Genomic DNA, 54,238 nt, shown 5'->3' on the forward strand with positions numbered 1-54,238 from the left:
GGTCGGTGATCAAGTGGTAGAGCCGTCCGCCGACGATGCCGAACGGGACCGCCCAGATCGCGATGTCGAGCACGTCGTCGGGGTTGTGCCCGCGGGCGCGCCAGCGTCGCCGGGCGAGCCAGACGGCGACGACGATCCCGGCGATGATGCACAAAGCGTAGGCGCGGATCGGAACCGGTCCGAGGTGCCAGACGCCTTGCGGCGGGCTGGGCAGGGACGTCGTGACCATTGCGGACGGCCCTCCTCGGAGCTGAATTCTCTCGGTGGGAGAACTATAGATCACGGACCTGGAAGTCTTCTCCGCGGTGCTCGCTGTGTGCACCTGCGGTGCCGGACAAGCGCGTGCGGAGAAAACCTCAGTGATGTTGGACCACGCATGCGTGGTCCAGATCGTTCTTTCGCAGAATGATTCCCGGTCCTTGCGGCGGCACGGTGCCGCAGCGTCGGCTGCGACCGAACGTCAGTTTCCGGTCGGGTGGGCGTCCTCGCGGTCGCGGCGGCTGTCACGCTCCGAGGGACGACAGCGGCGAGACGCCGGCACTGGCCGGTGGTGCTCCGCCCCGGAGGACGATGGCGAAAAAGTCGCGTTGATCGGCGGTCAGGTAGCGGTCCGCCGAGCCGGGCATGGCAGGCAGCAGCTTCCGCGGCGAGCTGCCGGGCCGGTCGGGCCGGTAGGCGTTGAACGCGACCATTCCCGGGTGGATGTCCAGTTCCATGCCGCGCACGATTCCGGCCTGGACCATGGCCCCGGCGAGCGTCCGCAGGGTCAGTTTGTCGCCGGCCACGTAAAGGAGATTCCCGGCCCGGTCGGTGCCGAGCCCGGAACGCCAGGTGTACTGGAACTGGTTGCTGGCGCTGCCCCAGCGGCCGACGGCGTTCGCCCGCAGCCCGGGGACGGCGCTTCCGTTGTCGACGACCAGAGCGAGGTTCTGCCGTACCGCGCGGACGGCGGGGGACATGGTCGCGTCGCGGCCCCATTGCGCGATCGATATCCGGCCGGACCGGTCGATGACGACCGAAGCGGCGCCGTCCTTGAGCGGACGGGCAGTGCGGCCGTCCGCGTAGAACCCGCCCGCGGTGTCTTTGAACTTGAATCCGGCATTGAACGTGGCCAGCAGCGCCGGGCGCACGCCGGACGGCACCCGCGCACCCTCCGGCCAGCCGGAACCGCCCGGCTCCTTGGTGCCCGCGATGAGGGAGGCGCGCACCAGCGACTGGTTGATCCACGCGACGCCGGCGACCACGCTGGCGTGCGCGGGATCCGGCCGGATGAAGGTCGTGTAGTCGGCGACCGGGCCGCCCGCCGTACTCGCTCCCGGGGTCCAGCGTCCTTCTCCGGGCAGCCGGGGGAGTTGTGCCGGGAGATCGGCGGGCCGGGGGCCGGCGCCGAGGCTGGGGAGAGGCGGCGGCGCGGTCGGGAGCGACCCGGCGGGCGGGGGTGCGGCGGAGGGCGGATGCCTGGTGTACCACCAATTCTCGACGGTGTTGACGACGCCGCCGAGCCCGATCTCGCGCAGCCAATCGACAGTGCGGACCGCGAACGACGCCGCACCGGGATAGGTGAGGGCTCGGGTGTAGCTGCCGATCGGGTAGGCGAGCACCGCGACGACCAGCACCAGAATTAGCTTGCGCCGCGGGCGTTTGGGTCTGGGCATCGGTGTGCCGGCAGTGGCCATGACCCGACCGTAGGCCCGGTTGAGCGGGCAATAGGACAGCGTTCGGCAAGCGGAATGCAAAACGCGGCCGCGAAATGGGTGCGCGCTGTGAAAATGCTGAGAATTCGTTCAGCGAATGGTGTGTCGCGGTTATGCTCGGCAGATGAGGCCGAGTGCCTGCATTCGCGAATGCGTGGCGCGGGCCGGTGTTCGACGGTGGAGCAGCATCATCGCTATCGGCATTCTCGCGCTGGGCATGATCACGGCCGGCGTCGCCGTGCTGGCGTTGCTGAACCGCTCGCTCGTGTCGGGCGCCACCGATACCGCGTCGGCCAAAGCCCGGAATGTCGCCGCCGCGCTCGCCGCGGGCGGCCCGGTCGCTGAACCGGCGCTCACGGCGACGCCCGGGGAAACGGCGGCCGTGCAGATTCTCGACGCCGGCGGGCGGGTGGTGCGGTCGAGTGCCGAACTGGCCGGCGAGCCGCCGATCCTGACCGGCCTGCCGCCGGCCGGCGGCGAGGCGGTCGCCACCGTCGCGTTGCCGTTGGGGCAGAACAATGCCGAATACCGGGTGGTGGCGGTCAGCTCCGCCGGCTACACCGTGGTCGCGGCCCAGTCGCTCGAAGGCGCCCGGACGGCCGTCGCGCGCCTGGCGGTATTGCTGGTCGCCGCTGCGGTTCCGTTGCTCGCCTTGGCGTGGCTGGCGGTCCACCTGGCGCTGGGAGCCGCGCTGGGACCGGTGGAGGCGATGCGCCGTACCGTCGCCGAGGTCTCGATGACAGACCTGGCGGTCCGGGTCCCCGTCCCGCGCGCGCAGGATGAGATCCAGCGCCTGGCCAGCACGCTCAATGCGATGCTGGCGCGGCTGGCCTCCGCGCAGGCAGCGCAGCGCCGGTTCGTCGCCGACGCCAGCCATGAGTTGCGTTCCCCGCTGTCGACGATCACGGCGACACTGGATTTGGCGGCGCGGCATCCGGGACGGATCACCATGGCGGAGCTCGTTGACATCAACGGCGCCGAGGCTGCCCGGCTGGGCGAGCTGGTGGACGACCTGCTGGTGCTCGCGCGCACGGACGACGGCAGTGACGCACCGCCCGCCGCCGACGTCGATCTGGACGATGTGGTCCGGGCCGAAGCCATCCGGCTGAAGTCGATCGGCGGGCTCACGATCGAGGCCCGGGTACGGCCGGCGCGGATCCGCGGCAATGCGGCACAGGTCGCGCGCGCTGTCCGCAATCTGACCGAGAATGCCCGCGAGCACGCGGAAAGCACCGTGCGGCTGGTTTGCCGGCGAGAGGGCCGGCTGGCGGTGGTCGAGGTGTCCGACGACGGCGCGGGCGTTCCGGCCGCGGAGCGGTCGCACGTGTTCGGCCGGTTCGTCCGGCTGGACGCGGAACGCGACCGGGGCCATGGGGGAGCAGGGCTCGGGTTGGCGATAGTCGCGGGAATCGCCGCGCGCCACGGCGGTCGCGCCCAGTGCCTCGCACCGCCGCCCGGTCGGCACGGCGCCTTCTTCAGAGTCGAATTCCCGGCCGCCGAGGAGGACCCGGGAGCCGCCGCCGCGCGGGTCGCGGACGAGACACCGGACTGAGCGAGAGGTCGAGACTATGCGTGTTCTGCTCGTGGAGGACGAACCGCGGCTGGCCGAATCCGTGCGCCGCAACCTGGTCGCGGACGGATTCGCGGTGGATGTGGCCGGCACCGGGCCCGACGGGTTGTGGGCGGCCAGGGAGCGTCCGTACGACATCGTGGTGCTGGACATCATGGTGCCCGGGCTGTCCGGCTACCGCGTGCTCGAGACGTTGCGCGCGGAGGGCAACTGGGTGCCGGTGGTCATGCTCACCGCCAAGGACGGCGAATACGACGAGGCGGACGCTTTCGACCTCGGCGCGGACGACTACCTGACCAAGCCGTTCTCCTATGTGGTTCTGCTGGCCCGGCTGCGCGCGCTGCTCCGCCGCGGTGCGCCGGCCCGCCCCAGCGTGCTGCGGGCAGGCGACCTGGTCCTCGATCCGGCGCGGCGTTCGGTGCGGCGAGCGGAGACGGAGATCGCTTTGACCCCAAGGGAATTCAGTCTCCTGGAGTACCTGATGCGCCGGCCGGGCGAGGCGCTGACGAAGCCGGACATCCTCGCCCACGTGTGGGACGCGCAGTACGACGGCGACGACAACGTGGTGGAGGTCTATGTCGGGTACCTCCGCCGGAAAATCGATGTTCCCTTCGGCAGGCAGACCATCGAGACGCTGCGCGGGATCGGCTACCGGCTGATCGACGACTCGCGGATCTGAGTCGCCGACGGTGTTTTCTCAGCTTCGTTCAGCGTGTGGCCAGCGTCCGCGTGCCAGCCTGCGGCAACGGTGCCCGGTAGCGGTCGCCGAAGTCACGACAGCAGGAGGAATCATGACGGGACGAGCACGATTGGCCGCGGGCGCGGCAGCGGCGGCGCTGCTGGCCGCCATGCTGGGCACAGCGGTCGCGTCCGCGGCCCCCAGCGCGCCGGCACCGGCCGCTGCGCCCGTTGCTCAGGTGCAACAGGCTGCGGCAGAGCCGCAGGCGGCGCCGGAGCAGCCGGGCGCGGAGGGGCCCGAAGCGACCGCCGAGCCGCACGGCGGCGCGGCGGAGGCCGACGGCCCGGGCGGGCATCAGGATCCCGCGGGCAATGCGGATCACCAGTTCCAGGGCCAGGAGTAGGCGTTCGGGCATCGCGCTGACCCCGTGCGGAGCGTGCGCACGGGGTCAGCGGCGACGGAGCGGGTGCCTGCCGGTCGACCTGGGCCGGCGGCAGCCGCTGTACGGCGCCGGATCAGGCATCGGCTGCCGTGCCGTCAGCGCCTACGCCGTGGGCGGGACAGCCGCTGCCGCCGGAGTTCGGCCAGGCCGGGCACCTCGAGCGGGCGCAACGGTGTGCCCACGGCCCAGCTCAAGAGCAGGTCGGCCAGCTCCGGGTTGCGCGCGAGCGCGGGTCCGTGCAGGTAGGTGCCGACGACGCGGCCCTGGACGGCTCCGTCGAAGCCGTCGCCGTTCCCGGTGCCGTGCTCGACCCGGCCGAGGGGTTGTGCCGCTGGGCCGAGCGTGGTGTGGCCTTGGTGATTTTCGAAGCCGGTCAACGCTTCCGTGAGCAAAGACGGAACGGGGCGAGTGCGGATCTCCCCGACCGCCCGGTCGCGGGCCGGTGCGGTGACGAGATCGAGCACGCCGATGCCGGTCCGGACCCGCCCGTGTCCGGTCGTGAATTCCCGTCCGAGCACCTGAAGCCCGGCGCACACGGCGAGCAGCGGCGCTCCCCGGCCGACGGCGCGGGCGAAGCCGGGTTGCCGGGCGAGGAAGTCGGCGGCCAGCGACTGCGCGGAGTCTTCGCCGCCGCCGATGACGTACAGGTCGAGCGAGTCGGCGACCTCGTCGTCGACGGTGATCGGGATGACCGCGGCGGGGAATCCCCGCCACTGCAGGCGTCGCTGGAGGATTTCGGCGTTCCCGCAATCCCCGTAGGTGCCCAGCAGATCGGGCAGCAACAGCCCGATGCGGACCGCGGACTCACCGGGCATGCGCCAGCCTCGCCGCCGCGTCGCGGAACGCCGTGTAGTTGCCGACCAGTTCGACCGGCCCGGGCGGGAGCGCCGCGACCGCGGCGAGCGGATCCGGCACGACGCGATGTGCGACTTCCGCGTAGCTCAGCCGGACCGACAGGTCCATGGCCCGGTCGCCCGAAGCGACGATCCGCCGTCCTCGCAATGCGCCGAACGCGACGTCCCACAACCATGACGGGTCTGTCCCGTCGGCTTCGCGCGCGTTGACCGCCAGCACGGCGGGGCTGGCGCCCGGCGCGAGAATCCGCAGCGTTTCCGCCCAGCCGGCCGGGTTCTTGGCCAGCAGCAAGCGAACCCGGCGTTCCCGGTAGCCGACGACGCGGTACCGGCCGTCGACTTGGTCGACCGCGCCGGCGGCGGCCGCGGCGGCGTCCAGCGGCACGCCGAGCGACGCCGCGGCCACGGCGGCGAAGGCGAGGTTGCCGGCGTTGGCCCGTCCGGGCAAGGCGGGAGCCAAGCGGACCCGCAATCCCTTCCGGTGCACGAGTTCGCCGTCGTCCAGGACCCAGGCGGGTTCCGGGCGGGCGAAGCCGCAGAAACACCGCCAGCCGCCAAATGCTTCGCGCACCGCGCTCCCGCAGCGCGGGCAGGACGCGCTGTCGCCTCGCCAGGAGTTGCCTGCCGAAAGCCACACCGGATTCGCGGCAGCCATCGCCGCGGAGGCGGCAAGGGGGTCGTCGCAGTTGGCGATGACCATTGTGGACGGACCGGCGGCGAAGGCGGCGCGCAGGACATTCTCGGTGCGCCGGACCTCGCCGGTCCGGTCGAGCTGGTCGCGGCTGAGGTTCAGCAGGACGACCGCGGCCGGGGTCGTTTCGGCCAGCACGGCGGGGAGGTGGTTTTCGTCGACCTCGAGTGCCGCGTACCGGGCCGTCGGGCTGGCGGCCAGCGCCGCGACCAGGCCGTCGGGCATGTTCGCGCCGCTGGCGTTGCACGCGACTCCGCCGAACGGCCGCAGCGCGGCGGCGAGCAGGCAGGTCGTGGTGGACTTGCCGTTCGTCCCGGTGACCAGCACCACCTCCCGGTCCCGGCACAGATGGGCCAGCGCCGCCGGCTGGAGCGCCAAGCTGACCCGGCCTCCGATGATGCCGCCGCGGCCGAGGCCGGCGGCGCGGGAGGCCCGGGCGGCCGCGTTGCCGGCGGCGACCGCCGCCCTCGTCCGGACCGGGAGGGACGGCCGGGTTCCGCGGCTGGGCCGATTCAGGACCGTCATAGTCGCCACGGTAGGAACGCGCGGGGAGAAAACCGTCAAGGCAGAGGTTAGCGCAACGCAAAACCTGGCTGGTTCACCCGGGAGAGGCCGCCCGTACCGGCCTTCCGGCGGGAATCCGATGGCTAAGCTCGGGGCATGGCGGAGCTGCTGGTGGTCGAGGACGACGACACGATCGGGCGGACCCTGCAGACGAGCCTGCACCAGCACGGCCATCGGGTGGCGTGGCACCGGTCCGCCCGGGCGGCCCTGCGCGAAGCGCGGCTGCACGAGTTCGAACTGGCTTTGCTCGACCTCGGCCTGCCGGACCTGGACGGGGTCGAATTGTGCCGGGAACTGCGAGTCGTCCAGCCGGGCTGCGTGCTGGTGATTCTCACCGCGCGGCAGGAAGAGATGGACGTCGTCGTCGGACTGGAGGCCGGTGCCGACGACTACCTGACGAAGCCGGTCCGGCTCACCGAACTGCACGCCCGGATCCGGGCGCATCTGCGCCGGGGCGCGGCGCCGGCGGACAACCGGGCCGTCCTCGCGGTCGGGCCGCTCCAGGTCGACCGGGCGGCTCGCCGGGCGACCGTGTCCGGACACGAGATTCCGTTGCGGGCCAAGGAATTCGACCTGCTCGCGCGGCTGGCGGCCGAACCCGGGGCGGCGGTCAGCCGCACGACGCTGATGGCCGACGTGTGGGACGCGCACTGGTTCGGCTCCACCAAGACCCTCGACGTCCACGTCGCCGCGCTGCGGCGCAAGCTCGAGGACGCGGCCGGGCCGGCGGAGGCTCCCGCCATCACGACTCTGCGCGGCCACGGCTATCGGCTCGAACAGCCCCAAGCCGACCGCGATCCGGACGGCTGAGCACCCCGCCGGACCCGTCCGCGTCACGCGGCGAGGCCGGCGAGCCGGATCTGCCGTTGCTGCCAGGCGGTGTAGCCGATCAACGCGACCAGGACCGATCCGAGCAGGACCGAGGCTCCGACGGTGCCGTAGCCCATCCCGCCCGCGGAGACCGGTTTGCTGACGAAGTCGCCCGCCGACGCGCCCAGCGGCCGGGTCAGGACGAAAGCGATCCAGAACAGCAGGGTCCGCGAGATCGGGGTCGTCCGCATCGCCAGGAGCGCGAGCAGCAGGACCGCGGTGATCACCAGGGCGGTGCCGCCGAAGCCGAGGCCGGAATCGTCGGCGAGGAAGTCCCCGAGCGACGTGCCGAGCGTGTTGGAGAGCAGGATCGCCGTCCAGTACAGCAATTCGCCCTTGAACGTGGCGATGGTCTGCACGTCGAACGAGTAGCCGGTGGACTTCCAGATCGCGAACACGGCGAGCAGCGCGGTCACCAGGACCAGCGCGCCGGCGGCGTAGCCGAGGCCCGCGGTCCGGTTCATGAAGTCGGACATCGTCGTTCCGGCTGTGCTGGTGGCGAGGATGACCGTCCAGTAGAGCGCCGGGCGGAAGGTCTTCACCGCCAGCTGGGTCGCCAGGCTGGCGACGAAGACCGTGACGAGGATGGCCGAGCTTGCCAGGTAACCGACGCGCAGGGTCTGGGCGAGCAGATCGCCGGCGGTCTCGCCGAGCGTCGTGGCCGCGATCTTCATGATCCAGAAGACCGCGGTGATCGGGGGAAGCTTGTTCATGATCGTCAGTGAAGCGTGCCGCCGGCCGGTTTCGCCGGTGCGTCAGCCCATCCGGTGACGGGTTCGGAGCGAGATTTTGCCGTGGTCTAACGAAATTCCGACACCGCGGGCGGCCGCGCGAGACGGGGCGTCAGAGTTCATGGAGCACCGCGATCGGGGACCGCCGGGCGATTCTGACCGTGACGGCGGCGACCACGGCGAGCGCCGCGACAGCGGTCGCGCCGACCGCGACGAGGTAGCTCCACGGCACCGTGAGTGCGGCCGGAGGCGGATCGAACACCCCGGTCAGCACTTTCACCAGCAGGTGCGAAAGGGCCCAGCCGGCGAGGCCTCCGGCGAGGAGGCCGCCGGCGCCGAGCACGAGCACCTCGCCGAGCACGAACGAGCGCAGCTGGCGAGGAGTCGCGCCGAGTGCGCCGGCGATCGCGAAGGAGCGGCGTCGTTCGGCGAGCCCGAGCGCGAGGACCAGGCCGCCCGCGGCGGCGGCGAGCACGAGCGCGAATCCGAGTTCGACTCGGGTCAGGCCCGCGAGGTCGACCGCGGTCAGGCTGGAGCCGACGGTGGCGCGGGTGTGCGCGATGTCGGTCACGGTCGCGGCCGGACCGAGCCGGTCCTGGAGCCGGCGGGCCACCGCGGTGGTGTTCTGCCCGCCGGTGTCGACCAGGAACGCTCCGACGGCGTCGCTGCCGGTGTGCTGGGCGACATAGGCGGCGTTGGCGACGAAGAAGCTGTCCTTGGGCGCGGTCGGGAATTCCTTCACCACGCCCGCGTAATGGAAGGCCACCGTGGTGAATTGTTTTGTCCGTCCGTCCTGCAGCCGGAGATTGAGCAGATCGCCGGGGCTCAGCTGGAAGTCTTTGACGGTCTCGGCGCTCACGAGGATGGCGTCGGGCTGTGCGGCGAGCCGCTGCATCAGTTCCCGGGCGGTGCCGCCCTGGAAATAGGCGTCCTGCAGAGCGGTCACCGTGGTGATGCTGTCCGGCCGCACGCCGTAGAGGTCTTGCAGATCCGCTCCGACGTAGGCGAAGCGATGCTGGACGGGTTCGACACCGCGCACGCCGGGGGTGGCGGCGATCGGGCCGGCCGCGGATGGCCCGGCCGAAGTTCCAGGCGATTCGGTGACCGTGACGTCGGCGCCGTTGGTCAGCTGCGCGTCGGCCTCGGCCTGGGCCTGGTAGGTCGCGTTGAACGTCGCGGTGGACGCGGCGAACGAGAGCGCCAGCGCCAGCAGCACGATGGCGTGCGCGAGCAGCCGCCGCTGGCGCGCCAGCGAGCCCGCCACGACATTCGCCAGCGAGCCGGCGAAGGGCCGGAGGCCGCGGCCCAGGAGACGGCGGCCGGGGCCGAGCAAGAGCTCTGCCAATCGCCACGCGAGCAGCCCGGAGCCGAGCCAGAACAGCGCGGGCGAAGCGAACGCCCAGTACGACACTGAAATGGCCGGCACGCCTTCCGGCGCCAGCACCAGTTGGTAGCCGGTCCGGCTCGTCAGCCAGAACACGACCGCGGCGGCGGCGAGCAGGAGCACATCGAGGCCGTACCGGCTCCAGGCCGGCCGCTCGCGGCGCGTCAGGGCGGCCCGCCCCGAGGCCACTGTGGTCCCGCGCAGGTCGCGCCAGGCCGGAGCGAGCACCGTCAGTCCGGCGATGGCCAGCCCGGAGAGAACGGCGGCGACGGACCAGCCGGTCGCGTCCGCCCCGCTCGCCCCGAACCGCGCCGATCCGAAAGCCGTCAACCCGATCAAGGCGGCAGCGGCGGCGCCGACGACCGACCCAGCTGCGCCGACGAGGAGGGCCTCCGCCGCGGCCAAGCGCAGCAGTTGCCGGCCGGTCGCGCCACGCGCGCGCAGGAGAGCTTGCTCGCGCCGGCGGCGAGGGGCGCCCGCGGCCACGGCCACGGCCGTCAGGAGGCCCGCGAGGACTGCTCCCGGGAGCCCGAGAAACAGGAACAGCACCCGCGCGTAGGCGGCATCGGAGCGCGCCGCGTCCAGGGCGGCGCCGAGGTTGTTGCCTACGACGGCAGTGCCGGCGGAGCGGGCCTCGACATTGTGTGCCGCGCCCACGACCTGGGTGTAGGCGGTTGCCGGGTCGGCGGGAAGCGAGCGGTTCAGCGCGGCGTGGATCTGGGTGGTCACCAGGTCCGGGCGGGCCGCGGCGAGCGGGTCGAACAAGGCGTGCCACGCGCCGCTGCCGAGGATGAGGACGTTGTCCGGGGGCGCGGAGGGCTGCGCGCCTGCCGGGGCGCCGACCTTCTGGAACAGGGAATCCGCTTGCGGAAGGTCGACGACCTCGGTGACGCGGACGCTGACCGGGGGCAGCCCCGCCCGTCCGAGCTGGATGACATCGCCGGGTTTGGCGTGCAGGTTCGCGGCGGTCTGCTGGGCCAGTGCGACTCCGTGATCGGCTCCGGCCAGAGTGCGCACCGCGCCGGGGAAATCACCGCGGTAGGAGCCGGGCAGCCCGAGCACCACCCCGGGTCCGGTCGTCTGGGCGGTCCCGCCGCCGGATGCCGACATGCCGGTTGTCCGCGCGAATCCCACCGTGTCCGAGCGCAGCACCCCCGGCCCGTTCCGGACGAGGTCGCGGACGGAGGCGGGGTTCGCGCCGGCGCGCACCTCGACCTGCCAGTCCACGGCGACGCCGCGGGCGGCGCGGCCGGTCATCGAACCCTGTGCGGCGGCGAGGAAACTGCCGAGGGACACCAGCAGCGCGACGGCGACCGCGATGCCGCCGGCCGTCGCGCCGAGGCGGACCCCTCGGCGGCGCACCAAGCCGGAAATCCAATGCCGGATCATCGAGTCTCTCCGTTTCGCTCGGCAAGGCCGGGATCGGCCGCGCCGTGGAGCCGGCCGTCGCGCATCGTCCATTCCTGCCCCAGCCGGGCGGCCACGAACGGGTCGTGCGTCGCGACGACCAGCGCGGCGCCCAGTTCGTCGGCCGTGGCGGCCAGGACCGTCATGACCCGTTCGGCGGACTCGTGGTCGAGCTGGCCGGTGGGTTCGTCGGCGACGATCAGCAGCGGGCGGGCGGCCAGCACCCGCGCGACCGCGACCCGCTGCGCCTGCCCGCCGGACAGCTCGTCCGGCAGCTTGCCTCCCAGGTCGTCGATCGCCAGCCGGCCGAGTGCGGACCGGGCACGGCGGAAGGCCTCGTCCTCGGGCTCTCCGGCCAGCAGAAGCGGCAGCGCCACGTTCTCGGTCGCGTCCAGCGCGGGCAGCAGACTGGGACCCTGGAAGACGACTCCGACCTCGGTGGCTCGGTGGTGCAGATCCGGCCACTCGACGGTGCCCGCGGTGGGCCGGTCGATCCCGGCGATCAGGTGCAGCAGAGTGGATTTGCCCGATCCGGACGGCCCGGTGACCGCCAGCCGCAGGCCCGGGCGGATCCGGCAGGTGATGCCGTGCACCGCCACGACGGCGGTCGGCCCCTTTCCGTAGGTACGGGCGACATCCCGGCATTCGGCCAATATCCCCGGTTCGCGGTCGGCGCGGCCGAATCGCGTCGCGGGCGCGGTGTCGCCGGTCATTCGCATACCTTTCCGTCGTCGAGCCGGACCGTCCGGTGCGCGAACGCGCTCACCGCCGGGCTGTGACTGGCGACCACCACCGCCGTCCCGTCGTGTGCTGTCTCGGCCAGCAGTTCGAGGATCCGGTGTTCCGTCGTGCTGTCCAGTTCGCCGGTGGGTTCGTCGGCCAGCACCACGGCCGGCGTGTTGGCCAGGGCGACCGCGAGGCCCGCCCGGGCGAGTTCGCCGCCGGAAAGCTGGCTGGGGTAAGCACGATCCCGATCCGCGATGCCCAATGCGGACAGAAGCGCGCCCGGGTCGCGCGCGGCGCGCCGGCCGGCGAGGCGCTGTGCCACCACCACGTTGCCCGCTACGGTGAGGTGCTCCAGGAGATTGCCGTTCTGGAACAGCATCCCGATCCGGCGGGAGCGCAGCCTGGCCCGCACCGGCTCCGGCTGGTGGCTGATCCGGCTGCCGGCGACGTGCACGCTGCCGCCGTCCGGATCGTCCATGCCGGCCAGGCAGGCGAGCAGAGTGGACTTTCCCGATCCGGAAGGTCCGGTCACCGCGACGATCTCGCCGCTTTCGACGGCGAGGGAAACCCCTTTGAGCGCCAGGGTTTCCTCCTCGCCCGAGCGGTAGAAGCGATACAGCTGGCGCGCGTGCAGCGGCGCTGCCATCACATCCACCGCACCGAGTCGGTGATCGTGCGCCACGGATCGACGTTGTCCGCCCCTTTGGGGCCGCTCAGCGTGAGGACCAGTTCTTCGCCGTTGTTCCAGAATTCGTACCGCTCCACCGAGTCAGCGACCGATTTCCCGGTGACCGGGTCCGGTGGCGAGTCGGCCTGGTAGGTGATCAGGACCGCGTTTCCCGCCTTGCGCGCGACGGTGCTGACGGACCCGGCGACGTAGCCGCGGCTGCCGGTGCGGATGGCGGGCAATTCCTCCGCGGTCGCCGACCCGGTGGTGGGGGCTTGCGGGCGGGCGGTGGTTTCGACGCGGACGCTGTTGAATTTGTCGGTGAACAACGCGGAATTGCCTGCTGTGCTTCGTGCCCAGCCCTCCGGAACCGACACGGTGAATCGGTGGTCTGGCGTGGTGAGCGGGACGTACACCTGGTTGTCGGGAATGTCGCCCGCCGGATTGGCCTCCGGGGCATTCGGGGCGGGCGAAGCACCCGGGGATGCCGGGCTGTTCGCTGAGGAACACGCACCCAGTGCCAGTGCCGCGGCGAGCGACGCGACAACGATTCCGGCGTGACCGGTCGTGCGTTTCATTGCGGTTTCCCTCCCACGGCGACTGGTGCGAGGACGACGCTAGAGAGGGGCGCGAAAGGCCTTCGGCTCGTTTCGGCCAGCGCACGGCAAAATTCCGCGGGCCGCGGCCTCCCGTTTCCCGCCGGAGCGGCCGCCGGTTAGCGGACGGCAAACGAACCGCCTCGCGAACGCACGATGGCCGGAGCGGCTGCACACTGGACGCCGAGGGCGCGCGCCCGCCGCCGAAGGAGCCGTTGTGCGCAAGCGAATCATCCTGTTGACCGTGCTGGCCGGCGTGCTGGCGATCAGCTTGTTCGGCTTGCCGCTCGCGGTCGGCGTCGCCCGCTACTACCTCGACGACGAGCGTGCCGAGCTGGAACGGCTTGCCGACTCGGCGGCCTTGTCCGTCTCGGCGCAGGTGATCCGGCACGATCTGCCCGACCGGCTCCCGGCCGCGGAGGCGAACACCTCGCTGGCTCTCTACAACCCGTCCGGGGACCGGCTGGCCGGAGGCGGACCCGCGCGGCTCGAAGCGGCGGGCTCGGCGATCCGGGCGAACGAAGTGATCGCCGACGACACCGGGACGGACCTGGTCGCCATCGTTCCGATCACCGATGCCGGGACGGTCGTCGGCATGGTGCGCGCCGCGACCCCGCACAGCGAGGTGGATCGGCGCACTGCGCTGACGTGGCTGGGCATGGGCGGCCTGGCGGTGGTGGCGCTGGCCGCCACCTGGCTTGTCGCGCACCGCCTGTCGGTCCGGCTGGCCGCGCCGCTCGAAGAGCTGTCCACCAGCGCTGCGCGGCTCGGCGACGGGGACTTCACCGTGCGGACCCGCCGGTCCCGCATTCCCGAGATCGACCGGGCGGGCATCGCACTGGACACGACCGCTGGGCGCATCGGGGACATCCTCGCCCGTGAGCGGGCGTTCTCCGCGGACGCTTCGCACCAGTTGCGCACCCCGCTCGCCGGTCTGCAGATGCAACTCGAGGTCGCGCTGGAGAGCCCGGACCCGGCGTTGCGCCCGGCTGTCACCGCCGCGCTGGAGACGACCTACCGGCTCGACCGCACCATCCGCGACCTGCTCGCCCTCGCCCGCGATGCCCATCCCGGCACCGAACTCGTCGAGGTGAAGACCGCGCTCGCCGAGTTCCGGCAGGATTGGCACGGTCTGCTGGCCGCGCAAGGCCGGGTCTTGCTGTTGCGAGATCCTCTCGACCTCGCGGAGACCCGCGTCTCGGCTCTCGCGACCCGCCAAGCCATGACCGTGCTGCTGGACAACGCCTCCCGGCACGGCCGGGGCACGGTCACCGTCACCGTCCGAGACATGGGAGAAGCCATCGCTTTCGACGTGACCGACGAAGGACCGGGTCTCGCCTCGGATGCCGATCCTTTCCGGCGGCGGTCCGACTCCGCCGCCGGGCACGGGATCGGCCTCGCTCTCGCCCGCAGCCTGGCGGAAGCCGAAGGGGGCCGGCTGCTGCTGGGACGGCCGGCGCCGCCGACCTTCACCCTGCTGCTGCCGGTGCGGCGCGGCGATGCGACCGGCAGGGAGAACGACGATCGGCAGGCCCACGCCGCGCTCGACCTGGACCGCTGACGCTGGCCTTCGAGCTGTTCGCGTGACAGGCCGAGCCGTCGAGCGTCGGCGGCAGGCCGCACACTCGCACCCCGAGTGCACGGCCGGCCTCGGGTGGCGTTCGAGCGGGCGAAGAAGCGGACGAGGTAGCGGAACCTCGCGTCGGCCGGCGGCACGCACCGCCTCCGGGCTAGTCGTGGTCCGGGATGCTGTGCAGGTGGTGGTCGGCGGCGTTCATGGCCTCGGCCAGGAGGCGTCGCACGTGGCCGCCGCGGGCGCGGTAGAGGGCGCGGCGCCCGTCCCGGCGCAGTTCGACGAGCCCGGCCAGGCGGAGCTTGGCCAGGTGCTGGGAAACCGACGGCCGGGCGATGCCGACTGCCGCGGCCAGCGACGCGACGTCGTATTCGTCGCCGCTGAGCAGCCACAGCATCCGCAGCCGGCCAGGTTCGGCGAGCATCCGCAGCGCGGTAGACGCGGTTTCGACCAGTTCGGCAGGCGGCAGCTGGGTCCATTGGACACCAGGTTCATCATGTGCGTACATGTGCACCTATCATGGGAGGCAGTCCTCGTCGGGTAGTAGGAGTGTGCCGCTGTGTTGTCGTTGTTCGGCCGCCGGGACTATCGGCACCTGTTCGGGGCGCAGCTGGTGGCGTTGTTCGGGACCGGGTTGACCACGGTCGCGCTCGGGCTGCTGGCATATCAACTGGCGGGTGCGGACGCGGGCGCGGTGCTGGGCACCGCGCTGGCGATCAAGATGGTCGCTTACGTGACGGTGGCTCCGGTCGCGGGCGCGTATGCGGACCGGGTCCCGCGGCGGGTGCTGCTGGTCTGCCTGGATCTGGTGCGGGCCCTGGTGGTGCTGGCGCTGCCGTTCGTCGACCAGGTGTGGCAGATCTACGTGCTGATCGTCGTGCTGCAGTCGGCGTCGGCCGCGTTCACTCCGACGTTCCAGGCCGTGCTGCCGGACATCCTGCCCGACGAACGCGATTACACGCGGGCGTTGTCGGCATCGCAGCTGGCCTCGACGATGGAGAGCCTGCTGTCTCCGATGCTGGCCGCGGCCCTGCTGAGCGCGGTGTCGTTCCATTGGCTGTTCACCGGCACGTCGGCGGGGTTCCTGGCGTCCGCTGCTCTGGTCGTGACCACGCGGATCCCGGACGCGGCTCGCAGCGGGCGCGGCGGCGTGTGGGAGCGGACCCTGGCCGGGATGCGGATCTACGCCGCGACGCCGCGGCTGCGGGGCGTGCTCGGGCTGAATCTGGTCGTGGCGGCGGTCGGGGCGATCGTGATGGTCAACACCGTCAACTACGTCCAGGGCGAACTCGGCCGATCGCAGGCCGACGTCGCCTGGCTGCTGGCCGGCAACGGCGTCGGCACGATGGCGGTCGCGCTGCTGGTGCCGAAGTTGCTCCGCCGGGCCGGTGAGCGCGCTGTCATGTTCGCCGGCGCCGCGGGGCTTCTCGCCGCGGTCGCCGGCGCGGTCGCGCTGTCCACGGCGGACGCCGGCGGCTGGCGCTGGCCGGTCGCATTGGTCGTGTGGGCGGTCGTCGGCGCGGGGACCGGGCTGGTCCTGACACCGGCGGGCCGGGTGCTGCGGCGGTCGAGCGCACCGGTTGACCGCCCGGCTGTCTTCGCCGCGCAGTTCTCGCTGTCGCACGCGTGCTGGCTGCTCGCCTACCCGATCGCGGGATGGCTGGCCACCGGCGCGGGGTTCACCGCGGCCTGGATCGTGCTCGCTGCTCTCGCCGCGGTGGGCGCGGTGGCCGCGGCCCGCGTGTGGCCGCGGCGAGATCCTGCGCTGGTCGAGCACACGCACGACGCGAGTACTGACCCCGAGCACCTCGCCGATGCGGTCGAGGGCGAGGACGGGCTGTGGCGGCACCGCCACGCGTTCGTCATCGACGGCCGGCACCGCCGCTGGCCGGTCTCGGCCGGTCGGCCGGATCAGGAGTGAGCGGCGGGACGCGCCGGTGACGGCCGAGGTCGATCATCAGCGCGCCGAGCCGGGCACCCGGCTCGGCGCCCACGGGACCGAAGCCGAGCAGCAGGGACGCGCCGCGGGCCGGGGGAGGGGTCAGCCGCCGAGCTTGGCGTTGTAGTCGGCGATCTGCTTGGCTGCCTTGTTCTCGGCGTCGGTGAGGGCTTGTTTGGCGTCCTGGCCTTGGAGCACCGCGGCCTGGAGGGCTTGTTCGACGTCTTTGCGGATGTCCGGCATCACGCCGACCGAGCAGCCCTGGGTGGCGGGGGTCAGCTTGGTGGCCTCAAGCTGTCGGATCGCTGTCGCGAACTGCGGTTTCTGGGCGACCCACTGCTGGTCGGCCGGTTCCCGCAGGGCGGCTTTGCTGATGGGGAAGTAGCCGGTCGAGGTGTGCCAGGCGACCTGGGTTTGCTTCCCGGCGAGGAACTTCACCAGTTCCCAGGACGCGCGCTCGCGGGCGGCGTCGCCGGAGTTGATCGTCCACAGGGAGGCTCCGCCGATGATGGGGCCGCCGGTGTCGGTGGCGTTGACCTTCGGGAAGAAGCCGGTGGACACGGTGAACGGGTTCTTCGCGGCGGCGGCGCCCTTGGTGAACTGGCCGAGCGAGCCGGTGGACTCCAGTCCGATCGCGACGGTGCCGGAGCTGAACGCGTTGTCCCCGTTGTCGGTGTTGCTGTCCAGTTTCATGGCCAGGCCCTCGTTGACCATCTGCTGCCACCACCGCAGCAGCTTGATGGTGGTGCCGGTGGCCAGGGTCGCCTTGCCGGCGCGGCCGGTGCGGCCGTTCTCGGAGTCGCAGACGGTCTGGTTCGCGATCGCGTTCCATTGCTCGACGAACCAGCCGTAGAGGGTCGCGCCGAAGCCGTATCGCACGGTTTCGCCCGAGGTGGCCTTGATCTTGCGCGCGTCCGCGGTGATCTCGTCGAGTGTCGCGGGCGGCTTGCCGGGGTCGAGGCCGGCTTTCGCGAAGGCCTCCCGGTTGAGGTAGAGCAGCGGCATGGAGGTGTTGAACGGCATCGAGTACAGCTTGTTGTCGACGGTGTAGTAGCCGGCGATGTTCGGCTGGATGTCGGACACGTCGTAGTGGTCGACGTCGATGAACGACTGCATCGGCACGATCGTCTTCGAGTCGATCATGTAGCGGGTGCCGATGTCGTACATCTGCATCAGGTCCGGCCGCTGCTGCGGGGAGGAGTTCTTGTACGCGGCCAGCGCGGTGTCGTACTGGCCCTTGTAGTTCAGGTTGACCTTGATCGTGCCGGCGTGCTGCTGGTTGAACTGGTCGACGAGCTTGCGCAACGTCTCGCCGTTGGTGCCGCTCATCGCGTGCCAGAAGTTGACGGTCACCTCGCCCTTGCCGTTCAGCGCGTCCGCGCCGGGCGCGGTGACCGAGCCGGGCGGGGGGCCGGCGTTGGTCGCCGACGAGCAGCCGGCCACAGCGGTGGCGAGGGCGAGCACGAAGGCCGCGATACCGCGGCGGTTCCGGTTCGGCACGGTGTTTTCCTTTCGTCGGACGGTGGGTGCGGTGGTCATTTCACGGCTCCGGCCAGGAAGCCGCGGACGAGCCAGCGTTGCCCGAAGATCACCAGGAGCAGGGTGGGCACGAGGGTGATGGTGACCCCGGCGAGCACGAGGGCCTGCTGGGTGCCGTTGCCGTTGGCCTTCAGCGCGAACACCGCGGTCTGCAAGGTGTTCATCGAGTTGTTCGACGACGAGATGATCAGCGGCCAGAAGTACATGTTCCAGCCCTGCAGGAACGACCACACGGCGAGCGCGGTCAGCGACGGGCGGACCGAGGGCAGCACGATCGTGAACAGGAACCGCAGGTGCCCGCAGCCGTCGATGCGCGCGGCGTCCGACAGTTCGGCGGGGAACTGCCGAAACGACTGGCGCATCAGGAAGACGCCGAACCCGTTGGCCAGGAAAGGCAGCACCAGGCTCCACTGGCTGTTCTCGATGCCCATGCTGCGGATGAACAGCGCATTGGGCACGACGATCGCTTCGTAGGGCACCATGATGGTGACCATGAACAGCCAGAAGATCGGCTGCCGCAACGGCATCCGGACGAACACCAGCGCGTAGGCGGCCAGGCACGAGGTCACCAGGTGCGCCGCCATGATCACCACTCCGACGAACAACGAGTTGAAGAAGGCGGGCAGCAGCGGAACGACGGTCTCCCGCCAGGCCGCGACGTAGTTGTCGAACCCGTAGCTGCCGCTGAACAGCCCTGGCGGCCGACGCACGAGCTGGCCTTCCGGCAGGAACCCGCCCACCACGGTGAGCAGCACCGGGAACAGCAGCACGACCATGGCCACGAGCAGCCACGCGTAGGTCAGTGCGCTGACCGGGCGCCCGGGCCGGTTGAGCGAACGGCGCCGCCGGGGCGACGTCTTCGCGGGGCGTTCGAGTGCCTGGCTCACCGGTAATGCACCCGCCTTTCCACGACGCCGAACTGGATCGCGGCGAGCACGATGCCGACCACCAGCAGGACGAGGCCCTGCGCGCTGGCGAGGCCGTAGTTGTTGTTCCCGTTCTCGAAGGCGTTGTGGTAGATCGAGAAGACCAGGGTGCTGGTGCTGCCGTTGGGGCCGCCGTCGGTCATGACCTGCACCTGGCCGAGCGCCTGCAGCGAAGTGAGCGTGGTGGTGACCACCACGAAGAACACGCTGGGCGAGATCATCGGCAGGACCACGCTGAAGAAGCTGCGCAGCCCGGTGGCGCCGTCCAGCCGGGCGGCCTCGAGGACGTCTTCGTCGACGCCGGCCAGCCCCGCGCCGAGGACGAGCAGGTTGAATCCGCTCGCGACCCAGACTGTCGCCCACGCGACGGTGAGCAGCGCCCACGGCGATTCGGTGGTCCAGCCCGGCGCGTCCATCCCGAGCAGTTCGAGCAGCCAGTTCACCGGCGACATCGACGGGTCCAGCATGAGCAGCCACACCACGCTCGCCGCCGACGCGGAGTAGGCGAACGGGAGGGTGAACAGCGTCCGGAACACGCGCATGCCGGGCAGCCGCTGGGCCAGCGGCACCGCGAGCGCCATCGGGAGCACGACCCCGGCCGCGACGACGAAGAGCGTGAAGAACAGGGTGTGGAGCAGGACGGTGCCGAATTCCGGGGTGAACAGCTGCGCGAAGTTCTGCCCGCCCACCGACCGCGAAGGGTTTCCGTTGATGTCGGTGCCTCGCGTGGAAAGGAAGAGCGCCTGCACCAAAGGGAAAAAGACAAAAGTGCCCAAACCGGCCAAAGCTGGAATGCAGAACACCATGCCCAGCAGTATTTCCCGCGGCCGATGACGCTTCCGGTTTCGCGGCCGCGGTGCGGAATCGCCGGCGTTTCCGGACCGGGCGGTCGTGCTGGGCACGGTCCGGAAGCCTGGCCTGGCTCGCTGAACGTCGTCGGTCTCGGCCATGCCGGGAATCTTGCCACTGCCGGGCCGGAGAATGACATTGTTGTAATCGGATCGAGCAGGTGCGCGCGTCAGAGCCTCTTGCGGAGAGCCCGCGTTCGTTCAGTGCAGGGCGCTGCCGGCTTGCCATTGCGGCCAGGACGCGGCCCAGTCGCCGTAGGTGTCCCAAATAGGCAGTGCCGAGCCGCCGGAGTTGGTGATCTCGACGACGTCGCCGAGTCCGAAGCGGTCGTAGAACCACTGGGCGTCGGCCGGGGCGAGGTTCACGCAGCCGTGCGACACGTTGCTGTTTCCTTGCTGTCCGACTGACCACGGTGCGGAGTGGACGAACTCGCCGTCGTTGGAGATCCGCTCGTCGAGGGCGACTTGCTCCCGGTAGTAGCCGGGCTGTCCTTTGCAGACGCCGTAGGTGCAGGAATCCATGATGATGCTGGGCTGCTTGTCAGAGACGACGTGCGTGCCCTCGTGCGTCGGGAAGCCCGGCGAGCCGAGGCTCATCGGCATCGTGTTGACCAGCTGTCCGTTGTGGAAGATCTGCAGCTTCTCCGTCTTGCCGTCGGCCTTGGCGATCCAGGAGTCGTGGATCTTCAGCGTCTCGGCGCGATCGGTCTGCCCGTACACCCCGTTGCCGAGGTTCACGCCGTACACCTTGGCGGTCACGGTGACGGTGCTGCCCGGCTGCCAGTAGTTCTGCGGCCGGTAGTGGACTTCCCGCTTGGACAGCCAGTACCAGCCGCCCGGTTGGGGCGGGTTCGCGTTGACTTGCAACGCTTTCTCGGCGGCGGCCCGGTCAGCGACGTCCTGGTCGAACTTCACCACCAAGGGCTGGCCGACGCCGACGTCCGAGACGTTCGGGGCCGGGATGAACGACGGGAACGCCTGGACCCTGGGCTGAAGGGTGCGCACCGAGCCGGTCTGCTCCAGCGGTGTGCCGCCGGGGGTCGTCGCATCGGCCTTCACCTGGTAGGAAGCGCCGTAGGCGAGCGGTTCGGACGCGGTCCAGGTTCGCTTGTCCGGGGTCGTGCGGCCGGACACCTGCTTGCCGGTCGCGGTATTGGTCACCGTGACGCTCGTCAGCGCCGCGTCGGCCGCGCGCACGACGACCGGAGTGGCCGGGCTCACCGGATCTGTGCTGGCCGGCTCGATGGCGATCGACGCCGCTTTGGCCGGCGCGGCCGACGTGCTCGCGGGTGCGGATTGCCGGTCCGGCGCGGAGGTGCAGGCCGCCGCGCCGAGAGCCACCACGGCCAGGAGTGCCGCAATGCGGTGCCGCCGGGCCGTGTACCGCTGCTGTGCAGTGACTCGTGCCACGACTGCTCCCTCGTTCCGAAACCAACCCGGTTTTCGCTACGAAGAAAGATAGTAGTACGGCCTCGGGTGCGCGGTGCCATGGGCTGATGTACTAATTGCAATAGTAGGCAGGTCGAGTCCGGGCGTGCCCGAACGGCAGGGGCCGGGTGTTCCGAGCCGCGGCACGGGAGGTCGGATCTGTCGCGCCGCCTCCGATCGCGCCAATCGCCGACCCGGCGGCTGCCGACGAGTCGCGGTCGCGGGGGCGTCCGATTTTCTGGCGCCTGCTGGCCGACGGTGTGTCGCAGGCTCCGCCAAGCCGCGACTTAACACTAAGTAAAGTAGTACTATCACACATAGTTGATAGCGCGGCAGGGAGCGTGACGTGGGAAAGAAGGCACACAGGAGCGCGGTCGGCGCGGAAACCGGAAGTGCTTCTGCGACGCGGAAGCCGGCCGGAGCCGCGGCCGGCGGCCCGGCCTCGGCAGGGAAGCAGCAGGCGCACGGCGGTGTCCCTCCTGCCCTCGCCGGTCGGCCAAGGCCGCCGTCGAACGTCCGCGCGCCGGTGCCCGCGAGTGCCGCGGCCGAGGAGGAGCTGCAGGTCGAGCAAAACCGAAGGGAATCCCTGGGGTGTCTTGACCGCGTCACGGCCGATACCGGACCACAAGTCGTAGCGGCGACGTACTGGTTCGACGCCGCGCCGGCCGGGGAGCCTTACTCGGTCGACATCCGCTTCACCGGGGTGCGCGACGACGTGCGCGGCAAGCGCACCGCACAGGACCGGTTCGACGTCGTCGAGCGCGTGGCCGGCGTCTTGCCCGGCAGCGGCCGGATCGGGGTCACGTCGCGGGTCGAGGGGCTGAACCCGGGCGCGTGGCGGGTCACCGCCGGGCCGGCGGCGCGGGGCGGCTCGTCCGGCGTGCGGCTGCCGCGGCGGACCAGTGCGGCGAACAGCCGGTTCGGGGTGCTGGCGCAGGGACCGAAGGTCAGCCTGCTCTCCTGGCCGGTGCTCGTCGGGCTCGGCGCCGTGCTGGCGCTTGTCCTGCAGTCGGTGCTGTCCGCGCGCTGGGGGATGAACTTCGGTGTCGTGCTGGCGGTTTCCGCGATCGGCTGCCTGCTCGGTTTCGTCGGCGGCAAGGTCTGGTACCTCGTGCTGCACCGCAAACATCCGCGGGAGCTGCTCGCCTCGGGCGCGTGCATTCAAGGCTTCCTGCTCGTCGCGCTCGGCGTGGTGGTGGGCGGATCGCTGCTGGCGGGGTATCCCGTCGGGACGGTGCTGGACGCCACGGCTCCGGGGATCTTCCTGGGCATGGCGGTGGGCAGGCCCGGGTGTTTCCTCACCGGGTGCTGTGCGGGCAGGCCGACGACGTCGCGGTGGGGCCTGGTCTCGTCCGACCGCCGCCTGATCGTTCGCCGGTTCCCCGTCCAGCTGGTCGAAGCGGCCGCCGCGCTGGTGATCGGCGTGGTGTCGCTGGTGCTCGTTCTCGCTGCGCAGCCGTCGGTGCACGGCGCGATCTTCGCGGGCGCGCTCGCTGCCTACACCTTCGCCCGGCAGCTGCTGTTCCCGTTGCGCAGCGACCCGCACACCGCCACGGGCCGAGCGGTGACGATGGCAGTGTGCGGGCTGGTCTTGATCGGTGCGGTGGCGGCGCAGGTGCTCGCTTAGCGCGCCGCCCCGTTCAACGCTGCTGGCTGGTGTTGTCCTGGTCGTCCCCGGAGGCGACGAGCTTCTGCGACGGGGCCGCGACGTGCTTGGCCTTGCCGAAGAAGCCGATCTCGCCTTCCGCGTGGAGGCGTTCGACCATGTGCGGGTAGTGCAGCTCGAACGCGGGGCGCTCGGAGCGGATGCGGGGCAGTTCGGTGAAGTTGTGCCGCGGCGGCGGGCAGGACGTGGCCCACTCGAGCGAGTTGCCGTAGCCCCACGGGTCGTCGACCGTGACGATCTCGCCGTACCGGTAGCTCTTGAACACGTTCCAGATGAACGGCAGCGTGGACGCGCCGAGGATGTACGCGCCGATCGTGGAGATCGTGTTCAGCGTGGTGAACCCGTCGCTGGCCAGGTAGTCCGCGTAGCGCCGCGGCATGCCTTCCGCGCCCAGCCAGTGCTGGACCAGGAACGTGGTGTGGAAGCCGATGAACGTGGTCCAGAAGTGCCACTTCCCGAGCTTCTCGTCCATCATCCGGCCGGTGATCTTCGGGAACCAGAAGTAGATCCCGGCGAAGGTCGCGAACACGATCGTGCCGTAGAGGACGTAGTGGAAGTGCGCCACCACGAAGTAGCTGTCCGACACCTGGAAATCCAGTGCCGGGGCGGCCAGCAGAACTCCCGAAAGGCCGCCGAAAAGGAAGGTCACCATGAAGCCCATGCAAAAGATCATCGGCGTCTCGAACGTCAGCTGGCCTTTCCACATCGTGCCGATCCAGTTGAAGAACTTCACGCCGGTCGGGACCGCGATGAGGAACGTCATGAAGGAAAAGAAGGGGAGGAGCACGGCTCCGGTGGCGTACATGTGGTGCGCCCACACCGCCACCGACAGGGCGGCGATGGACAGCGTCGCGAAGACGAGCCCCTTGTAGCCGAAGACCGGCTTGCGGCTGAACACGGGAATGATCTCGGAGACGATCCCGAAGAACGGCAGCGCGAGGATATAGACCTCCGGGTGGCCGAAGAACCAGAACAGGTGCTGCCACAGGATCACCCCGCCGTTGGCCGCGTCGAACACGTGGGCGCCGAGCTGACGATCGGCGAGCAGGCCGAACAGGGCCGCGGTGAGGATGGGGAACGCGATCAGGATCAGGATGCTCGTGATCAGGATGTTCCAGGTGAAGATCGGCATCCGGTACATCGTCATGCCCGGCGCGCGCAGGCAGACCACCGTGGTGACCATGTTGACGCCGCCGAGAATCGTGCCAAGGCCGGAGATCAGGAGCCCGGTGATCCACAGGTCGGCGCCGGCTCCCGGCGAGTGGATGGCGTCCGACAGCGGGGTGTAGGCGAACCAGCCGAAGTCGGCCGCGCCTCCGGGGGTGACGAATCCCGACACGACCAGCAGGCTGCCGAACAGGTAGAGCCAGTACGACAGCGCGTTGAGCCGCGGGAACGCCACGTCCGGCGAACCGATCTGCAGCGGCAGGATGAAGTTCGCGAACCCGAACACGCTGGGCGTCGCGTACAGCAGCAGCATGATCGTGCCGTGCATGGTGAACATCTGGTTGTACTGCTCCTGCGACAGGAACTGCTGCCCGGGCTGGGCCAGCTCCGTGCGCATCAGCATCGCCAGCGCGCCGCCGATCATGAAGAAGCCGAACGAGGTGACCAGGTACATCACCCCGATCTGCTTGTGATCCGTCGTCCGGAACAACCGCAGGAGGAGCGACCCGCTGGCCGGCGGAGGGGAGGCCGGCGACGGCCGGATCGCGGCCGGGCTGGGGGTGACGACCATGGACGACTCCGTTCGGCTTGTCCGCGCCGCGCAAGGAACCTCGGCACTGTCTACTATCGCAGATAGTACATTCGCGGCCGATCGGTGCACTCGGAGGTTGTCTCGCACGGCGCGACAAGGTCGGCGACGGGGCGCCGTCGCTGTACTCCGCAAAACGGTGTCGTGAACTTTCGTGCGGCGGACCGCGGTCAGGAGTGCCGGGAAGCAGGTGGACCGCGGCGGCACGGGGTTTGCGCGGGAAGTGTGCTGTCAGTTCGGGTCGGGCGCTCGCCGTGCGGCGACGAGATAGCCGGTGCCGAGCCAGCCGCGGCGGCTCCGGCTCGCGGTGGTCTCCGGATGGCTGCGCCACCGCCGGGTCCATCGCCGGGCGACCTTGTCGAACGGCGGCACCAAGGCGGTGAGGTCGTAGAACACGACGTCCTCGGGGCGCAGTCGCGCGGTGCGCAAGGCCACGCTGAGCCGGCGGGAGGTCAAGGCGCGGATTCCGGATCTGCGCACGCCGTGGCGCCGCTCGGGCCGGATGCCCAGCAGTCGCTCGACTCGGCCCAGCAGGCGTAGTGCCGGCCAGTAGAGGAACCATTCGAAGGCGCGATAAGGGCTCAGCGGGTTGAGCATCGTCACCACGACCAGCCCGCCGGGCCGGGCCACCCGGGCGATCTCGTCCAGCGCGCGGCGCACGTCGACGTACTCGAGGACCCCGGTCGCGAGGACAACGTCGAAGCTCCCGTCCGGGAACGGCAGATCTTCGATGCGTGCCACCGAGAGGCGCAGATCGCGGCGTTGCCCGGTCTGCCGGCCGACGGCATCGATCATGGCCGGGGACCGGTCGCAGGCGGTGATCCGGAAGTCGCCCGGCCGCGCGTCGAGCAGGTGACGGACCAGCATGCCCGGCCCGCAGCCGACATCCAGGAGATCGCCGCCGCGGCATTGTCCGAGCACCTCGTCGACGACATGGAGACGCGAGCGGAAGTACCGGGCAGGCGGGCCCCACCCATCGTGCGAGGCGGCATATCCGGACACCAAGGCGGTATCGGCATAGTGTGCCCCGACGCGATCGTCGCGTGCGTCGTGCCTGGGTTGCCTGGCCTGGCCGCTGGTGCCGCCGAGTGCCATCCTTGCCTCCGTGGTCCGGTTGTCTGGTCGCGAGTGGCCACTACGACGGTTAAGACTATTTGGGATAGTAGATCGTTACAGCGATATCGCTGAATGCCGGGAATGCGCGGATATTCCTTGGTGTCCGCCGGTCGCGGCCGGGCGTCAGCGGAGGCTGGGCGGCAGCGTCGGCTCGATCGTCGACGGTGTCGTGCGTTTCGATTTTGGCTGTCGCGCGGAGATCCTGACGTGTGTACCCTACGGGGGTAATGTAATGCGGTGCGGCGGAACGGTCCGCCGCACCGCATCGGCCAAAGGGAAGGATCCAAGGATGGCGACCACTGTCTTCACGGTGAAGGGCATGACGTGCTCGGGTTGCTCGGCAAAGGTGACGTCTGCGGTTCAGGGCGTCGAGGGCGTGTCGGAGGTCGCCACCGACGTCTCCAGCGGAGAGCTGACCGTGGTGAGCGACGGGCCTGTCGACGCTGCCGTGGTGCGGTCCGCGGTGGCTGAGGCGGGATACGAAGTGGCCTGAGCCGTGGCAACAGGTTCAGGCGGCCGGGTGCGCGTGCGGCAGGGGAGACCCGTGACGGCGTCAGGTTCGAGCCGGATGCGGCAGGCGCTCGCCTCGGACGCTGTCCGCGCTGTGCTGGTCTGCCTGCTGGGCTGTGCGGTGCGCGCACTCAGGAGCAACGTCGAGGGCTCGGCCGCGCGATGCGGTCGCGCGGCTCACTCGCCCGACGGGAAGTCGTAGCGCGACGGCACGTTTTCGCCGGGGCGCGGGCTGCCGTAGAGCACGGCGACCTCGTCGTGGGCGGTGAAGGTGACGGCGGCGGGGTTTCCGTTCTGCTGCTTGCCGTTGACGAACACGCGCACCGTTTTGCCGTTGCCGGCGCGGAGGCCGCCGATGTTGTCCGCGGACAGGCTGAGGTCCCATTCGCTGAACAGTTCGCCGAGGCTGAACCGGCGGGCGACCGGTGATTCGATGTGCACGACGCCGCTGGGGTCGTGCGTGTGCAGCGGGCTGATGCTGGCCCGGTTCTGGTCGATGCCCAGCATCGCCGGCACTTGTGCCGGCCGGCCGTCGACGAGAACGTCGAGATGGGCGTGGATGTGCTCGACGGCGCCTTCTTCGGTGAGCATCGGCAGGCCCGCCGCGCGCGCCGCGGCGGTCGCGTCGGCGGGGGCCGGCCACGGCGGCGAGGTGGCGCGGCCCGCCGCGGTGGTGGCCGGCGGATGGTTCAAGCTGGCAGCCGCCGTGTCGCCCTGGCCGGTTTTGGCCGTGTTCGTCACCGTGACGATGACGACGACCAGCAGTGCGACGACGAGCAGGATGCCGCCGATCAACAAGGGTGTGCTGCGCCCTTGGCCTTTTCGCGCTTGCGTCACGGAATTGCGGGCGGACTTCTTGGCGGTCACGGGTGCTCCTGTGGTCAGAGGGGAACGGAGAATCCGGCGATCGGGCCGCGCAGCCAGGCGATGATCTCGCCCCAGAGGCCGGTGACCAGTGCGATGCCGACGAGGAGGAGAAGCGCGCCGCCGGCCTGCTGGACGCGGCGGATGTGGCGGCGCACCCACGCGGTCGCGTGGACTGCCCAGCGGGCGCCGAGCGCGAGCAGGACGAACGGCAGGCCGAGCCCGACGCAGTAGGCGGTGATCAGCAGCAGGCCGCGGCCGGTGGTCGGCCCGGCTTCGGTTCCGCTGGCGAGCGCGATGACGCCGGCCAGCGTCGGGCCGAGGCACGGCGTCCAGCCCAGGCCGTACACCGCGCCCAGCAGCGGGGCGCCCCAGATTCCGTCGCGCGGCTTGTGCCGGAGCTTCATCCCGCGCTGCAGCGGCGGGAACAGCCCGAGGAAGACCAGGCCCATGGCGATGGTGACGACGCCGCCGAGCCGTTGCAGCATCTCCTCGTTGGCCAGCAACGCATCCGACACTCCGAGCACCGCCATGGTGGTCGCGGCGAACACGACGGTGAACCCCAGGACGAACAGCAGTGCCGCGCCGGCGACCCGCCACCGCCCGGTGGCGGGCGGCAAGTTCCCGTCCGGCCCGGCCGGCGATGGTTCGGTGCCGACGAGGCCGGCGAGATAGCCGAGATACCCGGGCACCAGCGGCAAGCAGCACGGCGACGCGAAGGACACCGCACCGGCGGCCAGGGCGAGGAGCGAGGCCAGGAACAGCGGGCCGGAGACGGCCAGGTCGGTGAGGTTCACGCGCCCGGACCTCCGGACGCGGGTTCGGCGGCCAGCCGCTGGACGACGGGCCGGAGATCGGTGTCCAGCAGAGAAGTGAGGAAGACCGCGGCGACGCGGTGGCGGCGATCGAGCACGATGGTGGACGGCACGACGTTGCGCGGGTATCCCTTCAGCGCCAGCAGCGACCGGCCCGGCGGGTCGTAGATCGACGGGTAGGCGACGTGCCGGTCGCGGACGAAGTCCTGTGGCGCGGTGCGCGGCTCGTCGCGTACGTCGATGCCGAGGAACTGGACGCCGGATGCTTCGGTCTCGTTGTAGACCTGTTGCAGGTGCGGCATTTCCGCACGGCACGGCCCGCACCAGGAGCCCCAGATGTTCAGGACGACCACGTTGCCCGGATATCCGGAGACGCGGAGCTGTTTTCCCGGATCGGCCAGATCGTCCCCGGCCAGTTCCGGGCTGGTGCCGCGGGTCTGCGGCGGGTCGTAGAAGATCGAGGTCCGGCCGCCGGGGGAGACGAACTCGAACGTGCCGCCCCGCGCCACCGCGTCCTTGCCGGCGCTGCACGCGGTGAGCAGCGCCAGTCCGGCGACGGCAAGCGCATGCTTGCGACTGCGCGTTGCGCGCATCGACCCACCTCCTACGTATCTACTCCGTAGGTTAGTAGGTGAGGCGGGTCACGGATGCATCGGGCCCATGTTGCCCATCATCGACCCCATGAGGACGACTGCGAGCACGCCTAACGCGATGAGAACGACAATGGCGACGAGTGCGACGATCAGGACGGTGTTCGGCTTGCGCGCGGTCGAACGAGGCGGCGACGGGCGGGGCAGGTCGCTGGTCAGTGCGGCCAGTTCGCCGGCTGTCTTCGCCTCGTGCGCGCGGGCGGCGCGTTCGGAGAACTCGTCCATGGAGAGGCGGCCCGCGGCGACCTGATGGCTCAGGCGTTCCACGGTCTCCTCTCGGTCTGCGTCAGACGCGCGGATTTTCGGGTCCGCCATTTGTCACGTCCTATCCGGTGATTGCGGCGCAGATGCGGCCGTATGCAGGAAAAGTAGGTCGCGGTGACGGAGCACACGGCAAACAATGCTGCGAGCCAGACCGGCATCAGCGGCCGGTGTGGGCGCGTTCGGCTTTGAGCTGGTCGATTTCCGCTCGCAGCTGCTCGACCTGGTGCGTGCCGTCGTCGCGGTCCTTGTGCTGGCCGCGCGACATCATCCACATCATGAAGCCCATCCCGACCGGGCAAGCCAGTGCTGCGATGCCCAGGAACAGTGACTGCATGAGAACCTCCAGGGCTCGGATCTACGTACTTCGATAGTAGACGATGGTGCGGCCGGGTGCACACCCGTCGATTACGGTGGAATGACAACGGTTTCACGCCTGTCGTGCCATAGTCGGCGGATGGCTACCCGAGTCGAGTGGAGCGTCCGCGACTCGCATCGCCCATGGACGCTCTGCGCTGTCGTGGCGAGTGCCGCGGCGGTCGGCTTGCGCGTAGCGGGGCTTCCGCCAGTCGACGTCCACGGCCCGTTGCACTACCTCGGCGTCATGGACCCGTTGTGCGGCGGGACGCGGGCGGCGTTTCTTCTGCTGTCCGGCGATGCTGCCGGGGCCGCGCGGTACAACCCGATTGTGTTCCCGCTCGCGGCGATCGCGGCCGGTCTGCTGGTTCGCGCGGGAATCGGGGTCGCCTGCCGGCGGTGGCTGGAGATCCGGCTGCCGGCCGGCTGGCGACGAGCGCTGCTGGCCGCGCTCGCGGTGGCGGTCGCGCTTCTGTGGATTCGCCAGCAGGCCGAGGCTGATTTGCTCACGCGCGCTTGGGCGGGCGCAGGGGTCAGCTGAACGACAAGTCGCACACGCCGAGGCCGCTGGCCGCCAGCAGTCCGGTCAGGACGGGACCCGCGGCGGCGGCGAGCGTGACGAGCGTGAGCACGAGGCGGGACTGCCACTGCGCGCGCGGTGCCGCGGGGAGGGTGAGGCGTTCGGCCCGGGCCAGTACGTTCGCGCCGGTGGCGCCCAAGACTCCGGTGGGGAGCGGAGGCTGGCCGGTGAGGGCCAGCAGGCCGTCCAGGAGCGCGTCCGGCCCGTGCCTGCGCACGGCCGCGTCGTCGGCGCACATCTCCAGCGTCCGGGCGACTTCGGCGGCGCCGATCGTGAACAGAGCGGCCCACGGCAGGATCGCCGCCAGGCCGCGGGTGAACGCGAGGATCTGGTGGTGCCGTCCGTCCAGGTGGGCGTGCTCGTGGGCCAGGACGGCGGCGAGGTTCTGCCGGTCGAGGACGTCGAGCGCCGAGCTGGTGACGACGATGGTGCCCGGGCGGCCGGCGACGCAGTAGGCGGCCCGCTCGGTGGCGTCCAGGACGACCGCGTCCACGCCCTCGACCCGGTGGCCGACGATGCGAGCGGCGGAGGCGTGCTCGTGCGTGCGGGCGCGCGCCGTGTGCAGGGCGCGTCCGAGACGGCAGGCCAGCGCGACGAGAGCGGCCGCGGCCGCCGTGGCCAGTGCGATGAGCCCGGCCTGCAGGAATATGCCGTAGCGGCCGGTGGCCACTGCCTGTACGGCGGCGAAACACGTGCTGGCCAGCTGGGCGGGGCGTCCCCAGTCGCCGACGGCCTCGACGGCGAGCGACGCGGCGGCGGCCGCCCACGAGCCCACCACGCTGACCATGACCACCAGCCATGCCAGCACGCTGACCCGGGGAGCGGTTCCGCGGCGGGTCAGCCTGCGCAGGGGGCGGGGCACGAGCACCGCGACGGTGAAGCTGTAGAGCAGGAGGCAGGCGGCGACGCTCATCGGGTGCCTCGCGTCCGCTTCAGCCGCCGCAGCACCTGGCCCAGTTCGGTCGACTCCTGGTCGGTGAGCTGTTCGACCAGGTGTGTGAGCACGGCACCGGGGTCGCCTCCCGCGTCGAGTGCGTCCCGCATCAACCGGGCGCTGTACTCGTCCCGGCTCAAGGTGGCCCAGTAGACGAACGCCTTTCCCCGCCGTTCGCGGGACAGCCAGCCTTTGCCGTGCAGATTGTCCATTGTGGACATAACGGTGGTGTAGGCGATTTCCCGCTCGTGCAGCAGATCCTCGAAGACGGCGCGGACCGTCATCGTTCCGCCGCGGCGCCAGACGCGGTCCATGATCACCGCTTCCAGATCCCCGAATCCGCGCACCCGGCCTCCTCCGCCTTCGTCTCCGGCAATGCCAGGTACTCAGGCTGCGAGGTCTGGTCCCGCCCAGGCACATGACCTGGGCGGCTGCACCCGCAGCGCGCTTGAAGTTCCTGGCATTGGTCTCTCCAGGGTAGCGGGGGCCGCTGCGCGGACCTCACGCCAGCTACGTACTATCTCCGTACGTAGATCGTAGGAGACCGGGAGGCGGCCGTGGGCGAGGTGCTGTTCGGCTCGACGCTGCTCGCGTCGTTCCTCGGCGGCGTAGTAGCGCTGCTCGCGCCCTGCTGCGTGTCGGTCATGCTGCCCGCCTACCTGGCGACCGGGTTCCGGCACCGGGGCGGAGTGGTCCCCGCGACCCTGGTGTTCGGCGCGGGCGTCGCGACGGTCATCCTGCCGATCGGGCTGGGCGCGACGTTCCTGAGCAGCCTGTTGCTCACCCGGCACGTCTGGATCTTCTCGATCGGCGGCGCGCTGATGATCGCCGGCGGGCTCGCGACGCTGGCGGGCTGGAAGCCGCGGCTGCCGATGCCTGGCGGCCGCGCGGTGCGCGAAGGCAGCTTCGGCTCGGCGTACGTGCTCGGTGCCTTCTCCGGTGCGGCCAGCGCCTGCTGCGCGCCGGTGCTGGCCGGGGTGGCGGTGCTGTCCGGCGCGGCCGCGTCGTTCCCGGCGGCGCTGGCGATCGGCGCGTCCTACGTCGCGGGCATGGTGGTGCCGCTGGCGGTCGTGGCGTTGCTGTGGGACAAGCGCCGGGAACACGCGACGCGGCTGCTCACCGACCGCAAGGTGCGCCTGCGGCGTCGAGAGATCGCGCTCGGCACGCTGGTCAGCGGGGCGTTGATGATGCTCATGGGCGTCCTCGCGGCGGTCCTCGCGTTCACCGGGCCGGGCATGAGCGGCGGGTGGCAGGTCGAACTGTCCGCCTGGCTGCAGCACCTGAGCAGCGTCGCGGCCGGCCGGCTGTCCTGGCTTCCCGGATGGGGCCTCGCGGCGCTGCTCGCACTCGGCTTCGCGCTGCTCGTCCGCCGGGTCCTGCGAACGAGATCCGCCGACCGTACTCGACCTTCCGAGGAGAATTCCCGTGAGCAGCAGCGTTAAGACCCGGCGGGCGACGATCATCAGCGTGGCGGCGGCCGCGGTGGTCGCAGTCGTCGTGTTGTTCGTCGTCTACCAGAACTCGCAGAGCAGCAGTTCCGACGCCATCGGCGGCTCCGGGTACCAGCACGTTTCAGGTGCGCCCGGAGCCGGGACGGCGGCACCCGCGTTCACCCTCGCGTCCGACCGCGGCGCCCGGATCAGCCTGGCGGACTTCCGCGGCAAAACCGTGCTGCTGTACTTCCAGGAAGGGCTGTCCTGCCAGCCGTGCTGGGACCAGATCAAAGACCTCGAACAGAACCAGGCCGCGCTCAAGGCGGCGGGCGTCGACAGCGTCGTTTCCATCACCACCGACCCGGCGGAACTCATCGGGCGGAAGGCCTCCGACGAGAAGCTGGCCACTCCGGTGCTGTCCGATCCGGACCTGCGGGTGTCGCGGGCGTACAACGCCAACAAGTACGGCATGATGGGCGAAATGCGCGACGGCCACAGCTTCGTGCTGGTCGGCCCGGACGGCACGATCCGCTGGCGCGCGGACTACGGCGGCGCGCCGGACTACACGATGTTCCTGCCGACCGGGAAAATGCTCACCGACCTGAAGGCGGAGCGCGCCTCGTGACCGACCGGTTCGACATCACCCTGCTGACCCAGGACGACTGCGCCTTCTGCACCGTTGCCCGAGAGGTGCTCGACCGGGTCGGCCGGGAATTCCCGTTGCAGGTCAAAGAGATCCCTCTCGCGACCGACGAAGGCCGCGCACTTGCCACAACGGCGGGCGTCCTGTTCGCGCCGGGAGTCTTGATCGACGGGGAAGCTTTCTCCTACGGTCGGCTGTCGGAGCGGAAACTGCGGCGTGCGCTGGAAAAGCGCCGGATGGACGCATGACCGCCGCTCGCTCCGCACGGCGCGCGGCCGCGCGGGCAGCGGTGCTGCTGGTGCTCTCGTTCGGCACGTTGCTCGCTGCCGTGACCCCGGCCAGCGCGCATCCGACACTGCTGTTCACCGATCCGGCCCCGGACACCGCCGTGCCCACGGCGCCGACTCTGCTCACCTTGGCGTTCAACGAACCCGTGACCGTCGGCCAGCGGGCCGTCACCCTCCTCGACGGCGCAGGCCGGGAGGTCCCGCTCGGTGCGCCGACGCTCGCGCGCGGCGGGCAGAACGTCAGCGCGCGCCCGGCCGGGCCCCTCGCGCCCGGTGCTTACAGCGTGCGCTGGCGGGTCACCGGCTCCGACGGCGACCAGGTCGAGGAGGAATTCCGATTCGCGATCGGCACCGCGGTCACCGGGTCGGGGACGAGCGGCGGCAGCTCGATCTCCTGGCTCGAAGCCGCGCTTCGCTGGTTGCTGTTCGCCGGAGTGGCCGTCGCGCTCGGCGGACTCGTCGGCGAACGATTCGCCGCATCGGCGCGCGCGGAGAATCCGGCGTTGCGCGCGCCGAGGTCTCAGCTGGCGCCCGGGACGCTCGTCGCGCTCGCCGGGGCTGCCGGACTTGTGGCGGTATTGCTCGCCGGAGCCGGGGCGGAGGCGTGGCGCAGCCGGATCGGGCTGTTGCTGCTCGTGGAATCGGCCGGGCTGGTCCTCGCGCTCGTGCTCGGAACTGTCGCGAGTGGACGGTTCCGCCGGGCGAGCGCGCTGCCGCTGCTGGCCGTGGTGGTCGCCGACGGCCTCCGGTCGCACGCGAACCAGGCGATCCCCGGCTGGGGTGCGGCGCTGACCGCCGTGCACTTGGCCGCGGTCGCGGTCTGGGCCGGCACGTTGGTGTACGTGGTGCGGACGGCGTTCGCGTGGCGTACGCGGCGGCCTGCGGTCCGATGGGTGCTGGCCGGATACTTGCGGCTCGCGGGATGGGTGTTCGCCGCGGTGGTCGCGACGGGCGCGCTGAGCGCCGTGGTCCTGATTCCGCTGTCGGACCTCTTCGACACTGCCTACGGCCGGGTCCTGCTGGTCAAGCTCGGTCTCGTCGCGGTCGCCGCCGGAGCCGCGCTGGCCGGCCGGTCCGCGGCGCGCGGGAACCGGCTCGGCGGCGTACGCGCGGTGGCCCGGGTCGAGGCTGTCGTGCTGATCGGCGTGCTCGCGGCGAGCGCGGTCCTGGTCTCCACTCCGCCCGCCGGGTCCCAGCAGTCCGGCCCTCCGCCGGCGAGCGGCCTGGTCGTGCCGCTCGGTGCCCTGGCCGGGCAGATCGGGGTGAGCGCCGCGGCCAGCGACGGCCAGCTCGTCGTGCGCCTGAGCACGCCGCGACGCGGCGACTACTACAGTCCTCAAGCGGCGCAGGACTTCTCGCTCTCCGGCCGGCTCAGCGCCGGCGACTCCGATCTGTCCTTCCGCGGCTGCGGGGAAGGCTGCTTCGTGTCCACTGTGGACTGGAGAGCCGAGGACAACGTCCTGACGCTGAATGCCGGCGCGGCCGGATGGCACGGCGGCGTGGTCAGCCTGATCGTGCCCTGGCCCGCCCGTCCCGGGAACGGCGACCTTTCCCGCGCGGTCGAGAAGCTGCGGTCGGCGGAGAAACTGACGGTCTACGAATCCGTCACGAGCGACACGTCCGCGGCCGCCCCGCCGCCGCAGCGGCTGGACCTGACCGGGTCGTTCTTCGCCGCGCAGGAGCCCTACGCCTCCGGGGTCGCGCCGCTCGCCGCCCGGATCTCCCCGGACGGCCGCCCGGTGCGGCTGGCGCTCGGCTATCCGGCGGCCTCCACCGACGTGGTCCTCGCTCTCGACGGGCAGGGCCGGATCAGCGAGGAAACGCTGTCCGACGACACCCATCTGATCCACCGGCGGTTCGTCTATCCCGGCTGACGCAGCCCGGCGAGGGTGACGGCGACCAGCCGCTCCGCCGCGGCCTTCGACGGCAGGCCGCCGGCGGCGGTGAGCGCGTGGAGGCAGTACGTCGCCAGCTCCGCGGGGTCGACATCGCCGCGGACGTCGCCCGCTGCCGCCGCGTCGGCGAGCAGCTCCCGGAACAGCTCGTGCAGATGCTGCTGGGCGCGGGCGACGTGCTCGTCGGGGTGCAGCAGCGCCGCGAGCTCGGCGCCGTAGGGCTCGTCGTGGTGGTGCTGCACCCGCTCCTGGTGGATGAGGGCGTACGCGAGCAGCACTCGCTCCAGGCGGACCTCCGGCTCCGCCGGTTCGTCCCGGATCGCGACCAGGCGCGCGAAGTGCGCGTCGATCTGCCGCTCGTGCCAGGCGGACAGGATGGCTCCGACGTGGGGGAAGTACTTGTACAGGGTCGCCCGGCCGATGCCCGCCTTCTCGGCGATCTGCGACATCGTCACCGACGCGGCACCGTGCGCGGCGACCAGCGCGGCCGCGGTGTTCAGCGCCGCGTCCCGGACCGCCTGCCGGTGCGCCTCGATCGTGTCGTTCCACAGCTTGGGCACCCCGCGAGAATACACAATGCCAAGGACGAGGCAGAGTGCATTGACAGAGACACTGTGTATCGATAAAACTGGCGGTCTCCTCGAGAAGGGCACGTCGATGACCGGTTCGATTCATCCGCAGTCGCACTCGCCGAGCAGCCCGGACCAGCTCTACGCGTGCAGGCCGCCCTGGGACATCGGCCGGCCGCAGCCGGCGTTTCGCCAGCTCGCCGACGCCGGGGACATCCGGGGCCGGGTCCTCGATGTCGGTTGCGGGACCGGTGAGCACGTGCTGATGGCTGCTTCGCTCGGCCTGGACGCCACGGGGGTCGACCTGGCTGAGACGGCGCTCCGCGCGGCCAAGGAGAAGGCCCGCGCCCGTAGCCTGACGGCCGAGTTCCGCCTCCACGACGCACGCCGTCTCGGCGACCTCGGCCGAACGTTCGACACGGTGCGCGATTGCGGGCTGTTCCACATCTTCGGTGCCGACGACCGCGCCGTCTTCGCCGAGAGTCTTCGCGCCGCGGTGGAACCGGGCGGGCGGTACTTCATGCTGTGCTTCAGCGACCGGGAAACCCGGGGCGACTGGTCGCACGTGCATCGGGTGCGCCGCGACGAGATCGTCGCCGCCTTCGCCGACGGCTGGCGGATCGACGCGATCGAACCGGCCGTCATCGAGATCATTCCCGATCCGGACGGCATTCATGCCTGGCTGTCCGCGCTGACGAGGAGCTGACCGATGCCGGTGTCCGAAGCCCGCATCCGGACCTCGCGTGCGAGCCGGTACCTCGTCCAGCTCTGCCGGCACGCCGAAGCGATGGGCGGGAAGGCGCGTGCACTGCACGGCCGCGGGGTGCGGCCCGAGGTCGGTGCCGTCGAATGGACCGACACGTCCGGGAAGATCGAGTTCAGCTGGGGGCGGTGCACTCTGCGCGCGACCGACGACACGTTGATCGTCCGGCTCGACATCGACGACGAAGACCGGCTGCGCGCGGCCGAAAAAGTCCTTGCCGCCACCCTCGAACGGTTCGGACGGCGGGACGGCCTGCACGTCGGCTGGGACCGCGTCGGCACCGTCGGTCCCGTGTCCGCGAACCCCGGACGCCCGCGGAAACGGCGGACCGCCGTGGCTCTCGCTGTCGCAGTCGTGCTGGCGGTGGCCGCGCACCTGGTGGTCGGCGGGCTCGCGCTGGCGTCCTGGGCATGGACGAGTGTGCTCGCCGACGTCGTGCTGGGCCTGGTCGTCCTGAAGATCGTCGTGGTGGCGGTGCTGTCCCGGCACCGGCTCCGCAACGGCCACGCGCGTCTGCGGGCCCTATACCCCCGACAGCGGGCACGCCGCGACCGCGACGCCGAACAGCAGCGTCGCACCCATCAACACGGGTAGCGAGGTCGCCGCCGTCGCGGCGAAACCGCAGGAAAACGCCTGGCGCAGCCGGCCGGGCGGTGCGATGCCCGCGTCCAGCCGCGCGAGCCGGACGGCCACGCCGTCGCGTGCCATCGCCAGAGACCCGTCCGGCGCACCGTGCCCGGCGACGGCGAGCAATGCCGCGCGCACCGCTTCGGCGCCGTGGCTGCGGACGGCGGCCGCGTCTGCGGTCAGCTCGACCAGTTCGCGGACGGCGCACGGAGCGCGGCGGAACAAGGGAACGAACGGCAGTCCCTGGCCCATCGCCTCGACCCAGCCGATCAGGAGATGGTGCCGGCCGCGGAGATGCGCTTTCTCGTGGGTCAACACGGCGGCCACTTCGCGGGCAGGCAGCTGCCGACGCAGTCCTTCGGTGGCGACGATGACGCCGCGGCCGTGGGCCACGCTGAACGCCAGCGGCCGGTCGTGCTCCAGCCACCAGGTCGCCGGTGCACCGCCTTCGCGGCGTGCCGCGATCCGCAGCAGCCCCAGGTGCTCGCGCCGCGTCCGGGCCCTCCGGCGGGCCATGCGGAGTCCGATCACTGCGAACCGGACAGCGAGAGCAACCAGCAGCAGGGCACCGGCCAGCCCCACGAGTTCCTCGGCCCGCGGAGACGTGCCGTGCGAGATCGCCGCCAGACAGCCGTGGACGGCGGCCACCACGCTCGTCCCGGTGCCGTGGCCGGGAAACAGCAGCAGCGCGATGCCGGACACCGCAGCCGCCAGCACGCCCGCAGTGGCCAGGAGCCACGCGGTGAGCAGGGCGGACGGATCGGTGCGGGTCAGATCAGCGCGGCCGAGCAGCCCGGGAATGGTGCGGCCCGCGAGGAACGCGCCCAGCAGCAACGCGAAGGCGGCCGTCATCGGGGCGGTCGCAGACCCTGCCGGAGCGCCTGGGACTCCTCGGCCGACGCGGAGCGGGCGAAGTGCAGCAGCACCGCCGCCGGGTCGCCGGACTCGTCGAGGACCTCGCGCAGGGACCGCGCGGCGGCGTCCGCGCGGCTGACCGACGGCCGGTAGAGATACGCTTTGCCGACGCGTTCGCGGACCGCCCACTCCTTGCGGTGCAGGTTGTCCAGCACGGTCATCACCGTGGTGTAGGCGAGATCCTTGCCGGTGTCGAGCCGGTCGAGCACGTCGCGCACCTTCACCGGGCCGTCGGCGTCCCACAGGACGTCCATCACCGCCCGCTCCAGCTCACCGAGACCGCGCACCGGACCTCCACGGGCAGCTCGCCACTCACTACTACCAACACTAGTATAGCTGGCCGGTTCCGCGGTCAACGGCCGCCGCCGTGCGGCCGGCGGCGCCCCTGCCGTCACGCGCCCCAATGCCAGGGACTCAGGCCGCGCAGCCCATGCCCGCCGACCGTCCACAAAGGACGTCAGTGCTGTCGGATGCCTGATCTATGACCATGTGGCCGGGTCTTGAGGTCCGTGAGGGGAACCCTGAGGGAATCAGATTCCCTCAGGGTGGCCCTCACGGACGCCTGGCCCCGCCCAGATCCTCCGACCTGGGCAAACCGCACCCGCAGCGCCGCCTTAAGTCCCCAGCATTGGTCACGCGCCCGCCCGAGTCAAAAGACGGGAGAAGTCCGTGAAGGACTCCTTGAGGGAACCAGATTCCCTCAAGGAGTCCTTCACGGACGTCCGCATCGCGCACCGGGCCCGTCCGCGAATCCGGCCGCGACGGGAGCGGTCCAGGCTCTCTTTTCCGCGCCTCCCCGCGGTCTGTGGCCGGGCCTGCTCGTCTTCGGCACCGATGCGGTTTAGTCTTACTGTGGGTAGTAGATGTGCTCCTGCGGCTCTTCGGCCGCAGCCGGTTCGAGTCCGGCGACGAGGTTGAAGGCGCCCGTGAGGTGGTTGAGCGACACCAGTCCGACCACGTCGGCGAGCGTGCGGTCGGTCCAGCCGTGCGCGCGCAGATCGGCGACGTCCTCGTCCGAGATCGAGGCTGGTTCGGCGAGCACGCGCACCGCGTAGGTGAGCAGCGCCGCCTCGCGGGCGTCGGGCGAGGTGGCTTGCCGGGCGAGGGCGATGTCCGCTTCGGACACTCCGGCGGCGCGCGCCGCCTCGGTGTGCGCGGCGAGGCACAGTGCGCAGCCGAGCCATTCCTGGACGGCGAGGGAGATCTTTTCGCTGAGCGCCCGGGGGAGTTTGACCCGTTTGATCGCCCGGGAGAGTTCGAGGTAACCCTGCAGCAGCGCGGGCGAGTGCGCCATCGTCGCGACCATCGCCCCGGGCTCGCCGGTGCGCGCGGTGATCTCGTCGAGCAGTTGCCGGGATTTCTCCGGTGCGGCGGACCTGTCGGGCGGCGTGAGGCGGGTCATGCGGGCTCCTGTCGTCGGGTGCGTTGACTACGGTACCCCCCTAGGGTATAAATGTGCCATGAGCGAGTCACCCGCGGCCGCCGGGCCCCACGGCTACAGCGAAGACAAAGAGGACTATCTCAAGCGGCTGCGCCGGATCGAGGGCCAGATCCGGGGGCTGCAGCGGATGGTCGAGGACGACAAGTACTGCATCGACATCCTGACTCAGGTGTCGGCGGCCACGAAGGCGTTGCAGGCGGTGTCGCTCGGGCTGATGGACGAGCATCTGCACCACTGTGTCGCCGAGGCGATCGCCGAGGGCGGCGCGGCTGCCGATGACAAGATCCGCGAGGCGAGCGACGCCATCGCCCGTCTCGTCCGTTCCTGAAAACCGTTGTCCCAGAAGGAGAATACCGTGAGCGAGCAGACCTACACCGTGACCGGCATGACCTGCGAGCACTGCGTGCGTTCGGTCACCGAGGAGGTCAGCGAGATCGAGGGCGTCACCGATGTCGCTGTCGACCTGCCGACCGGCAAGGTGACTGTGCGCGCAGTCAAGGACATCGACGTCGCGGACGTCCGCGGCGCGGTCGAAGAAGCCGGTTACCAGCTGACCGCCTGAGCGGCGGCTCTCGCGACTGCGGGCCAAGCCCGCGGTGAGGACTGAGGACATGAACACAGCAGCGAAGCTCTCCGCCTACGGTGTGGCGCTTGCTCTGGTCGCCGGCGGCGGCTGGGGCATCGGCACCGCTGTCGGTCCCTTCTCCGGCGCGGCCGGGGTGCACGGCGGCGAGGACGCCGGGCACGGGGACGCTCACAGCGGCACCGTCGCGGAGGCCGCGAACACCGACCAGCCCGGCGGGCTGGCGTCGTCCAGGGGCGGTTACACCCTCACGCCCACCAGCACGACGCTCACCCCCGGCACGACCAGCCCCTTCGCGTTCCGGATCACCGGGCCCGGCGGCGCGGCGGTGACCGCGTTCGACGTCGAGCACGAAAAACGCATGCACTTCATCGTGGTGCGCCGCGATACCACCGGATACCAGCACCTCCACCCGCAGCTCGGCGCGGACGGCGCCTGGACGGTGCCGCTGTCGGTCAAGGAGGCGGGCAGCTATCGGGCATTCGCCGACTTCACCCCGGCCGGCGGGACCGGGACGACGCTCGGCGTGGATCTGGTCGCTCCCGGCGACTTCCGGCCGGTGGCGCATCCCGAATCGAGACTGGCCACTGTGGACGGCTACCAGGTCCGGCTGACCGGAGACCTGGTTCCCGGCCGCGCGTCGAAGGTGACCGCGACGGTCACGCGCAACGGCGCGGAGGTCGTCGACCTGCAGCCCTATCTGGGCGCGTACGGCCATCTGGTGGCGTTGCGGCAGGGCGATCTCGCGTATCTGCACGTCCACCCGGACGGCGCCCCCGGCGACGGGAAGACCGCGGCCGGGCCGGCGGTGACCTTCTTCGCCGAAGTCCCGTCGGCAGGCGGCTACCGGTTGTTCCTGGACTTCCGGCACGGCGGCGCCGTGCACACCGCGGAGTTCACCGTCAGCACCACGGCACAGGGAGGGAACGGGTCATGACCGCCGAAGTGGAGAACCAGCCCGCGACCGGCGAGGTCGAGCTGGCCATCACCGGGATGACGTGCGCGTCGTGCGCGATGCGGATCGAGCGGAAACTGAACAAACTCGACGGGGTCACCGCGACCGTCAATTACGCGACGGAGAAGGCGAAGGTCGTCTACTCCGGCGACGTGGCGCCGGAGCGGCTGGTCGAGCAGGTCGAGGCGGCCGGTTACGGCGCGACCGTGCCCAATGCGGAGAAGGCTGCGAGCGAAGAAGGCGCCGAGGAAGAGGACGCCACCCGCCCGTTGCGGCAGCGGCTGATCGTTTCGACGGTGCTGTCGGTGCCGGTGATCCTGCTCGCGATGGTGCCGGCGTTGCAGTTCACCTATTGGCAGTGGATCTCGCTGGTGCTGGCCGCGCCGGTGATCGTGTGGGGCGCGTTGCCGTTCCACCGTGCCGCGTGGGCGAATCTGCGCCACGGCGCGGCCACCATGGACACGCTGATCTCGATGGGGACCATCGCGGCGTTCCTGTGGTCGCTCTACGCGCTGTTGTTCGGCACCGCCGGGGTGCCGGGCATGACGCACGCGTTCGAGCTGACGGTCCAGCGGATGTCCGGCGACGGCAACATCTACCTCGAGGTCGCGGCCGGGGTGACGACGTTCATTCTCGCCGGCCGCTATTTCGAGGCGAAGTCGAAGCGGCGCGCCGGTGCCGCGCTGCGGGCGCTGCTGGAACTCGGCGCGAAGGACGTCGCGGTGCTGAGGGACGGCCGGGAGCAGCGGATCCCGGTCGAGCAGCTGCGAGTCGGCGACTTGTTCGTCGTGCGGCCGGGGGAGAAGGTCGCCACCGACGGCGTGATCGAGGACGGCAGCTCGGCGGTCGACGCGAGCATGCTGACCGGCGAGAGCGTCCCGGTCGAGGTGGGTCCTGGCGACCCGGTGGTCGGGGCCACGGTGAACGCCGGGGGACGGCTGGTCGTGCGGGCCACCCGGATCGGCTCGGACACCCAGCTCGCCCAGATGGCGAAGCTGGTCGAGGACGCGCAAACCGGCAAGGCGCAGGTGCAGCGGCTGGCGGACCGGGTCTCGGCGGTGTTCGTGCCGATCGTGATCGCGCTCGCCGCCGGGACCTTGGCCTTCTGGCTCGGCGCCGGGGACACCGCTTCGGCGGCGTTCACCGCGGCGGTGGCGGTGCTGATCATCGCCTGCCCGTGCGCGCTGGGCCTGGCGACGCCGACCGCGCTGCTGGTCGGCACCGGCCGCGGCGCGCAGCTCGGGATCCTGATCAAGGGCCCGGAGGTGCTGGAGTCGACGCGGCGGGTGGACACCGTGGTGCTGGACAAGACCGGCACGGTCACCAGCGGGCAGATGGCGCTGGTCGAGGTGCACACCGCGGACGGCGTCGAACCTGACGACGTGCTGCGGCTGGCCGGCGCCCTGGAGGACGCTTCCGAGCATCCGATCGCGAAGGCGATCGCCCGGGGCGCCCGGGAGAAGGTCGGCGAGCTGCCCGCGGTCGAGGACTTCGCCAACGTGGAAGGCCTTGGCGTGCAAGGCGTCGTGGCCGGGGCGGCGGTGCTCGTCGGCCGCACGGCGCTGCTGGCGGAGTGGAGCCAGCACCTGCCCGCCGACCTGGTTTCGGCCAAGGCCGAGGCCGAGCGGCACGGCCGGACCGCGGTCGCGGTCGGATGGGACGGGAAGGCCAGGGCGGTGCTGGTCGTCGCGGACACGGTCAAGCCCACCTCGGCCGAGGCGATCGCCCGCTTGCGGGAGCTCGGCCTGACCCCGGTGCTGCTCACCGGCGACAACGAGGCGGTCGCCCGCTCGGTGGCCGCGGAGGTCGACATCGAGGAGGTCATCGCCGAGGTTCTGCCGAAGGACAAGGTCGACGTCGTCCGGCGGCTGCAGGGCGAGGGCAAGGTCGTGGCGATGGTCGGAGACGGCGTGAACGACGCCGCGGCACTGGCTCAGGCCGACCTGGGCCTGGCCATGGGCACCGGCACCGACGCCGCGATCGAGGCGGCCGACCTCACGCTGGTCCGCGGCGACCTGCGGGCTGCGGTCGACGCGATCCGGTTGTCGCGGCGCACGTTGCAGACGATCAAGGGCAACCTGTTCTGGGCCTTCGCCTACAACGTGGCGGCGCTGCCGCTGGCCGCGGCGGGACTGCTGAACCCGATGATCGCGGGCGCGGCGATGGCGTTCAGCTCGGTGTTCGTGGTGAGCAACAGCCTCCGCCTGCGCGGATTCCGGGCGGTCGGCTGAGCGCAGCGCCCCGGGACTCGCTCCCGTAGTTGTCCGTGAAGGACTCCTTGAGGGAATCAGATTCCCTCAAGGAGTCCTTCACGGACTTTTCGCGACGGGGGCCGCAGCGGACGGCGTCAGGCGAGGGTGAGGAACAGTTTCTCGAGCTGTTCCGCGGTCATCTCGGCCTCGTCGCCGTTGCCGTCGGCGGTGACGCAGTGGCGCAGGCCGCTGGCGATGATTTTGAAGCCGGCCCGGTCGAGGGCACGGGAGACGGCGGCGAGCTGGGTGACGACGTCCTTGCAGTCGCGGCCGTCGTCGATCATCGCGATGACGCCGGCGAGCTGGCCCTGCGCGCGGCGGAGCCGGTTGCGCACTTGGGTGACGGTGTCCTGGTCGCCGATCATGGGGTCCCCTCCCTGGCTGGTTTCACGAAGGCTCACAATACCCCGGCGGGTATATTCCTGGTCAGGAGCCGCGCTTGCGCCACGGCCACGAACGCGGCGGGCGCGGTGGCGAAGGGTGGCCGGGACACCACTGCGCGGCCGGCACGGCGGCTTTGACCTGGCCGACGTGCCGGCCGCAGCCGGCCCAGGTGGTTTTGCCGCAGGTGCGGCACGAGACGGGACGGCACATCAGACCGGTTGTCCCGCCGGCATGGCCGGGGCGCCGCGCCGCGGACGGCGGAGTTCGGCGAATCCGGGGACAGCCGAGGCAGTGCGCAGGGCGTCGAGCAGGGCCTGCCCTTCTGCCGGGGCGGGCAGTTCGGTCAGCACCGGGCCGAAGAAAGCCCGGCCGCCGATCGCGGTGATCGGGCTGCCCGCGGTGTCGCCGAGGGCGTCTTGGCTCGCCTGGTGCGCGGCTCGCACCGCCGGGTCCAGATCGGCGCAATCCGCTTTGGCCGCAAGGTCTTCCGGCAAGCCGACAGCGGTCAGCGCGGTGCGGAGCAGCGCGTTGTCCACCGGCAGCCGCTGCTCGTGGATCCGGCGGCCGAGCGCGACGTGGAACCGGGCGGCGGCGGACCGGTCCTCGATCGCCGCGAGGACGCGGCCGGCGCGCAGCGAATCCTCGATCCGCCGGCGATGCGCCTCGGCCACCTCGGTTCCTTCGTTGAGCACCGCGAGACTCATCGGCCGCATCGGGAACTCCGTCCGCGTGCCGTCGAGCCAGCGGTACGCCAGCCAGGCGAACGGGCAGACCGGATCCCCGTAGAGCACCACGTCGTTCATGCCAGCTCCCGGTCCACGGCGTTCAACGCGGATTCCAGCAGTTCGGCGGCCTCCCCGGCGACTTCGGAGACTCCGGCCGCCGGCGCGACTTCGGCCATGACCGCGGGATTGATCGCCTCGACGACCGTCTCGCCGGCGCCGTTCTCGCGGACGACCACGTTGCAGGGCAGCAGCAATCCGATCTCCCGGGTCGCCTCCAGCGCCCGGTGGGCGAGCGCGGGATTGCAGGCGCCGAGGATGGTGTAGCGCTCCATCCGCTCATCCAGCTTCTCGCGCAGGGTCGCTTGCACGTCGATCTCGGTCAGCACCCCGAACCCCGCTGCGGCCAGCGCGGCCCGCGTCCGCGCCATCACTTCGTCGAAGCCCGCGCCTCGGTAGGTGCGGGACAAACCCAGTTTCACGATTGCTCCTTCCGTTCGGCAGATACCCGGTGGGGTATTGGGCATGCCCCCTAGGGTATCAGTCGACCCGGTGTGGCGCCGAGCGCGAGCACGGTGAGCTGTGTTCAGGCTCGGCGATCGCGGCACGCTGGGACGGCAGGAACCGACGTGGGCAGAGGCCAAGCAGGGGAAGGACTGCCGCTGTCGCGCGGGAGACGTTCGGGCGATCAGGAGCAATGCCAGGAACTTACTAATCCGGCCAAAAGTAGGCCGACCCCGACCGCGGCACGTAACCGTTGCTACGAAAGCCATTCGGCCGTGGCTGTGGTCGGATTAGTAATGATCGGCACAGTAAGGCTGTGCTGCGGACGCGCTTCCGGCGTGTTCCCAGGCTCAGCTGGCTCGATCCGGTCGAGCGCACGTCGCTGTGGGCCCCGGACCCGGGACCACAACCTGGCCTCATGGTGGCAAAGCGGGCATTCCGGCACTGTTGGCGTCCTTTGTGGACTGTCAGTAGGCCGAGATCTCGGAGCCTTAAGTTCCTGGCATGGGCGATCAGGAGCGGAGCGGCGAAGCGGATCGTCCCCGGGACGCGGCAGCAGCCTTGGTCACGAGCAGGACACCAGGCCGGTGAGCACCACCAGTGCGCCCGCGACCAGTGCCGGGGCCAGCAACGCGGTGAGCCCGCCGGTCACGGCGGCGAGGCGGGCGGCCGCCCGGTTGGTGCGGGCCGGTCGTTCCCGGAGCCGGTCGAGCCGGATGGCGGTGTCGCCGCCGGCCATGGCGAGCGCTCGCCATGGCCCGCCGCCGGCGCGGATCGAAAGCAGCGCGGAGCACAACGGCCCGGTGCCGCACTGGGCAGCCGCGGCGTGGTCGGCCGACAGTTCGACGAGCAGCCGCACGGCGGCGGGCAGTTCCCGCATCAGCGGGACGAACCGCACAGTGCGGCCGAGAATGTCCGCGCACGCGGTAAGCAGGTGATGATGGCCGCGGACATGGGCCCGCTCGTGGGCCAGGACGGCGTCGAGTTCCGGTACCGAAAGCCGGGCGGCGAGCCCTTCGCTGGCGACGATCATCGCGCGCCGCCCGCCGAGGCTGTAGGCGACCGGCTCGTCGTGCGGCAGCCACAGCGTCGGCACGGACCGGGAGCCGGCCGAGCCGCACAACCGCAGGGCGGCCAGGTGGCGGCGGTACTGGCGATTGCGGCTCCGGCGCCGCCCGGCCGAGGCCACCGCCAGCCGGACGGCTCCGGCGAGGGCGAAGGCTCCCGCGCTCGCGCCGACGACCGGGTCCAGCAGCGGCACTTCGCCGTGGCTGAGCGCGGCCCAGCAGTCGTGCAGCGCCCGCAGCACCGCGTCGGCCGGGCCGTGCCCGGGCAGCACGAGCAGCAGCACTCCCGCGACAGCGCCCGCCAGGACCCCGGCGGCGCTCAGCAGCCACCAGGCGATCGCGGTGCCGGGAGAGATCCGGCCTGCGGCCAGCCTGCTCAGCGGGCGTGGCGACCACCAGCCCACGAACACGGCCCCGAGCAGGAGCGCCGCCGCGACGATCACCGCTTCCGCGACTTCCGGCGCAGCGCCCGGCGGAGGATGTCCGACTCCTCCTCGGACGCCGTCTGGACGAAGTGCAGCAGGACCGATTCCCGGTCCTCGGTGGAGTCCAGCAGATCGCGCACCGTCTGCGCGGTCGCCTCCTCGCGGGAGGCGGTCGCCTGGTAGTGGTACGCGCGGTTCCGCATCTCGCGCTCGACCCAGCCCTTGCGGTGCAGGTTGTCCAGCACCGTCATCACCGTGGTGTACGCGAGATCGCGGTGCTGGTTGAGCTCGTCGAGCACTTCCCGGACCCGCATGGGTTCCGCCGCGTTCCAGAGCACGTCCATCACCGACGCCTCGAGCTCGCCCAGTTTCAGCATGGCACCTCCGGGGATCAGGATACTTGCTCCGCCGGGATCACCCGACGATGCGCCGTGCTCCCATCAGGTGCCCGTCCCCGCGGATCGGCCGCACGTCGACCAGCTGGCCCTCGGTGGGCGCGTCGACCATCTTGCCGTTGCCGACGTACATGCCCACGTGATGGATCGCGCCGGCGCTGCCGGAACCGTCGTCGTAGAACAGCAGATCGCCCGCGACGAGCTGGTCCAGCGGCACGGCTTTGCCTGAGGTGAACTGCTGCCGGCTCGTCCGGGGCAAGGTGATCCCGGCTTGTTTGTACGCCCACGAGGTCAGCCCGGAGCAGTCGAACTGGCTCGGGCCGGTGGCGCCCCACTGGTATTCGGAACCGCGTTTGGACAGCGCCGCCTGCAGCGCGTCGTTCGCCGCGCCTGGAGGACCGAGATAGGAACCGCTGTCCTGCACCTGTCCCAGCTTCGTGCGGGCGGCCGAGGGCAGCTGCGCCAGCGCCTTGCGCACCTCGCCGATCTGCTTGTCGAGATCCGTCTTGCGTCCCTGGACTTCTTCCAGCGCGGTGGCGGCGTCGTTCGCGGCCAGCTGCGCCGATTTCTGCGCCTTCTCCGCGGCGGCCTTCGCGTTGTTCGCGGAGGCGACCGCGCGCTGCAGGCCGGTCAGTGTTTCGTTCTTCCGCTCCGCGAGCAGGGAGAGGATGGAGGCGCGATCGAGGAACTCCTGCCGGTTGCTGCTGTCGAGAAGCAGGGCTGTGTTGCTCAATTGGCCGCCTTCGAGCGCGGCGTTCGCGACCTGGTTCGCTTGCGGACGGAGCCGGTCGATCGCCGCCTGCGCGCCGACGACCTCGCCGTTGGCCTTGGCCACGGCCGCGTCGGCCGCGGCACGGTCGTTCTGCCGGGCGGTGAGCGACTCCTGTGCGCCCAGGAGGTCCTCGTCGGCCTTGGCCGCTTGTGCGCCGAGTTCCTGGTAGCGCTGCATCGGATCCTGGCTGCCGCCCGGGGGCGGCGCGGCCTGCGCCGCCGCGGGCAGGGTGGCCAATCCCAGGACGACGAGTGCGGCGGTGGCGGCTATCGGATGTCGGAAGGCACGACGCCGTTGCGGTGTCACGGGTGCTGAATCTCCTGTCGTGGGGACCTGCGTTCGGGGTGGACCGCCCCGCCGGCCCGCGGTCACATTAAGGTAACGCGCGGATCTTGTCCACTATCGCATCTAGTACTAGCGAAGCAGTTGTCGGAATCCGGTGAACAGGAAGGAAAACGTTCGTGCGGGAACGCACGAACCCGGGAGTAGACCCGGAGAACGGCAAAGCGGTGCGCCGGGGCCACGGCGGCCGTGGCCCCGGCGGCCCGGGTCAGCCCTGCGAGAGCAGCCCCTGCATTTCGGTGATCTCGGCCTGCTGGCCGTCGATGATCTTCTGCGCGAGCGCCTTGGCGTCGGCGTTGCCGCCCTTGGCCAGTTCCGTCTTGGCCATGTCGACCGCGCCCTGGTGGTGCTTGATCATCATGCCGAGCCACATCTTGTCGAACTCGGCGCCCTTCATCGTGTCGAGCTTGGCCATGTCCGCGTCGGACATCATGCCCGGCATCGACCCGCCCGGCATCGGCATCGAGGACGACGAGCCCATCCCCGGCATCGACGACATCCCCGGCATGTTGTGGTCGCTCATGCCCGGCATGGCCGAAGCGGAGGAAGAAGCGGCGCCCCACGCGGTGAGCCAGCCTTGCATCTGCTGGATCTCCGGGTCCTGAGCTTTGTCGATCCGGCCGGCGAGGTCGACGACCTTCGGGTTGGTGCTGCGCGAGGACACCATCTTCGCCATGTCCAGTGCCTGCTTGTGGTGCGGGATCATCTGCTGGGCGAAAGCGACGTCGTCGTTGTTGTGGCCCGCGGCCTGCTGGTTCGACGCGGGCGCGGGGGCGGACGACGAGCCCATCTGCATGCCGGACGGCTGATCGCCGCTGTTGCAGGCGCTGAGCGCGAGGGCCGACGCCACCGCGATGCCGCTGATCACCAGAGTTTTGCGCACGACAAATCCTTCTCTCGAAAAGTGATTGCTGAAATGACCGGTGGGGACCAGGCAGGCCCGGCCGGTCAGGTCCGCAGCACGCAGAGAGAAGCAAGGACCAGGCGGCCGCGTCTGTCCGGCGGCCGCCCGGGGACGGGCGAGCCGCGCGGACCGGCGGGGACCGGGAGCTTCGCGGCGGAATGCCTGCGGAAAGCCAGCAGCGCGAGCACCAGTGCGCCGACCGCGTACAGCACGGCGAGACAGAGGTGCAGCATCGTGTGCGCGCCGCCCGGCGTGCCGGGGTGTTCCTCGCCCGAGCCGGTGGGGGCCGCGTCTGCCATCGCGATGGGCGCGTCCGCCATCGCGGCGGGCACGGCGGCCGGGGCCATCGCGTGCGCGGAACCGCCGGGGAGGCTGATGTGGTGCATGGCGGCGATGCACAGCGCCAGCGCACCCAGCAGAAGGATCTGCCGGATGCCGCCGAGCCGGTTCGCCGCCATGCCCCCACCGTACTCAGGCACCGGGCCGCCGACGCTGCCGAGCCCGTCCGAGTGCTATGTCACCCAGTACGAGCGGGGGTAGTCGGCGGCCCGTGTTCAGGCCGCCGGGGCGAGCCGGTTCGCCGCGCCGAGGCTCCGGATCGCCCACGCGCAGGCTGCCCCGAGCAGGGCCAGGATCAACCACGGCGCGGCGGGCACCCCGGCGTCCCGGGCCAGGTCCAGCACGGTCCCGGTGAAGAGGTTGCCGAGCAGGATCCCGACTCCCACCACCGTGTTGTACAGCCCGTAGTGGGTGGCGACGAGCCGATTGCCCGACAGCGCGACGATGGTGTCCATTTCGAACGGGAACACCACCAGCGTGCCCAAAGCCAGCAGCGCCGCGGAGAGGATCAGCGGGACCCAGGTCAGGACTGCGGGGCCGCCGGCGGCACCGGCGGTCAGCGCGGGCGGCAGGAACGCCGCGGCCATCAGCAGCAGGCCGGTGGCGAGGCAGCGGCCCGGGCTCCACCGTTCGCGGCACCAGGCGGTGATCCGGAGCTGCCCGGCGATCGCGAGGGCGCCGGACAGTCCGAAAAGGATCGCGACCAAGGCGGTGCCGGAGAAACCGGGGCCGGCGATCCGGCGCGCCTCGAGCGGCAGCGCGAGGTACACCTGGAACGACAGCACGTACGAGCCGATCATGGCGAGCGAGAACAGCACGAACGAGCGGTTCCGGAACACCCCGGCCCAGTCTTGCCGGATCGAGCGCGGCTGCGCGGGACGCTCGGCCGAGTGCGCCGGCAGCGCGCGGATCTGCAGGACCGTGAGCACCGCGAACACCGCGGCCGCGGTCAGGCAGGTCACCTTGAACGCCACGCTGGTCAAGACGAGCCCGACGACCGGGCCCAGCAGGATGCCGGTCTGGTAGAAGACGTTGAACAGCGCGAACGCCTCGACCCGCCGCTCGCCCGCGTCCGCCGCCAGGTAGGCGCGCACGGCCGGGTTGAACAGCGCACCGGCGAACCCGGTGGCGGCCGAGGCGATGATCAGCGCCGGGACCGAATCGACCAGGCCCAGCAGGGCGAACCCGCCGGTGCGCAGCGCGCAGCCGGCGATGATGAGCGGCTTGTAGCCCAGCCGGTCGGCCAGCGTGCCGCCGATCAGGAACATGCCCTGCTGGGAGAAGTTGCGCACGCCCATCACCAGCCCGACGACCCAGCCGGCCAGCGCGAGGTCCGCCGACAGGTGCGAGGCCAGATACGGCATCAGCATGTAGAAGCCGAGGTTGATGGTGAGCTGGTTGAGCATGAGCAGCCGGGAAGGCCGGTCGAAGGACCGGTACCGGGTGATGAGCGAGGTCACCGGACCACCGCCAGGGTCGGGTCGACGACGTGCGTGCACCGGGTCCAGCGCTGCACGACCCGGTCGGCGGGAGCGCCGATGCGGTCGGGTTCCGCGGCGGGCGGCGCGTCGAGGAGACCGTGCTGCCGGCAGTAGTCGTCGTTGTAGACGGTGTCGAAGTACCGGTTCGGTCCGTCCGGGAAGACGGCGGCGATCCGGGCGTCGGCGGGTTCGGTGCGGGCCAGCCATCCGGCGACGTGCGCGACCGCGCCTACGCTCCAGCCGCCGGTGGCGTGGTGGGACGCGGCGAGCCGGCGGCAGGTCCAGGCCGCTTCCGCGGGGGAGACCCAGTGGACCTCGTCGAACCCCGCGTAGTCGACGTTGCGCGGGTAGATGCTGGAGCCGAGCCCGCGCATGAGCCGGGGTGCCGCGGGCTGGCCGAAGATGGTCGAGCCCACCGTGTCCACGCCGACGACCTTCAGGTGCGGGAAGTATTCCCGCAGCACCCGCGAGACCCCGGCGGAGTGGCCGCCGGTGCCGACCGAGCAGACGAGCACGTCGACCCGGCCGAGCTGGGCGACCAGTTCCAGGGCGAGCGGCGCGTAGGCCGCGACGTTGTCCGGGTTGTGGTACTGGTCCGGGCAGTAGGCTCCCGGCCGCTCGGCGAGCAGCCGGCGCACCCGTTCGCGGCGGGCTTCCTGCCAGCCGCCGGTCGGGTGCGGTTCGGTCACGAGCTCGACCCGGGCGCCGTAGGCGGACAGCATCCGGTGCACGATCGGCTCCAGGCCTGGATCGGTCACCACCGTCACAGGGTGGCCGTGCACGATGCCTGCCAGTGCGAGCCCGAGGCCCAGCGTGCCGCTCGTCGATTCGACGATCGGGGCTCCGGGGGCCAGTTCGCCGCGGGCACGGGCCTGCTCGACCATGTGCAGTGCGGGCCGGTCTTTCATGCCGCCGGGGTTGAATCCTTCGAGCTTGGCCCAGAAGCCGCGTCCCGCGGAGGCGAAGGGCTGATCGACCCAGAGCACCGGGGTGTTGCCGACCGCGCGGGCCGGGCTGTGGCACCGCGCGGCGGCGGTGAGCAGTTGAGGGGGAGAATTCGTTGCGGCAGGGGGCAAGACGGTTTCCATCGAGTCTCTTTTCGCGTGAGTGCCGCGGGCGCGGCGGAACGGGGTGACGGCAGGGGTTCCGGCGCCCGTCAGATCCGCGAGACGCAGAGCTCGATCAGAAGTGCCGAGCCGGGGGATCCCCGGGGCGGCGGCCGTGCGGCCCATGGGCGCGACAGCGGGCGCGCCCCGGGCACCAGGCAGGCCGCGGCTGCCGTGGTGAGCACGGCCAGCCACAGGAAGTCGTTGGCGCTGCGAAGGAATCGGCAGAGCGTGTCGCTGCCGTCGTGGCCGTGGTGCCCTGATCCGCATCCCGGGTCGCTCGGCACCGCCGCGGTGTCGTTCGCGGCCGCGGCGTGCACGACGGCGGACCCGGCGTGGCCGGTCTCGCAGCAGGGTTGCGCGTGCAGGACCAGGAAACCGAACAGCACAGCGAAGACGGCCAGGGCGCGCCAGCCGGCGCGACGCTTCGTGGCGGAATGACACCTCACAGTCAGCGGACCGTATCAGCGATGATCTTGTGCTCGCCACGTTCTGCGGCTGCGATCACCTTGCCATGACTGCGGATTCACTCGTTTGATATGACTACTACGTACGGTAGTTGAAATCCGCGTGACGGGAATCCGACGAACGGCCGGAGCCGGTCGGGTCAGCGGCTGTCCGCCGACCGGCGCACGCGGCTACTACTCTACTAAGTAGAGAAGTAGAAATCGGCCCCCTTGCGACTTTCGTAGCTGTGCCACCGGATCACGCCGGGCTACTTTCATGCGCACTGTCCGCACTCCCGGACGGGTCCCCACGGAAATCGCAAGGAGTTTGCCATGCGCAAATGGCGGCTGCTTTTCCTCACGTCGTTCGCGGTCGCGGCTCTCGCGGCCACTACGGCGGAGGCGTCGGCAAGCAACAGCTGGAACGGATACCACTGGGCTCGCTCGTCCACCTCCAGCACGGTGCGCCTGACCGTGCTCGACAGCGTCACGTCGAGCTGGGACGCCAACCTCAGCAAGGCCAATGCCGACTGGAACCGGTCACCGGTGTTCGAGAACACCCTTTCCACGAGCGACAGCAGCGCGACGACCCGGCGCAGCTGCCCCGCGGCGGCCGGGAAAGTCCGGGTGTGCAACTACACCTACGGCAGCACCGGCTGGCTCGGCGTCGCCGAAATCGATTTGTCGAGCGGCACCCACATCGCGTGGGGAACCACGAAGGTCAACGATTCCTATTCGATGGGGACTTACGCCAAACAGCACGTGATTTGCCAGGAGGTGGGCCACGACTTCGGCCTGGACCACCAGTTCACCAACGCGGGTTCGTGCATGGACTACGCCGGGCAGAGCGACCCGGCCTACGTTTCCCCCAATTCGCACGACTACAGCGAACTGCTCTCGATTTACAACCACGGAGACGGTTCGGCCGCGGCCTCGAACGGCTCGCAGTCGAAGATCGTCGCCGGGGGCGTCGTGACCTCGATCTTCTGGAAGGACTGACCGTCGCGCACCGGCCGGCCCGGCACCTCCGGGGCGGCCGGTGTCCCCTTGTGCGAGGAGATTCCATGAAACCAGCGGTGCCGACAGCTTTTCTGGGAATGCTCGCGGTCGTGGCGGGCGGCTGCAGCTCGGCGGCTCCCCGGGGCGACTCCATTCCTTCGCATCAGCCGTCCGCGGTCAAGGTCCCGTCCGGGACGGTCGACATCGTCGTGGCGGAGCCGGCCAGCCGTGCGGGCCGCGCCGTCCGCTATTTCCGGCTTGAAGACGGCCAGGGAAAAGCGGTGCTGGAGCGTGAATTCCGGACCGCTCCGGCGGAGTTGTCCGCGCCGTTGGCGGTCGGCCGCTACCGGGTGGTCACTTGGACCAGGGACTGCACCGGCGCCTGCCGGGATGCCGTGGACGCGAACCTCGGCCGGGCAGCCGGCATTTGCGGAACCCGTATTACCGTCCCGAATGAAGCGGTGACACGGGTTTCCGTCAGTGCACCGTCCGGTGTGGACTGTTCGATGCGGACAGGCTAGGGCGTCGCGGGTGTGCGGCCGGACTGGCCGAGCAGGACCACGAGCACCGAAACCAGCGCGGATACGGCCACGACTCCGCCGACCAGTTCGGCCGACCAGCGAATACCGTAGGACAGTTGCACCGCCGCCAGCACCCCGGACCACAACAGGACCGGGACGATTCCCGCAGCCGCCAGTGATTGTGCGCGGCGCGACGCTCCCGCTCGTCGTACGCCGTAGAGAGCGGCATCGGCTGCGAGCCCGGCGACAGCGGCGGCGAGAACGACCCGCCCGCCGGTGAAGCCGAAGTCGACGAGCGTGGACGCGAGAACCGCGTGCGCGGTCAGGAACACCGTGGTGGCGCCGAACGGCAGCTTCCACGTCCGGGCGAGGTAGGCCAGCGGCGCGACGACTACGAGGGAGGTCAGCACGTAGCTGCCCAGTCCGGCCTCTGCCCTGGTCTCCGCCGCGATGTGGGCCGGGTGCCCTCGGGGAAGTGCCCGACCGTGTAGACCGGGGCATCGCTGAAGAATCCGGACAGGAAGCTCAACGCGAACGCCGCGACCGCCGACAATGCCAGCAGCGCCAGCACTGTCGCCGCCAGCGACGGTTCGCCTTTCACCCGAGCCGACAGGACCGGCCCCGCCAACAGGAACCCGGCACCGGCGAACAACAGCAGATGCGACGGGCTCAGCAACGCGTCGATCCCGGCCTCGATGCCGAACACCTCGTGCCACGCGAGATCGGCCGCGCCTCCCGCGGCGAAGATCCCGGCGCCCACGAGCGGCCAGCCGTATCCCGCCGGAGGGGCGAGGACCGCCCGCCAGGGCGGCGCCGTTCCGCGCCGCCGCC

General features: G+C 70.9%; 61 protein-coding genes (2 of these 61 cut by a window edge). 21 read left to right on the forward strand and 40 right to left on the reverse strand.

Annotation, left to right across the window (positions count from 1 at the left end; all coding sequences use genetic code 11):
• Both lgt and ATK30_RS45680 read right to left on the reverse strand, forming a co-directional pair.
• Positions 1–229: the 5' end (the start) of a prolipoprotein diacylglyceryl transferase gene (lgt, locus tag ATK30_RS27030; protein ID WP_051166273.1), read on the reverse strand. The gene continues 614 nt to the left of window position 1, outside the view; the window shows 229 of its 843 coding nt (coding positions 1–229); its start codon is at positions 227–229; its stop codon lies off the left edge, out of view.
• 274 nt (positions 230–503) lie between these two features.
• A complete protein-coding gene (locus ATK30_RS45680) occupies positions 504–1,676 on the reverse strand; it encodes a phosphodiester glycosidase family protein (protein ID WP_183123838.1) in 1,173 nt (390 codons plus the stop codon).
• A 142-nt stretch (positions 1,677–1,818) separates the two neighbouring features.
• Between ATK30_RS45680 and ATK30_RS27040 the strand changes: the two genes are divergently transcribed.
• The 3 genes from ATK30_RS27040 to ATK30_RS27050 all read left to right on the forward strand — a co-directional run bounded on the left by ATK30_RS27040 (position 1,819) and on the right by ATK30_RS27050 (position 4,346).
• Positions 1,819–3,246 (forward strand): HAMP domain-containing sensor histidine kinase, encoded by a 1,428-nt coding sequence (locus tag ATK30_RS27040; RefSeq protein ID WP_051166275.1) that lies wholly within the window; start codon positions 1,819–1,821, stop codon positions 3,244–3,246.
• A gap of 16 nt (positions 3,247–3,262) precedes the next feature.
• Entirely contained in the window at positions 3,263–3,943 is a 681-nt protein-coding gene (locus tag ATK30_RS27045) for a response regulator transcription factor (RefSeq protein WP_037365780.1), read from the forward strand.
• 112 nt (positions 3,944–4,055) lie between these two features.
• Positions 4,056–4,346 (forward strand): hypothetical protein, encoded by a 291-nt coding sequence (locus ATK30_RS27050; RefSeq protein WP_143271428.1) that lies wholly within the window; start codon positions 4,056–4,058, stop codon positions 4,344–4,346.
• 134 nt (positions 4,347–4,480) lie between these two features.
• Here ATK30_RS27050 and ATK30_RS27055 read toward each other — a convergent pair whose 3' ends face one another.
• Entirely contained in the window at positions 4,481–5,200 is a 720-nt protein-coding gene (locus ATK30_RS27055) for a type 1 glutamine amidotransferase (protein ID WP_037365785.1), read from the reverse strand.
• Positions 5,190–6,455 carry a MurT ligase domain-containing protein gene (locus tag ATK30_RS27060; RefSeq protein ID WP_037365787.1) on the reverse strand — a complete coding sequence of 422 codons (1,266 nt, stop codon included), beginning with the start codon at positions 6,453–6,455 and terminating at the stop codon, positions 5,190–5,192. The genes ATK30_RS27055 and ATK30_RS27060 overlap by 11 nt, the downstream gene beginning before the upstream one ends.
• 135 nt (positions 6,456–6,590) lie before the next feature.
• On the opposite strand from ATK30_RS27060, the gene ATK30_RS27065 reads away from it, so the two are divergent.
• Positions 6,591–7,304: a response regulator transcription factor gene (locus ATK30_RS27065; RefSeq protein WP_037365789.1), complete on the forward strand. Its 714-nt coding sequence runs from the start codon at positions 6,591–6,593 to the stop codon at positions 7,302–7,304.
• A 23-nt stretch (positions 7,305–7,327) separates the two neighbouring features.
• Here the strand turns inward: ATK30_RS27065 and ATK30_RS27070 are convergent, their stop codons facing one another.
• The 5 genes from ATK30_RS27070 to ATK30_RS27090 all read right to left on the reverse strand — a co-directional run bounded on the left by ATK30_RS27070 (position 7,328) and on the right by ATK30_RS27090 (position 12,857).
• Positions 7,328–8,077 carry a COG4705 family protein gene (locus ATK30_RS27070; RefSeq protein ID WP_037365790.1) on the reverse strand — a complete coding sequence of 250 codons (750 nt, stop codon included), beginning with the start codon at positions 8,075–8,077 and terminating at the stop codon, positions 7,328–7,330.
• 130 nt (positions 8,078–8,207) lie between these two features.
• Positions 8,208–10,868 (reverse strand): FtsX-like permease family protein, encoded by a 2,661-nt coding sequence (locus ATK30_RS27075; protein WP_037365791.1) that lies wholly within the window; start codon positions 10,866–10,868, stop codon positions 8,208–8,210.
• On the reverse strand, positions 10,865–11,599 hold the full coding sequence (locus ATK30_RS27080; protein ID WP_051166276.1) for an ABC transporter ATP-binding protein: 735 nt from the start codon (positions 11,597–11,599) through the stop codon (positions 10,865–10,867). The genes ATK30_RS27075 and ATK30_RS27080 overlap by 4 nt, the downstream gene beginning before the upstream one ends.
• Entirely contained in the window at positions 11,596–12,258 is a 663-nt protein-coding gene (locus ATK30_RS27085) for an ABC transporter ATP-binding protein (protein WP_037365793.1), read from the reverse strand. The genes ATK30_RS27080 and ATK30_RS27085 overlap by 4 nt, the downstream gene beginning before the upstream one ends.
• Entirely contained in the window at positions 12,258–12,857 is a 600-nt protein-coding gene (locus tag ATK30_RS27090; protein ID WP_101437983.1) for a hypothetical protein, read from the reverse strand. Before ATK30_RS27090 ends, ATK30_RS27085 begins: the two co-directional genes overlap by 1 nt.
• Before the next feature lie 235 nt (positions 12,858–13,092).
• On the opposite strand from ATK30_RS27090, the gene ATK30_RS27095 reads away from it, so the two are divergent.
• Positions 13,093–14,436: a sensor histidine kinase gene (locus ATK30_RS27095; protein WP_081655250.1), complete on the forward strand. Its 1,344-nt coding sequence runs from the start codon at positions 13,093–13,095 to the stop codon at positions 14,434–14,436.
• A 169-nt stretch (positions 14,437–14,605) separates the two neighbouring features.
• On the opposite strand, the gene ATK30_RS27100 is transcribed toward ATK30_RS27095, so the two are convergent.
• Positions 14,606–14,956 carry an ArsR/SmtB family transcription factor gene (locus tag ATK30_RS27100; RefSeq protein ID WP_037365795.1) on the reverse strand — a complete coding sequence of 117 codons (351 nt, stop codon included), beginning with the start codon at positions 14,954–14,956 and terminating at the stop codon, positions 14,606–14,608.
• 51 nt (positions 14,957–15,007) lie between these two features.
• On the opposite strand from ATK30_RS27100, the gene ATK30_RS27105 reads away from it, so the two are divergent.
• Positions 15,008–16,369, forward strand: a complete 1,362-nt coding sequence (locus tag ATK30_RS27105) for an MFS transporter (protein ID WP_037365796.1) — start codon at positions 15,008–15,010, stop codon at positions 16,367–16,369.
• Positions 16,370–16,489: 120 nt separating this feature from the next.
• Here the strand turns inward: ATK30_RS27105 and ATK30_RS27110 are convergent, their stop codons facing one another.
• The 4 genes from ATK30_RS27110 to ATK30_RS27125 all read right to left on the reverse strand — a co-directional run bounded on the left by ATK30_RS27110 (position 16,490) and on the right by ATK30_RS27125 (position 21,110).
• Positions 16,490–17,887: an ABC transporter substrate-binding protein gene (locus ATK30_RS27110; RefSeq protein ID WP_037365829.1), complete on the reverse strand. Its 1,398-nt coding sequence runs from the start codon at positions 17,885–17,887 to the stop codon at positions 16,490–16,492.
• A gap of 35 nt (positions 17,888–17,922) precedes the next feature.
• Positions 17,923–18,813 carry a carbohydrate ABC transporter permease gene (locus ATK30_RS27115; protein ID WP_037365799.1) on the reverse strand — a complete coding sequence of 297 codons (891 nt, stop codon included), beginning with the start codon at positions 18,811–18,813 and terminating at the stop codon, positions 17,923–17,925.
• Entirely contained in the window at positions 18,810–19,802 is a 993-nt protein-coding gene (locus ATK30_RS27120) for a carbohydrate ABC transporter permease (RefSeq protein ID WP_051166277.1), read from the reverse strand. Before ATK30_RS27120 ends, ATK30_RS27115 begins: the two co-directional genes overlap by 4 nt.
• A 99-nt stretch (positions 19,803–19,901) precedes the next feature.
• Positions 19,902–21,110: a L,D-transpeptidase gene (locus ATK30_RS27125; RefSeq protein ID WP_051166278.1), complete on the reverse strand. Its 1,209-nt coding sequence runs from the start codon at positions 21,108–21,110 to the stop codon at positions 19,902–19,904.
• A 544-nt stretch (positions 21,111–21,654) separates the two neighbouring features.
• Between ATK30_RS27125 and ATK30_RS27130 the strand changes: the two genes are divergently transcribed.
• Positions 21,655–22,755, forward strand: a complete 1,101-nt coding sequence (locus ATK30_RS27130; protein WP_051166279.1) for a prolipoprotein diacylglyceryl transferase — start codon at positions 21,655–21,657, stop codon at positions 22,753–22,755.
• A gap of 13 nt (positions 22,756–22,768) precedes the next feature.
• Here ATK30_RS27130 and ctaD read toward each other — a convergent pair whose 3' ends face one another.
• Both ctaD and ATK30_RS27140 read right to left on the reverse strand, forming a co-directional pair.
• Positions 22,769–24,532: an aa3-type cytochrome oxidase subunit I gene (gene ctaD, locus ATK30_RS27135; RefSeq protein ID WP_101437985.1), complete on the reverse strand. Its 1,764-nt coding sequence runs from the start codon at positions 24,530–24,532 to the stop codon at positions 22,769–22,771.
• Positions 24,533–24,781: 249 nt separating this feature from the next.
• Positions 24,782–25,645: a class I SAM-dependent methyltransferase gene (locus tag ATK30_RS27140; RefSeq protein WP_037359710.1), complete on the reverse strand. Its 864-nt coding sequence runs from the start codon at positions 25,643–25,645 to the stop codon at positions 24,782–24,784.
• Between the two features lie 310 nt (positions 25,646–25,955).
• On the opposite strand from ATK30_RS27140, the gene ATK30_RS27145 reads away from it, so the two are divergent.
• On the forward strand, positions 25,956–26,159 hold the full coding sequence (locus ATK30_RS27145) for a heavy-metal-associated domain-containing protein (protein ID WP_037359712.1): 204 nt from the start codon (positions 25,956–25,958) through the stop codon (positions 26,157–26,159).
• Between the two features lie 194 nt (positions 26,160–26,353).
• Here the strand turns inward: ATK30_RS27145 and ATK30_RS27150 are convergent, their stop codons facing one another.
• From ATK30_RS27150 to ATK30_RS45395, 5 genes are all read right to left on the reverse strand, one after another.
• A complete protein-coding gene (locus tag ATK30_RS27150; protein WP_101437986.1) occupies positions 26,354–27,043 on the reverse strand; it encodes a hypothetical protein in 690 nt (229 codons plus the stop codon).
• Between the two features lie 14 nt (positions 27,044–27,057).
• Positions 27,058–27,837 (reverse strand): cytochrome c biogenesis CcdA family protein, encoded by a 780-nt coding sequence (locus ATK30_RS27155; RefSeq protein WP_037359713.1) that lies wholly within the window; start codon positions 27,835–27,837, stop codon positions 27,058–27,060.
• Entirely contained in the window at positions 27,834–28,448 is a 615-nt protein-coding gene (locus ATK30_RS27160) for a TlpA disulfide reductase family protein (RefSeq protein WP_101437987.1), read from the reverse strand. The genes ATK30_RS27155 and ATK30_RS27160 overlap by 4 nt, the downstream gene beginning before the upstream one ends.
• 48 nt (positions 28,449–28,496) lie before the next feature.
• Positions 28,497–28,820: a DUF1707 SHOCT-like domain-containing protein gene (locus ATK30_RS27165; protein WP_037359719.1), complete on the reverse strand. Its 324-nt coding sequence runs from the start codon at positions 28,818–28,820 to the stop codon at positions 28,497–28,499.
• Positions 28,821–28,926: 106 nt separating this feature from the next.
• Positions 28,927–29,103 carry a hypothetical protein gene (locus tag ATK30_RS45395; RefSeq protein ID WP_167442019.1) on the reverse strand — a complete coding sequence of 59 codons (177 nt, stop codon included), beginning with the start codon at positions 29,101–29,103 and terminating at the stop codon, positions 28,927–28,929.
• Between the two features lie 120 nt (positions 29,104–29,223).
• On the opposite strand from ATK30_RS45395, the gene ATK30_RS27170 reads away from it, so the two are divergent.
• The gene (locus ATK30_RS27170) at positions 29,224–29,664 is read left to right on the forward strand and encodes a DUF2752 domain-containing protein (protein WP_158242501.1); all 441 of its coding nucleotides are present in this window, start codon (positions 29,224–29,226) and stop codon (positions 29,662–29,664) included.
• On the opposite strand, the gene ATK30_RS27175 is transcribed toward ATK30_RS27170, so the two are convergent.
• Positions 29,657–30,616: a M56 family metallopeptidase gene (locus tag ATK30_RS27175; protein WP_037359724.1), complete on the reverse strand. Its 960-nt coding sequence runs from the start codon at positions 30,614–30,616 to the stop codon at positions 29,657–29,659. The genes ATK30_RS27170 and ATK30_RS27175 overlap by 8 nt on opposite strands.
• Positions 30,613–30,984: a BlaI/MecI/CopY family transcriptional regulator gene (locus tag ATK30_RS27180; RefSeq protein ID WP_081655048.1), complete on the reverse strand. Its 372-nt coding sequence runs from the start codon at positions 30,982–30,984 to the stop codon at positions 30,613–30,615. The genes ATK30_RS27175 and ATK30_RS27180 overlap by 4 nt, the downstream gene beginning before the upstream one ends.
• A 210-nt stretch (positions 30,985–31,194) precedes the next feature.
• On the opposite strand from ATK30_RS27180, the gene ATK30_RS27185 reads away from it, so the two are divergent.
• The 4 genes from ATK30_RS27185 to ATK30_RS27200 are packed head-to-tail and all read left to right on the forward strand — an operon-like array spanning position 31,195 to position 34,874.
• Positions 31,195–32,079, forward strand: coding sequence for a cytochrome c biogenesis CcdA family protein (locus tag ATK30_RS27185; RefSeq protein WP_037359733.1), 885 nt, complete (start codon positions 31,195–31,197; stop codon positions 32,077–32,079).
• On the forward strand, positions 32,063–32,695 hold the full coding sequence (locus tag ATK30_RS27190) for a peroxiredoxin family protein (protein WP_051165921.1): 633 nt from the start codon (positions 32,063–32,065) through the stop codon (positions 32,693–32,695). The genes ATK30_RS27185 and ATK30_RS27190 overlap by 17 nt, the downstream gene beginning before the upstream one ends.
• Positions 32,692–32,961 (forward strand): glutaredoxin family protein, encoded by a 270-nt coding sequence (locus tag ATK30_RS27195; protein WP_037359736.1) that lies wholly within the window; start codon positions 32,692–32,694, stop codon positions 32,959–32,961. The genes ATK30_RS27190 and ATK30_RS27195 overlap by 4 nt, the downstream gene beginning before the upstream one ends.
• Positions 32,958–34,874: a copper resistance CopC/CopD family protein gene (locus ATK30_RS27200; RefSeq protein ID WP_081655050.1), complete on the forward strand. Its 1,917-nt coding sequence runs from the start codon at positions 32,958–32,960 to the stop codon at positions 34,872–34,874. Before ATK30_RS27195 ends, ATK30_RS27200 begins: the two co-directional genes overlap by 4 nt.
• Here the strand turns inward: ATK30_RS27200 and ATK30_RS27205 are convergent.
• Positions 34,862–35,455: a TetR/AcrR family transcriptional regulator gene (locus ATK30_RS27205; RefSeq protein WP_037359738.1), complete on the reverse strand. Its 594-nt coding sequence runs from the start codon at positions 35,453–35,455 to the stop codon at positions 34,862–34,864. The two genes, ATK30_RS27200 and ATK30_RS27205, sit on opposite strands and share 13 nt — an antisense overlap.
• Positions 35,456–35,552: 97 nt before the next feature.
• Here ATK30_RS27205 and ATK30_RS27210 point away from each other — a divergent pair, with 97 nt between their 5' ends.
• Both ATK30_RS27210 and ATK30_RS27215 read left to right on the forward strand, forming a co-directional pair.
• On the forward strand, positions 35,553–36,170 hold the full coding sequence (locus ATK30_RS27210; protein ID WP_037359740.1) for a class I SAM-dependent methyltransferase: 618 nt from the start codon (positions 35,553–35,555) through the stop codon (positions 36,168–36,170).
• Positions 36,171–36,173: 3 nt separating this feature from the next.
• Positions 36,174–36,821: a DUF2218 domain-containing protein gene (locus ATK30_RS27215; RefSeq protein ID WP_051165922.1), complete on the forward strand. Its 648-nt coding sequence runs from the start codon at positions 36,174–36,176 to the stop codon at positions 36,819–36,821.
• On the opposite strand, the gene ATK30_RS27220 is transcribed toward ATK30_RS27215, so the two are convergent.
• The 3 genes from ATK30_RS27220 to ATK30_RS27230 all read right to left on the reverse strand — a co-directional run bounded on the left by ATK30_RS27220 (position 36,750) and on the right by ATK30_RS27230 (position 39,171).
• Positions 36,750–37,706 (reverse strand): M56 family metallopeptidase, encoded by a 957-nt coding sequence (locus ATK30_RS27220; RefSeq protein WP_037359743.1) that lies wholly within the window; start codon positions 37,704–37,706, stop codon positions 36,750–36,752. The two genes, ATK30_RS27215 and ATK30_RS27220, sit on opposite strands and share 72 nt — an antisense overlap.
• Positions 37,703–38,056 (reverse strand): BlaI/MecI/CopY family transcriptional regulator, encoded by a 354-nt coding sequence (locus tag ATK30_RS27225; RefSeq protein ID WP_037359746.1) that lies wholly within the window; start codon positions 38,054–38,056, stop codon positions 37,703–37,705. Before ATK30_RS27225 ends, ATK30_RS27220 begins: the two co-directional genes overlap by 4 nt.
• A 560-nt stretch (positions 38,057–38,616) precedes the next feature.
• The gene (locus ATK30_RS27230; protein ID WP_037359749.1) at positions 38,617–39,171 is read right to left on the reverse strand and encodes a carboxymuconolactone decarboxylase family protein; all 555 of its coding nucleotides are present in this window, start codon (positions 39,169–39,171) and stop codon (positions 38,617–38,619) included.
• Positions 39,172–39,229: 58 nt separating this feature from the next.
• Here ATK30_RS27230 and ATK30_RS27235 point away from each other — a divergent pair, with 58 nt between their 5' ends.
• From ATK30_RS27235 to ATK30_RS27250, 4 genes are read left to right on the forward strand one after another with little or no spacing between them, the layout of a single operon-like run.
• Positions 39,230–39,538, forward strand: coding sequence for a metal-sensitive transcriptional regulator (locus ATK30_RS27235; RefSeq protein WP_037359752.1), 309 nt, complete (start codon positions 39,230–39,232; stop codon positions 39,536–39,538).
• A 27-nt stretch (positions 39,539–39,565) separates the two neighbouring features.
• Complete coding sequence (locus tag ATK30_RS27240) at positions 39,566–39,772, forward strand: heavy-metal-associated domain-containing protein (RefSeq protein WP_037359755.1); 207 nt, start codon at positions 39,566–39,568, stop codon at positions 39,770–39,772.
• Positions 39,773–39,821: 49 nt separating this feature from the next.
• Positions 39,822–40,730, forward strand: coding sequence for a hypothetical protein (locus ATK30_RS27245; RefSeq protein ID WP_037359758.1), 909 nt, complete (start codon positions 39,822–39,824; stop codon positions 40,728–40,730).
• On the forward strand, positions 40,727–42,979 hold the full coding sequence (locus tag ATK30_RS27250) for a heavy metal translocating P-type ATPase (RefSeq protein WP_037359760.1): 2,253 nt from the start codon (positions 40,727–40,729) through the stop codon (positions 42,977–42,979). The genes ATK30_RS27245 and ATK30_RS27250 overlap by 4 nt, the downstream gene beginning before the upstream one ends.
• Positions 42,980–43,095: 116 nt before the next feature.
• Here the strand turns inward: ATK30_RS27250 and ATK30_RS27255 are convergent, their stop codons facing one another.
• The 11 genes from ATK30_RS27255 to ATK30_RS27305 form a co-directional block, all read right to left on the reverse strand.
• Positions 43,096–43,365: a metal-sensitive transcriptional regulator gene (locus ATK30_RS27255; protein ID WP_037359763.1), complete on the reverse strand. Its 270-nt coding sequence runs from the start codon at positions 43,363–43,365 to the stop codon at positions 43,096–43,098.
• A gap of 228 nt (positions 43,366–43,593) precedes the next feature.
• Positions 43,594–44,187: a mycothiol-dependent nitroreductase Rv2466c family protein gene (locus tag ATK30_RS27260; RefSeq protein WP_037359766.1), complete on the reverse strand. Its 594-nt coding sequence runs from the start codon at positions 44,185–44,187 to the stop codon at positions 43,594–43,596.
• Positions 44,184–44,588: a DUF302 domain-containing protein gene (locus tag ATK30_RS27265; RefSeq protein ID WP_037359769.1), complete on the reverse strand. Its 405-nt coding sequence runs from the start codon at positions 44,586–44,588 to the stop codon at positions 44,184–44,186. The genes ATK30_RS27260 and ATK30_RS27265 overlap by 4 nt, the downstream gene beginning before the upstream one ends.
• A 587-nt stretch (positions 44,589–45,175) precedes the next feature.
• Positions 45,176–46,120: a M56 family metallopeptidase gene (locus ATK30_RS27270; protein ID WP_037359772.1), complete on the reverse strand. Its 945-nt coding sequence runs from the start codon at positions 46,118–46,120 to the stop codon at positions 45,176–45,178.
• Positions 46,117–46,479 (reverse strand): BlaI/MecI/CopY family transcriptional regulator, encoded by a 363-nt coding sequence (locus ATK30_RS27275; protein ID WP_037359775.1) that lies wholly within the window; start codon positions 46,477–46,479, stop codon positions 46,117–46,119. Before ATK30_RS27275 ends, ATK30_RS27270 begins: the two co-directional genes overlap by 4 nt.
• Before the next feature lie 37 nt (positions 46,480–46,516).
• The gene (locus ATK30_RS27280; protein ID WP_037359777.1) at positions 46,517–47,575 is read right to left on the reverse strand and encodes a C40 family peptidase; all 1,059 of its coding nucleotides are present in this window, start codon (positions 47,573–47,575) and stop codon (positions 46,517–46,519) included.
• 244 nt (positions 47,576–47,819) lie between these two features.
• Positions 47,820–48,494, reverse strand: a complete 675-nt coding sequence (locus ATK30_RS27285) for a DUF305 domain-containing protein (protein WP_037359780.1) — start codon at positions 48,492–48,494, stop codon at positions 47,820–47,822.
• 65 nt (positions 48,495–48,559) lie between these two features.
• Entirely contained in the window at positions 48,560–48,973 is a 414-nt protein-coding gene (locus tag ATK30_RS27290; protein ID WP_037359783.1) for a hypothetical protein, read from the reverse strand.
• A gap of 96 nt (positions 48,974–49,069) precedes the next feature.
• Positions 49,070–50,314 carry an MFS transporter gene (locus ATK30_RS27295; protein WP_037359786.1) on the reverse strand — a complete coding sequence of 415 codons (1,245 nt, stop codon included), beginning with the start codon at positions 50,312–50,314 and terminating at the stop codon, positions 49,070–49,072.
• Positions 50,311–51,423: a PLP-dependent cysteine synthase family protein gene (locus tag ATK30_RS27300; RefSeq protein ID WP_037359789.1), complete on the reverse strand. Its 1,113-nt coding sequence runs from the start codon at positions 51,421–51,423 to the stop codon at positions 50,311–50,313. The genes ATK30_RS27295 and ATK30_RS27300 overlap by 4 nt, the downstream gene beginning before the upstream one ends.
• A 68-nt stretch (positions 51,424–51,491) precedes the next feature.
• Entirely contained in the window at positions 51,492–51,890 is a 399-nt protein-coding gene (locus tag ATK30_RS27305; protein WP_037359793.1) for a hypothetical protein, read from the reverse strand.
• Positions 51,891–52,220: 330 nt separating this feature from the next.
• Between ATK30_RS27305 and ATK30_RS27310 the strand changes: the two genes are divergently transcribed.
• Positions 52,221–52,886 carry a hypothetical protein gene (locus ATK30_RS27310; protein ID WP_051165923.1) on the forward strand — a complete coding sequence of 222 codons (666 nt, stop codon included), beginning with the start codon at positions 52,221–52,223 and terminating at the stop codon, positions 52,884–52,886.
• A 65-nt stretch (positions 52,887–52,951) separates the two neighbouring features.
• The gene (locus ATK30_RS27315) at positions 52,952–53,407 is read left to right on the forward strand and encodes a hypothetical protein (RefSeq protein WP_101437989.1); all 456 of its coding nucleotides are present in this window, start codon (positions 52,952–52,954) and stop codon (positions 53,405–53,407) included.
• Here ATK30_RS27315 and ATK30_RS27320 read toward each other — a convergent pair.
• Both ATK30_RS27320 and ATK30_RS27325 read right to left on the reverse strand, forming a co-directional pair.
• Positions 53,404–53,817, reverse strand: a complete 414-nt coding sequence (locus tag ATK30_RS27320; protein WP_037359798.1) for a hypothetical protein — start codon at positions 53,815–53,817, stop codon at positions 53,404–53,406. The genes ATK30_RS27315 and ATK30_RS27320 overlap by 4 nt on opposite strands.
• A protein-coding gene (locus ATK30_RS27325) for a hypothetical protein (RefSeq protein WP_037359801.1) crosses the window boundary here: on the reverse strand, positions 53,811–54,238 show its 3' portion. 244 nt of this gene lie beyond the right edge of the window; 428 of the gene's 672 nt are visible here — the last part of the coding sequence; its start codon lies beyond the right edge, outside the window; its stop codon occupies positions 53,811–53,813. Before ATK30_RS27325 ends, ATK30_RS27320 begins: the two co-directional genes overlap by 7 nt.

This window comes from Amycolatopsis echigonensis (assembly GCF_002846615.1).
GTDB classification, from domain to species: Bacteria; Actinomycetota; Actinomycetes; order Mycobacteriales; family Pseudonocardiaceae; genus Amycolatopsis; species Amycolatopsis echigonensis.

Excerpts from the sequence above, each read along its gene's own strand:
- ATK30_RS45680 (WP_183123838.1), bottom strand. The coding sequence starts at position 1,676 with ATGGCCACTGCCGGCACACCGATGCCCAGACCCAAACGCCCGCGGCGC.
- ATK30_RS27040 (WP_051166275.1), top strand. The coding sequence starts at position 1,819 with ATGAGGCCGAGTGCCTGCATTCGCGAATGCGTGGCGCGGGCCGGTGTT.
- ATK30_RS27045 (WP_037365780.1), top strand. The coding sequence starts at position 3,263 with ATGCGTGTTCTGCTCGTGGAGGACGAACCGCGGCTGGCCGAATCCGTG.
- ATK30_RS27050 (WP_143271428.1), top strand. The coding sequence starts at position 4,056 with ATGACGGGACGAGCACGATTGGCCGCGGGCGCGGCAGCGGCGGCGCTG.
- ATK30_RS27055 (WP_037365785.1), bottom strand. The coding sequence starts at position 5,200 with ATGCCCGGTGAGTCCGCGGTCCGCATCGGGCTGTTGCTGCCCGATCTG.
- ATK30_RS27060 (WP_037365787.1), bottom strand. The coding sequence starts at position 6,455 with ATGACGGTCCTGAATCGGCCCAGCCGCGGAACCCGGCCGTCCCTCCCG.
- ATK30_RS27065 (WP_037365789.1), top strand. The coding sequence starts at position 6,591 with ATGGCGGAGCTGCTGGTGGTCGAGGACGACGACACGATCGGGCGGACC.
- ATK30_RS27070 (WP_037365790.1), bottom strand. The coding sequence starts at position 8,077 with ATGAACAAGCTTCCCCCGATCACCGCGGTCTTCTGGATCATGAAGATC.
- ATK30_RS27075 (WP_037365791.1), bottom strand. The coding sequence starts at position 10,868 with ATGATCCGGCATTGGATTTCCGGCTTGGTGCGCCGCCGAGGGGTCCGC.
- ATK30_RS27080 (WP_051166276.1), bottom strand. The coding sequence starts at position 11,599 with ATGACCGGCGACACCGCGCCCGCGACGCGATTCGGCCGCGCCGACCGC.
- ATK30_RS27085 (WP_037365793.1), bottom strand. The coding sequence starts at position 12,258 with ATGGCAGCGCCGCTGCACGCGCGCCAGCTGTATCGCTTCTACCGCTCG.
- ATK30_RS27090 (WP_101437983.1), bottom strand. The coding sequence starts at position 12,857 with ATGAAACGCACGACCGGTCACGCCGGAATCGTTGTCGCGTCGCTCGCC.
- ATK30_RS27100 (WP_037365795.1), bottom strand. The coding sequence starts at position 14,956 with ATGTACGCACATGATGAACCTGGTGTCCAATGGACCCAGCTGCCGCCT.
- ATK30_RS27120 (WP_051166277.1), bottom strand. The coding sequence starts at position 19,802 with ATGGCCGAGACCGACGACGTTCAGCGAGCCAGGCCAGGCTTCCGGACC.
- ctaD (WP_101437985.1), bottom strand. The coding sequence starts at position 24,532 with ATGGTCGTCACCCCCAGCCCGGCCGCGATCCGGCCGTCGCCGGCCTCC.
- ATK30_RS27140 (WP_037359710.1), bottom strand. The coding sequence starts at position 25,645 with ATGGCACTCGGCGGCACCAGCGGCCAGGCCAGGCAACCCAGGCACGAC.
- ATK30_RS27145 (WP_037359712.1), top strand. The coding sequence starts at position 25,956 with ATGGCGACCACTGTCTTCACGGTGAAGGGCATGACGTGCTCGGGTTGC.
- ATK30_RS27160 (WP_101437987.1), bottom strand. The coding sequence starts at position 28,448 with ATGCGCGCAACGCGCAGTCGCAAGCATGCGCTTGCCGTCGCCGGACTG.
- ATK30_RS27165 (WP_037359719.1), bottom strand. The coding sequence starts at position 28,820 with ATGGCGGACCCGAAAATCCGCGCGTCTGACGCAGACCGAGAGGAGACC.
- ATK30_RS45395 (WP_167442019.1), bottom strand. The coding sequence starts at position 29,103 with ATGCAGTCACTGTTCCTGGGCATCGCAGCACTGGCTTGCCCGGTCGGG.
- ATK30_RS27170 (WP_158242501.1), top strand. The coding sequence starts at position 29,224 with ATGGCTACCCGAGTCGAGTGGAGCGTCCGCGACTCGCATCGCCCATGG.
- ATK30_RS27175 (WP_037359724.1), bottom strand. The coding sequence starts at position 30,616 with ATGAGCGTCGCCGCCTGCCTCCTGCTCTACAGCTTCACCGTCGCGGTG.
- ATK30_RS27200 (WP_081655050.1), top strand. The coding sequence starts at position 32,958 with ATGACCGCCGCTCGCTCCGCACGGCGCGCGGCCGCGCGGGCAGCGGTG.
- ATK30_RS27210 (WP_037359740.1), top strand. The coding sequence starts at position 35,553 with ATGACCGGTTCGATTCATCCGCAGTCGCACTCGCCGAGCAGCCCGGAC.
- ATK30_RS27215 (WP_051165922.1), top strand. The coding sequence starts at position 36,174 with ATGCCGGTGTCCGAAGCCCGCATCCGGACCTCGCGTGCGAGCCGGTAC.
- ATK30_RS27220 (WP_037359743.1), bottom strand. The coding sequence starts at position 37,706 with ATGACGGCCGCCTTCGCGTTGCTGCTGGGCGCGTTCCTCGCGGGCCGC.
- ATK30_RS27230 (WP_037359749.1), bottom strand. The coding sequence starts at position 39,171 with ATGACCCGCCTCACGCCGCCCGACAGGTCCGCCGCACCGGAGAAATCC.
- ATK30_RS27235 (WP_037359752.1), top strand. The coding sequence starts at position 39,230 with ATGAGCGAGTCACCCGCGGCCGCCGGGCCCCACGGCTACAGCGAAGAC.
- ATK30_RS27245 (WP_037359758.1), top strand. The coding sequence starts at position 39,822 with ATGAACACAGCAGCGAAGCTCTCCGCCTACGGTGTGGCGCTTGCTCTG.
- ATK30_RS27250 (WP_037359760.1), top strand. The coding sequence starts at position 40,727 with ATGACCGCCGAAGTGGAGAACCAGCCCGCGACCGGCGAGGTCGAGCTG.
- ATK30_RS27255 (WP_037359763.1), bottom strand. The coding sequence starts at position 43,365 with ATGATCGGCGACCAGGACACCGTCACCCAAGTGCGCAACCGGCTCCGC.
- ATK30_RS27260 (WP_037359766.1), bottom strand. The coding sequence starts at position 44,187 with ATGAACGACGTGGTGCTCTACGGGGATCCGGTCTGCCCGTTCGCCTGG.
- ATK30_RS27275 (WP_037359775.1), bottom strand. The coding sequence starts at position 46,479 with ATGCTGAAACTGGGCGAGCTCGAGGCGTCGGTGATGGACGTGCTCTGG.
- ATK30_RS27290 (WP_037359783.1), bottom strand. The coding sequence starts at position 48,973 with ATGGCGGCGAACCGGCTCGGCGGCATCCGGCAGATCCTTCTGCTGGGT.
- ATK30_RS27300 (WP_037359789.1), bottom strand. The coding sequence starts at position 51,423 with ATGGAAACCGTCTTGCCCCCTGCCGCAACGAATTCTCCCCCTCAACTG.
- ATK30_RS27310 (WP_051165923.1), top strand. The coding sequence starts at position 52,221 with ATGCGCAAATGGCGGCTGCTTTTCCTCACGTCGTTCGCGGTCGCGGCT.
- ATK30_RS27315 (WP_101437989.1), top strand. The coding sequence starts at position 52,952 with ATGAAACCAGCGGTGCCGACAGCTTTTCTGGGAATGCTCGCGGTCGTG.